Genomic DNA, 42,066 nt, shown 5'->3' on the forward strand with positions numbered 1-42,066 from the left:
CGGTCGATGCCGACGCCGAAGCGCCCAAGAAGTGGGACATGGCCGAAGCCGACGAGCCCGCGCTCGCCGACGCATAAAGATCCGTTGCGGCCGAAATCCCTTTCGCCCTCGGCCGCGCGGTGTGGCGGCTGGATCGTCGGATCCAGCCGCTATTCTCTTATCGGCGCACGCTGCCATAGATGCGGTCGAGCACGGCGGCCACATCGACCAGCGTGTCGGCATTGCTGCTGAAGCCCGGGTTCGCCGCAAGGCGTGTCGCCCAGTCGGCCGCCGCGCCGCCGCTCCATGGATCGGGCGGAGAGGAGAGGGTCGTCTGCGACGTTCCGTCGAACTTGCTAGCGGAAAAGTCCATGAACGAGCCGTTTTCGTTGCGCAGCGCCGCACCGCCCTGGCTACCGTAAAAGGCGGCCTCGATCACCGCATCCTGCCCGGCATGGATCCGCCACGAACAGGCGAGGCGGACCGTGACCCCATTGGCCAGCGTCAGCGTGGCGACCGCCAGGTCTTCGACGCTCCGGTCATCGGCCAGTGGCCGCCCGCCTGAATACAGGCTTGCGGATACGTCCACCACTTCCGGCCAGTCCAATGTCCACAGCGCAAGGTCGACCAAGTGGACGCCCAGGTCCACCACGCACCCGCCGCCCGACTGTGCCTTGTCGTAGAACCACGGCTTGTCGGGGCCGTAGGCATTGTGGAAGGTCAGGTCGACCAGCTGGACCGTGCCCAGATCGCCATTGCGCACCAATGGCGCGATCCGCTGCATGGCGTCGGTGAAGCGGTAGGACAGGTCGACCGACAAGAGCCGATCGGCGGTCCGCGCCGCATCCACCACCGCGCGCGTCTCCGTCGCATCGCGGCCAAGCGGCTTCTGGCAGAACACCGCCGCACCCGCCTGCAGCGCCTGGATCGACTGTGCGGCATGCAGCGCGCTGGGCGTAGCGATGACGATGCCATCCAGGCCGAGCGCCAGCATATCTTCATAGCTGTCACAAACCCGCGCCTCGGGCGCGAGGGCCAGCGCACCCTCGCGCATCTCTGGCGACGGCTCGACGATCGCCGCCGCCTCGACCAGGCCGGTGGCGAGCATCGCCTCCATCCGGCTGCGGCCGATCCAGCCGACGCCGAGGAATCCGATGCGGGGCTTACGCATAGGTCACCAGCGCCTTGACGAAGCCGTCCGGCTTGTCGCGCGTGGCATCCAGCGCCTCGCCCAGCCGATCGAGCGGATAATGATGGCTGTAGAGTGGCGTGGGATCCAGCGCACCCGATGCCACCGCATCCACCGCCGCCTGCACGCCGGCGCGTTGCACCTCCGGATCGCGCTCGTGCGCATTTATCACGTCGATGCCCTTCCAGTTCCACATCTGCATATTGACCTGGCGCGGGCCGTCCTGGTGATAGCCGGCGACGATCAGCTTGCCGCCGAAGCCCACCAGTTCGGCAGCCAGGTCGAGCGGCCACTGCTTGCCGACGGCCTCGATCACGCGATCGCACATCTTCTCGGCGGTCAGCCGCTTCACATCCTCGATGATGCGCCAGTGGTCGTCCATCACGATCGTCTCGGCCGCGCCGTAGGAGGTGGCGAGGTCGAGCGAGAATTGCCGGCGCGAAATCGCGATCACGCGCGCGCCCGCATCGGTGGCGAGCTTGGTCAGCACCGCGCCGAGGAAGCCGATCCCGACGATCGCCACCGTCTGTCCGGCGCGGATGTCGCTGCGCCGGAATATGTTGAACGCGCAACCGAGCGGCTCGCCGGGGAAAGGCTGGCCGGCCAGCGCTTCAGGCAGCTTCACCACCGCGTCGGTCCTGGCCACGTCATAGCCGGCGAAGGCGTGGCCGCCCAGGCTGGCGACCCGATCGCCCACGGCAAGGCCATCGACCCCGTCGCCCACCGCATCGATCACGCCCCAGCCTTCATGGCCGAGCCCGCCGGCCTCGCCCGGATACGTCATCCATTCCTGCCCGGCCCAAGGTTCCAGATTGGACGCGCACACGCCCGATCCTTCCAGCCTGATCCGTACCTCGCCCGTGGCGGGCTGGGGCAGCGCGACCGCGTCCACCCGCATCTCGCCCGGGCCTACCAGCACTGCGGCCTGCATCGTCGTCATTCAACCTCCATCATCATTTCGCGGGCACAAGCGATGCCCGATAACGTTGTGCGTCGGGCATGAAACTCACCGACATCCTCCTTGGTCGCCGTCTCGCCAACCGGGAGAACACGCAACAGAAAATCGGCTGGTTCGCGGGCGTGCCGGCCATGGGCCTGGATGGGCTCGGCTCCTCCTCCTACGGGCCGGAGGCGGCGCTGACCATCCTGATCCCGCTCGGCGCGCTGAGCCTGGCCTGGATCGGTTGGGTGATCGGCCCGATCGTGGCGTTGCTGGCGATCCTCTATCTGTCCTATCGCCAGACGATCCTGGCCTATCCCAGCAATGGCGGCGCTTATACCGTCGCCAAGGACAATCTGGGTGCGGGCGCCTCGTTGCTGGCGGCGGCCGCGCTGATGATCGATTATGTGTTGAACGTCGCGGTCGGCATTTCGGCAGGCGTAGGCGCGCTGACCTCCTCCGTTCCGGCGCTCCATCCCTGGACGCTGGAATTGTGCCTCGGCATCCTCGCCGTCGTGGCGCTCGCCAACCTGCGCGGCACGCGCGAGGCGGGGTGGCTGTTCGCGCTGCCGACCTATCTGTTCCTGGCGAGCTTCCTGGGCCTGATCGGCTGGGGGCTGGTGAAGCTGGCGATGGGCCATGCCGACCCGGTGATTGCTCCGCCGCCATTGCACCATGCGGTGGAGGGCGCCGGCCTGTGGCTGCTGCTGCGCGCCTTCGCCGCCGGCTGCACCGCCATGACCGGGGTGGAGGCCGTGTCCAACGGCGTCGGTGCCTTCCGCGAACCGGTGGTGCGCGAGGCGCATCGTACGCTGACCGTGATCTGCCTTGCGCTGGGCCTGCTGCTGGCCGGTATCGCCGCCGTGGCGCATGGGTACGGACTGGGCGCGATGGACCAGACGCAGGCGGGCTATCAGAGCGTGCTGTCGCAACTGGCGGGCGCCATCGTTGGCCATGGCCCGGTCTATTATGTCGCGATGGGAAGCCTGCTGACGGTGCTGTGCCTGTCCGCGAATACCAGCTTTGTCGGTTTTCCGCGCATCTGCCGGCTGGTCGCGCTCGACGATTACCTGCCGCGCGCCTTTGCCGTCGCGGACCGGCGGCTGGTCTTTTCGGCCGGGGTGCTGTTCCTGACGGTGACAGGCGGCGCGCTGCTGGTGATGTTCGGCGGCATCACCGATCGCCTGATCCCCCTGTTCGCGGTCGGGGCCTTCCTGACCTTCACCATGAGCCAGCTGGGCATGGTGGTGCATTGGCGGCGCAAGGGGCGGGCGCATTGGCACAGGCTGGCGCTGAACGCGCTTGGCGCGGTCACGACCATGATCGCGCTGGCGATCATCCTCGCCGCCAAGTTTACCGAAGGCGCGTGGATCGTGGTGATCGCGGTCCCGCTCACCATCCTGTTCCTGGTCGCGGTGAAGCGCCATTATGCTGGCGTGGCGCGACGGCTGGCGGTGCACGAACCCTTCGTGGTCGAGGAAACGGAGCCGCCGACCGTGCTGGTCGCCTACGAACAGCGCAACCGCATGACCGATCGCGCGCTGCGTTTCGCCATGACGCTGTCGCCGGACGTGCTGGCGGTCCACCTGCTCCGGCTGGGCGGACCCGACGAGGAGGCGGACGTCGCGGCGGTGAAGGAGAGGTTCGAGCGCGATATCGCCGCGCCGCTCGCCGCCGCCGGCCTGACCCCGCCGCGCCTGATCACCGTGCCGGCACCCTATCGCGAGATCCAGGGACCGATCCTCGACCTGGTCGAGAAGATCGACGCGGACACGCCGGGCCGGTCGGTCGCGATCCTGATCCCCGAACTGGTGCTGCGCCATTGGTGGCAACGCCTGCTGCATGGCCGGCATGGGCGCAAGCTGCGCGCCGCGCTGCTCGCCCATGCCGGTCCGCGATTGATGGTAATCACCTCGCCCTGGCGCGCCTGACGCCAGGGCGGGGGATCACCGCTCCGGCTGTTCGATGAAGTCCTGCAGCAAGGCATGAGCCTCGTCGTCGGTCATCTGCTTGGGCGGATGCTTGCAGAAATAGGCCGATGCCGGATCGACCGGCCCGCCGAGACCACGGTCGCGCGCCAGCTTGGCACAGCGCACCATGTCGATCGCGACACCCGCCGAATTGGGGCTGTCCTCCACCGACAGGCGCAGTTCCAGGTTCATCGGCACGCCGCCGAACAACTGGCCCTCCATCCGGATGAAGGCGACCTTGTTGTCATTCTGCCACGGCACGTAGTCGGACGGGCCGATATGCACATTCTCGTCGCTCAGCCGCTCGGCCGCGACCGCCTGCACCGCTTCGGTCTTGCTGATCTTCTTGGACTTCAGCCGCGCCCGGTTCGACATGTTGAGGAAGTCGGTGTTGCCGCCCGTATTCAGCTGGTAAGTACGATCCAGCTTCACGCCGCGCTTATTGAACAGGTCGGTCAGGACGCGGTGGACGATGGTGGCGCCGACCTGCGCCTTGATGTCGTCGCCGACGATCGGCACGCCTGCATCGGTGAACCTCTTCGCCCACGTCTCGTCCGACGCGATAAAGACCGGGATGTTGTTGACGAAGGCGACGCCGGCTTCCAGCGCGCATTCGGCGTAGAATTCGGTCGCTTCCTGGCTGCCGACCGGCAGATAGTTCATCATCACGTCGACCTGCGCCTCGCGCAGGAGTGCGACGACCTCCTCGCGTGTCGGCTGCGCCGCCTCGGCCAGCAAGAAGGTGCGGTCATTGTCGGGATAGTCGAGCATATGCTCGGCCACGCCGTCCTTCACCACGCCCATGCGGACGACGGCGCCGCTGGCCTTCACCTCGGGGCAGAAGATGGCGGTCGAGTTGGGCTTGGCGAAGATCGCCTCGCTGATGTCCTTGCCGACCTTGCGCTTGTCCACGTCCCACGCCGCGACGAAGCGGATGTCGGACGGGCGATAGCCGCCTACCTCTTCGTGCATCAGGCCGGCGAGGTCGTTCGCGCCTTCGCGATAATGGCTGACGCCCTGGACGAGCGAGCTGGCGCAATTGCCGACGCCGATGACGGCGACGTTGATGGGAGACGATGTGCGGGCGAGCATCAGGCGGCGCTCCGTTCGGCGGCGAGACGCTCGTCGCGATTGAAATTGAGGGTCGACATGGCCGACGTGCTCGGTTCGGTATCCAGCGGGGAGAAGGGAGCCTCGCCGGCGTCACGCTGGCTCTGTCCCGGCGCATAGCGGTCGATCATCCAGGCGCAGAAGTCCGCAAACGCTTGCGGATCGCGGGCGGGGGAAGTGTGGTGCGGCTCCACCCCCAGATGCTCCGGCGTGAAGCAGAAGGTGACGGTGACGTCGAAGTCGGCCAGCGCCTCCATCTGCCGGTCGAACCAGTCGACCGCATTGGGGCGGAAACTGTCGGCCCAGGACAGGCCGGTGCGCAACCGCCGGGTGCCGAGGCGCTTCATCCACTGCACGGCATCGTCCAGGCGCGGATCCTGGAAGTGGAACCACTGCATCAGGCCCAGTTCGGCGGCATGGGCCGCATAGGTTTCCAGCGCCGGCTTGGGTGTCCCGTCCTCACGGATCAGGCCCAGGTAGAAGTGGCGGTAATAGGATGATCCCTCCGCCTCGCGGTGACGCGTTTCCGCGCCCCAGCTCATCGGCAGGTCGAACAGCGAATACCAGAAGACGCGCGGGGCAATGTCCTTCAGCAGGGTAGCGGTGCGCTCCAGCCCGAAGACCTGCACCTCCTCCGCGCCGAACGAGCTGACGCCCACCTCCGTCACCCAGACGGGCTTGTCGGTGACGGCCTTGATCTCCGCGATCTTGTCGGGCCACGCCGACAACGGCCACAGATTCCAGTCGAGCGGGAAGCCATGGACGGCGACCGCATCGACCGCGTTCAGCGCGCCATGCCCCTCCATCCGCCGCAGCCAGTGCGGGTCGATCGGCGACATGCCGCCCAGCACGCGGGTGACGGCGGGATTGATCGCGTGGATCGCGTCGCCTGCGCGGATCACATGGTCGGCGAACGACGCCCAGTCGGGATCGATACTCGGATCCCAATGCGATTTGTTGTTGGGCTCGTTCCAGATCATCGCGGCTTCGATCACCGACGCATTCCCCCTTCGTTCGACGTGGCCGGATAGACGGCGTGGCGGCCCCATTTGGAATAGGGCACCTCCGCCACGCGGCACAGAAATACTTCTTGTTCCGGATGCGCCTCGACCGTGAAGCCGGCGGCGCGCAGCATCGCTTCGGAACAGGCGCGGTTCGGAGCCCACCAGTTGGTCCAGTCGTGCGCATATTCGCGCTCGATGAAATGCATCTTGGGATAAGCGGGCTCGTCGAAGATCGGCGGCGCGTCGAAGCTGCCCGGCACGAAGAACGGGTGGTCCTCCGGCACGTCGATCGTCTCGCTCGATCCCCGCTGCATCGTCTGAAACAGCATCAGGTCGCCGGTCACATGCTCGCGGATCAGGTCGAGCGCGAGCAGGGGGTGACGCAGGTGGTACAGCACCCCCATGAAGATCACGAGGTCGAACCGCTCGCCGAGCGCGCCGACGTCATAGACGGACAGGTTGCGGAACTCGACGCCCGAAAAGCCCAACGCCTCCGTCGCAAGCCGCGCCTGCGCCAGATAGCGGTCGTCGCTGTCGATGCCGACCACGCGCTCCGCTCCGCGCCGCTTCATCTCGACGGAGTAGAAGCCGGCGTTGCAGCCGATGTCGAGCACGCTCTTGCCGGTCAGGTCGGTCGGGATCGCGTCGGCGAAGCTTGCGAACTTGGTGGCCGGGTAATCGCCGAGGAAATGATCGGGTGCGGTCTGCACGCCGCCCAGGTTCATATTGTGGAACCATGGCGCCAATGCCTCGATCCGGGCGCGCAGCTTTGCGGCGTTACCCTCATCAAGGCTACGTTCGGCAACGTCCATTCACTCTCCCCCGTTATCGCGCTATCGCCTTGGAACGCCGCTGCGACCCATGGCATTCCGGTGCAATGGGCAGCTAACCTTCGTTTCGCAAACGAACTTTTCTTCGCGCTGTTCCTCAGGATTGTAGAAGCCTGGAGCGGCAAAGCTCAAACACTTTCGTGCAGCACGGAACCGGAGGGCGCCGCACATCATTCCGGCTGCATGTCCAATGGGATGCAGCAATGGGTGGCCGCGATGCGCGCGGACCGGTTCGAGGATGCGTGGCTGCTGTCGGAGCAGGATCTGCGCGCGCGTGATCCGGCGATGCGCGACGATCCGGCCAAGCCCTACCATCTCCGCTGGGTGTGGGACGGGCGGCCGTTCGACGGGCGGCATGTGCTGATCCGCTGCTACCACGGACTGGGCGACACCATCCAGTTCGCGCGCTTCCTGCCTTTGCTGGGTGCGCGCGCCGCGTCGCTGACGGTGGAGGTGCAGCCGCAGTTGCAATGCCTGATCGCCGACATGCCGGGCATCGACCGCATCATCCCCTTCGATCCGGCGCATCCGCTGCCGCCCGCCGAATGCGACATCGAGATCACGGAGCTGGCCTTCGCCCTTCGCGCCGCGCCATCAGCGGCCGCGGTGCCGTACCTTTTTGCCCAGCCGGCAGCGGAGGCGGCGGGGAGTGTTGCCCTCTGCTACAGCGGCAGCGACTGGGATATGGATCGCCGCGTGCCGGCGGAGCTGTTCGACGCGGTCTGCCGGAACCATCGCTGCGTTACCCTGGTGCCGGAACCGACCGCGCTTCCCGTGCGCAATCCGCAAGGGTGCAGCCTGGAGGTCGCGACCAGCGCATCCTTGCTGGCGGGCGCGAACCTGGTCATCACCGTCGATACGATGGTCGCCCATCTCGCCGGCGCATTGGGGAAACCCACCTGGCTGCTGCTGAAGGCCGAGCCCGATTGGCGCTGGGCACCCGACCGGACCGACAGCAGCTGGTATCCGACCATGCGCCTGTATGTGCAGCCGCGTGCCGGCGATTGGACTGCGGTGGTCGAGGCGGTTCGCCGCGACCTCACGCTAGAAGCTGTGTGCCGTGGCGAAGGGCTGCTCGTTCAGGGTGATCAGGTGGAGCCCGCCCTGGTCGCGTTGTAAGGTCGTCAACGATCCCGGATCGCACTCCAGCGCGAACATGCGGTCATAGGGGAGGCCGAGCAATCGGGTGACCAGACCGCGAATGATGTCGCAATGCGTGACGCACAATGCGGGGCAGTCGCCTTCGGGCAAGGCCATCAGATAGGCGAGGGCGCGCTCCACCGCCTCCGCCATCGTTTCTCCATCGGGACAGCGCGCGGTGTGCCGCTCCGCATTCCACCTCCGCCAGTCGGGCAAAGCGTCCAGGTCCGCAAAGCTGCGACCGGTGAAGTCGCCAAAGTCGATCTCGTCCAACGCCGGTGCGATCTGCAGCGGCAGCGCGTGCCGGCTTGCCACTGCCTCTGCCGTCTGCCGGGTGCGCGGACGCGGGCTGCTGTGGAGGGAGGCGAGGGGGACGGTGCCAAGCCGCCGCGCCAGCGCGTCCGCTTCGGCCCGGCCCCGTTCGCTTAGGGCGATGTCGGACCGGCCGCTCAGCACATGTCCGACCTCGGCATGGGTGCCGTGCCGGGCGAGATAGATCGTGCCGCTTATGGCGAACCTCCTTCGTTGACAGCGATTATTGGCCGGGCAAAAAAGTTCGCCGCCGCAACGATCCGCGGGAACGAAGAAGAAGAAGAAGCATTGTAGCTTCGTAATAATGGGTTGGGGCGAAACGAACATCCCGAATCTGCCTCGGGCGCGGCGCACCGCCGCCGGAAGGGATTCAGGCCGGTTCGCCCGCTGTCTTTGATGCTCGGGGAGGGCAAGTGGAACGCATTCTGATCACCGGCGGTGCCGGATTCATCGGTCGCTTCGTGGCGGACGAGTTGTTGCGGCGTGGCAACGAAGTGCGCGTGCTGGATAGCCTGATCGAGCAGGTGCACGGCCAGACCGACGGCTCGCAGATGTTGAACCGCGAGGCGGAACTGATCCGCGGCGACGTGCGCGACAAGGATGCGGTGAAGCGCGCGCTGGATGGTATCGACAGCGTGATCCACCTGGCGGCCGAAGTTGGCGTCGGGCAATCGATGTACGAGGTCGAGCGGTATACCTCGACCAACGACGTAGGCACCGCCGTGCTGTTCGAATCGCTAATCGACAAGCCGGTGCGCCGCGTCGTGACGGCATCCTCCATGTCCATCTATGGCGAGGGCCTTTACCGTGACGCCGATGGCGAACTGGTGCAGGATGCCGAGCGCAAGACCCTGAAGGACGGGCAGGCCAATTGGGAGCCGACGGACGATCTCGGCCGCCCGCTGACCCCGGTGGCGACGCCGGAATGGAAGCGGCCCAACCTCGCCTCCATCTACGCGCTCAACAAATATGTGCAGGAGCGCACGACCCACATCATGGCCGCGCCTTACGGCATAGAGGGCGTGTGCCTGCGGTTGTTCAACGTCTACGGGCCGGGGCAGGCCCTCTCCAACCCCTATACCGGGGTGCTGGCGATCTTTGCCTCCCGGCTGCTCAACGGGCAGCAGCCGATGATCTTCGAGGATGGCGAGCAGCGGCGCGATTTCGTCCATGTGTCGGACGTGGCGCGCGCCTTTGCCGACGCGCTGGAGCTGCCGCAGGCGGTGGGTGGCACGTTCAACATTGGTTCGGGCAAGGACCGGTCGGTGACCGAGGTCGCCACCGAACTGGCCAAGGCGATGGGCAAGAATAACATCGCGCCCGAAATCGTGGGCAAGGCCCGGATCGGCGACATCCGCCACTGCTTCTGCGACACCAGCCTCGCCGCCGACAAGTTGGACTTCAAGGCGCGTCAGGACTTTCAGCAGGGCCTGGCGGAACTGGCCGAGTGGGTGGCGCAGCAGACCGCGCATGATGGCGTGGAAAAGATGCGCGCCGAACTGGAAGCCCGGGGCCTGGTGGCGTGAGCGGCGACGACCGCCCGATCCTGGTCACCGGCGGCGCAGGCTTCATCGGGTCCAACCTTGCCGACCGGCTGGCGGGCGAGGGGCGCAAGGTCGTCGTCTATGACGCTCTGTCCCGCGCGGGGGTCGAGACCAACCTGGAATGGCTGCAAAGCCGCCATGGCGACCTGATCCAGCCGATCATCGCGGACATTCGCGACGAGGATTGGCTGGCCGACGCCGCCGCGCGTGCCTCCGCCGTATTCCACATGGCGGCGCAGGTGGCGGTCACCACCAGCCTGGTGGATCCGCGCGACGATTTCTCGATCAACATCGTCGGCACGCTCAACCTGCTGGATGCATTGCGGACGCGGAACCCGCAGGCGCCGGTCGTGTTCGCATCGACCAACAAGGTCTATGGCGACCTGGCGGATATCGATTTCGACTTGGAGGGGGACGCCTATGTCCCCGCCGATCCCCGCACAAAATCCTATGGGATAGGCGAGGATCGGCCCCTGGATTTCCACACGCCCTACGGCTGCTCCAAGGGCGCGGCCGACCAATATGTGCTGGATTATGCCCGCAGCTACGGCCTGCGCAGCGCCGTGGTGCGGATGAGCTGCATTTACGGCCAGCGTCAGATGGGGACCGAGGATCAGGGATGGGTAGCCCATTTCCTGATCCGCGCGCTCGAAGGCAAGCCGATCACGCTCTATGGCGATGGGTGCCAGGTGCGCGACATCCTCGACGTGTCGGACGCGGTCGGCGCCTATCTCGCGGCGTGGCAACAGATCGACGCGGTGCAGGGCCGCGCCTTCAACCTCGGCGGCGGCACCGGCAATGCGGTGAGCCTGCGCCAGTTGCTGGCCTATGTCGGGCAGCTGCTGGGGCGTGAGCTGGAGATCGGCTATTCCGACTGGCGCGCCGGCGACCAGCGTTATTTCGTGGCCGACACGCGCGCGATCGAAGGCGCGCTCGGGCTCGGCGCGAAGGTGCCGTGGCGCGAGGGCGTGGCCCGGCTGGCGCAGTGGCTGGCCGACGCGCGCGGGATCGAACTGCCGGTGGGGCAGGACGTCGCGGCATGACGGAGCGCACGGCGCGCCTGCGTCTGTTGATGACCGTCGATACGGTCGGTGGCGTGTGGCAATATGCGACCGATCTGGCGCGCGCGCTGGCGCCTTTGGGAGTCGAAACGGTGCTAGCGGTACTCGGGCCGGCTCCGAACATGGCGCAGCGCAACGCCGCCAAGGCGATCGCCGGCGTCCGTCTGGTCGAAACCGGCCTGCCGCTCGACTGGCTGGCGGACGATCGGGAGCAGGTGCTGCTGGCGGGACGGCGCATCGCCGAACTCGCCTGTCACCTGAACGTCGATCTGGTGCAGCTGAACCAGCCCGCAATCGCGGCGGAGGCACGCTTTCCCGTGCCAGTGGTGGCGGTGTCGCATAGCTGCCTGGCGACGTGGTGGGCCGCGGTCGAAAGCGGGCCGTTGCCGCAGGATTTCGACTGGCGCGTGGCTCTCCATGCCGAAGGGTTGCGCAAGGCCGGCAAGGTGGTGACGCCGTCCGCCGCCTTTGCCGCCGCAACCCAGGCGGCCTACGCCCTCGTCGTCGCGCCGACCGCCGTCCATAACGGCCGCGCACCGTTGACCTGTCCGCCAACGGCCATGCACGATTTCGCCTTCACGGCCGGACGGCTGTGGGACCGTGGCAAGAATATCGCGACGCTGGATCGGGCGGCGGCGCGGCTCGGCCTGCCGGTCAAGGCAGCAGGGTCGCTTGCCGGCCCCAATGGCGATCGCGTCACGACGGAGCATCTGATCCCGGTCGGCCATGTCGATGAGGAAGACCTTGCCGGTTGCCTTGCCGCGCGCCCGGTCTTCGTCTCGGCGGCATTGTACGAACCGTTCGGGCTGGCGGTGCTGGAAGCTGCCGGCGCGGGCTGCCCGCTGGTGCTGTCCGACATTCCTACCTTTCGCGAATTGTGGGACGGGGTGGCGACCTTCGTTGCCCCTTGCGACCATGCCGGTTTCGCCCGCGCGATCGAGGAGATCGTCGGCGATACGGCGCGCAGGTTGACGCAGGGAGAGGCCGCCCGCGCCGCCGCCCGCCGCTTCACGCCCGACCACATGGCCGGCGACATGCTGGCCATCTACCGTACCCTCCTGCCGAGCAGCACGCCTGATCGGGTGGCGGCATGAAGATCGCCTATTTCACCCACAGCCTCGCCTCCTGCTGGAACCACGGCAACGCGCATTTCCTGCGCGGTGTGCTGCGCGAGCTGATCGCGCGCGGCCACGACGTGCGCGCGCTGGAGCCGGAGGGGGCATGGAGCCTCGCCAATTTGCTGGGCGATCATGGCGATGCCGGGCTGGAGCCCTATCGCACCGCCTATCCGGACCTGTCCTCCACCCGCTTCGCCGCCGATGCTGATGTGGCCGAACTGGTGGGTGATGCCGAACTGGTCATCGTGCATGAATGGAACGATCCCGCGCTTGTCGCGGCGATCGGCGCGCTTAGCCAAACCGGGGGCAGCTTCACCTTGCTGTTCCACGACACCCATCATCGCGCCGTCAGCGATCCCGATGCGATCCGCGCCTTCGACCTGTCCGGCTATGACGGCGTGCTGGCTTTCGGCGAGACGCTGAGCGAGGTCTATCGCCGCTGGGGCTGGGGCGAGCGCGTATGGACCTGGCACGAGGCCGCCGACACGCGCCTGTTCCACCCGCCGGCGGAGCAGGATGCCGAACGCGAGGGCCTGGTCTGGATCGGCAATTGGGGCGATGGCGAGCGGACGCAGGAGCTGGAAGATTATCTCTTCCGTCCGGCGCAGTCGGCTGGCCTGCCGCTCGACATTTACGGCGTCCGCTATCCGGATGAGGCCAAGGCGACGCTGGCGCGCTACGGCATACATTATCATGGATGGGCGCCCAATGCGGCGGCGCCGGGCATCTTCGCCCGCCATCTCGCCACCGTGCACGTGCCACGGCGTTACTATACCACCATCCTGCCGGGCATCCCGACCATCCGCGTGTTCGAGGCGCTGGCGTGCGGCATCCCGCTGCTGTCCGCGCCCTGGTCCGACAGCGAAGGCCTGTTCCGGGTCGGGCAGGACTTCCTGATGGTGCAGTCGCCGTCAGCGATGGAGGCTGCGCTGCGGGATATCCGCAAGGACGCGGCGCTGCGGCAAAGCCTCGTCACTTCGGGGCTGGAAACGATCCTTGCCCGCCATACCTGTGCCCACCGCGTGGACGAATTGCTCGCCATCGTGGGGCGCCTGACCCAACCCGATCTGGAGACTGTTGCGTGAAGATCGCCTTCTACGGTTCCAGCCTGCTGTCTTCCTACTGGAACGGTGCGGCAACCTATTATCGCGGGATCCTGCGCGATCTTGCCGGGCGTGGTTACCAGATTACCTTCTACGAGCCAGACGCCTTCGACCGACAGCAGCATCGCGACATCGATCCGCCGGAATGGGCGCGCTCGGTCGTCTACCCCGCCACGGAAGAGGCGATGCGCGGCGTGCTGGCCGAGGCGGGCGAGGCGGACATCGTGGTCAAGGCGAACGGCGTCGGGGTGTTCGACCGCGAACTGCTTGAAGGCGTGATCGATCAGGCGCGCCCCGACGCGCTCCGCATCTTCTGGGACGTGGACGCGGCGGCGACGCTGGACGAGATGCGGGCCGACGCCTCCCATCCGGTGCTGAAGGCGTTGCCGAACCTGGACATGGTGCTGACCTATGGCGGCGGGCCGCCGGTGATCGACGCCTATCGCGGCTTCGGCGCCGCCGATTGCGTGCCGGTCTACAATGCGCTCGACCCCAGCACGCACCACCCGGTCGATCCCGACCCGCGTTTCGCCTGCGACCTGGCCTTCCTCGGCAATCGCCTGCCCGACCGCGAGGCGCGGGTGGAGGAATTCTTCCTGAAGCCGGCGGCTCTGCTGGCGGAGCGGCAATTCCTGATCGGCGGCAATGGCTGGGAGACCAAGGGGATGCCGGGCAATGTCCGCCATCGCGGCCATGTCTATACGACCGAGCATAATGCGTTCAACTGCACGCCGTTGGCGGTGCTGAACGTGGCGCGCGACAGCATGGCCAACATCGGCTTCTCGCCCGCGACCCGCGTGTTCGAGGCGGCGGGTGCTGCCGCCTGCCTGATCACCGACGCTTGGGAGGGGATCGACCTGTTCCTGAAGCCGGATGAGGAGGTGCTCGTCGCCCGCGACGGCCAGGACGTGGCCGATCACCTTGCGTCGCTGACGCCGGAACGGGCCAAGGCCATCGGCGAAGCGGCGCTGGCCCGCGTCATGGCCGAGCATACCTATCGCTTGCGCGGCGCACAGGTCGACCAGGTGTTCAAGGCACATTTCGCGCGGGCGCGGGAGGCGGCATGAAGCTTGTCGTCCTCGGCCTCAGCCTGTCCTCCTCCTGGGGCAATGGCCACGCGACCACGTTCCGCGCGCTGCTGAAGGCCTATGCGGCGCGGGGGCACGACATCCTGTTCCTCGAACGCGACGTGCCCTGGTACGCAAGCCAGCGCGACCTGACCGATCCCGATTACTGCCGGCTCGCTTATTATGGCGATCTCGACCAGTTGCGCGACTGGGCGGAGGAGATTGCCGGCGCCGATGCGGTGATCGTCGGCTCCTACGTGCCGGCGGGGGTGGCGGTCGGCCGCTATGTTCAGGCGACGGCACAGGGTGTCACGGCATTTTACGACATCGACACGCCAGTGACGCTGGCCAAGCTGGCACGGGGCGATTTCGAATATCTCTCGCCGGAGGTGATCCCGGGATACGACGTGTATCTGTCGTTCACGGGCGGGCCGACTTTGGACCTGATCGAGCGCCAATATGGCTCGCCGGCTGCGCGGCCGCTTTACTGCTCGGTCGACCCGGCCTTGTACCAGCCGGTCAACGCGCCCGCCCGCTGGGATCTGTCTTATCTCGGCACCTACAGCCCGGATCGGCAGCCGACGCTGGAGCGGCTGCTGCTGGAGCCGGCGCGCCGCCGGCCCGACCTGCGTTTCGCGGTGGCGGGGCCGCAATATCCCGCCGACATCGACTGGCCGGCCAATGTCGAGCGGATCGAGCATTGCCCGCCGGCCGATCACGCCGCTTTCTATTCGGCCTCGCGCTTTACCCTCAACGTGACGCGGGCGGACATGATCGCGGCGGGCTGGTCGCCGTCGGTGCGGCTGTTCGAGGCAGCGGCTTGCGGCACCCCGATCATCTCGGATCGATGGGACGGGATCGACAAGCTGTTCGCGCCGGGGCAGGAGATCATCCTGGCTGACACGACGGACGACGTTATTGCGGCTTTGGACGGGGACGCGGAGGCGATCGGAGCGGCGGCACGGCGGATCGTGCTGTCGGGCCACACCGCCGCGGATCGCGCCGCCCAGTTGGAAGCGCACTTGAATGAGGCCGCAGAAAAACGCGGCAAAGCCGGCACGTCCGGAAAAACAGAAACGGTACAGGGAGGAACAGATATGTGGACCGACCGCGGAATTGCACTGGTGGCTGGCGGAGCGGGCTTCATCGGGTCGCATCTGTGCCGCGCGCTGGTGGAAAGCGGGCATGAGGTGATTTGCCTGGACAACCTCCAGACCGCACGCCCGTCCAACCTCCGCTTCCTGGAAAAGCTGTCCGGATTCAGCTTTGTCGAGGCGGACGTGGTCAACCCGCTGCCGGCCGAGGTGACGGCCAAGGCGGGGCGGATCACGCGCATCTTCAATCTCGCCTGCGCCGCCTCTCCGCCGCAATATCAAGCCGATCCCGAGCATACGATGCTGACCAACGTGGTCGGCACGCATCATCTGCTGCGGCTGGCGGAGAAATCGGGCGCGCGCTTCCTGCTCACCTCCACCAGCGAGGTCTATGGCGATCCGGAGGTGCATCCCCAGCCGGAAAGCTATCGCGGCTGGACCAGCTGCACCGGCCCGCGCGCCTGCTATGACGAGGGCAAGCGCGCGGCGGAGGCCCTGACCTTCGACTATGCGCGGATGGGCCGGGCGGACGTGCGCGTGGCGCGGATCTTCAACACCTATGGTCCGCACATGCATCCTGACGACGGGCGGGTCGTGTCCAACCTGATCTGCCAGGCATTGTCCGACCGCGAGATCACGATCCACGGCGACGGCAGCCAGACGCGCAGCTTCTGCTATGTCGACGACATGGTCGCGGCGCTGATGGCGCTGATGGAAAGCGACCAGTCGATCCCGGAGCCGGTGAACCTCGGCAACCCCGTGGAATTATCGGTCGGCGAATTGTGCGACATGGTGCTGGCAATGACCGGGGCCGATCGCGACCGGGTGGTGTTCCGCCCGCGCCCGCAGGACGATCCGTACCGCCGCCGCCCCGACATTTCACGCGCGCAGCAACTGCTCGGCTGGGTTCCGCGCACCCAGTTGAAGGAAGGGCTGGGCCGCACGTGCGACTGGTTCGCCACCGAGCTGGGGGTGGCGCAGCCCAAGGCGGAAGTCGCGTCCTGACGGCCCCATGAGCGGCGGCGACGAGCGTTGCCGCTGCTGTTTCCACCGACCATCGCCGGTGATAGGCTCACCGCAAAAGAGGTGGTGGAGAGTTGCCGTGGTGATCCGACGCGTCCGTGACGACGGCGCAGCCTGCGCATCGTGAAGACCGCACCCACGCTGGCCAGCATGGTTGCGTCGCAGGATGAGGGCTTTCGCGCGAACGACACGCACAATCGCGCCTTGGCCGAACGGTTGCGGTCCGATGTGGCCACCGCGGCAGCGGGCGGGAGCGAAGGGGCGCGCGAGCGGCATGTGGCCCGGGGCAAGCTGCTGCCGCGCGATCGGGTGGCACGATTGCTCGATCCCGGATCGCCGTTCCTGGAGATCGGGCAGCTTGCCGCTCATGGTCTTTATAACGACGAGGTGCCTGGCGCGGGGGTGATTGCGGGCATCGGCCGCGTGTCGGGCCGACAGGTGATGATCGTCTGCAACGACGCCACGGTGAAGGGCGGCACCTATTATCCGTTGACCGTCAAAAAGCACCTCCGCGCGCAGGAGATTGCGCGCGAGAACCATCTGCCCTGTATCTACCTGGTCGACAGCGGCGGCGCCAACCTGCCGCATCAGGCGGAGGTGTTCCCCGACCGCGACCATTTCGGGCGCATCTTCTTCAACCAGGCCCAGATGTCTGCGGCTGGCATCCCGCAGATCGCCTGCGTTATGGGCAGTTGCACGGCGGGCGGCGCCTATGTGCCGGCGATGTCGGATGAAACGGTGATCGTGCGCGGCCAGGGCACGATCTTCCTCGCCGGGCCGCCTTTGGTAAAGGCCGCGACCGGCGAGATCATCTCCGCCGAGGAACTGGGCGGGGCGGAAACGCACGGCCACCGCTCGGGCGTGGTGGACCATGTGGCGGAGGATGATGGTCATGCGCTGACCATAGTCCGCGACATCGTCGCCACCTTGCCGCCTCCGGCTTCTCCCAACGTCAACCGCATCGCGCCGCGTGCGCCGCGCCTTGCCGCCGAGGACCTCTACGGCATCGTGCCGCAGGACGTACGCGCGCCGTATGACGTGCGGGAGGTGATCGGGCGGATCGTGGACGCATCGGAGTTCCACGAATTCAAGACGTTGTACGGCACCACCTTGGTGTGCGGCTTCGCGCATATCTGGGGCATGCCGATCGCGATCCTCGCAAATAACGGCGTGTTGTTCAGCGAAAGCGCGCAAAAGGGGGCGCACTTCATCGAACTGGCGTGCCAGCGCCGTATCCCGCTGTTGTTCCTCCAGAACATTTCCGGCTTCATGGTCGGCGGCAGATATGAGGCGGAGGGGATCGCCAAGCACGGCGCCAAGCTGGTCACCGCCGTCGCCACGGCGCAGGTGCCCAAGATCACGGTGGTGATCGGCGGCAGTTTCGGCGCAGGCAATTACGGCATGTGCGGCCGCGCCTACAGCCCGCGTTTCCTGTTCACCTGGCCCAATACGCGGATCAGCGTAATGGGCGGCGAGCAGGCCGCCAGCGTTCTCGCCACCGTCCATCGCGACGCCGACAGCTGGTCGGCGGAGGAGGAAGAGGCGTTCAAGGCGCCGATCCGCCGCAAATATGAGGATGAGGGCAATCCTTGGTACGCCACCGCGCGGCTGTGGGATGACGGGATCATCGATCCGGTGCAGACGCGCGACGTGCTCGGCCTCGCGCTGGCCGCCACGCTCAACGCGCCGATCCCCGACCATTCCCGGTTCGGCATCTTCAGGATGTAAGCATGACTCCCGACCCTTGGACCCGCGACGCCATTGCCGGCCTGTTCGACCTGCCGTTCCTTGATCTGGTGGCGCGTGCGCACGCCGTCCATGGGGCGAACCATCGCGCCGGCGAAGTGCAGCTTTCGACCCTGCTGTCGATCAAGACGGGCGGCTGCGCGGAGGATTGCGGCTATTGCAGCCAGTCGGCGCACGCCAAGAGCGGACTGAAGGCGGACAAATTGATGGAGCGGGAAGCGGTGCTGGCCGCCGCCCGCGCGGCCAAGCAGGGCGGATCGCACCGCTTCTGCATGGGTGCCGCCTGGCGCGAGCCCAAGGAGCGTGACATGCCCGCGCTGCTGGGCATGGTGGCGGAGGTGAAGGCGCTGGGCCTGGAAACCTGCATGACGCTGGGCATGCTGACCGACGATCAGGCGGATCGGCTGGGTGCGGCGGGCCTGGATTACTACAACCACAATATTGATACCTCGCCGGAAAATTACGGCAATGTCATCACCACCCGCAGCTTCCAGGAGCGGCTGGATACGCTGGACCGGGTGCGCGCCGCCGGGATCAATGTCTGCTGCGGCGGGATCCTGGGCATGGGGGAGACGCGGGCCGACCGGGTCAGCTTCCTCCACGCACTGGCGACCATGGCGGAGCCGCCGGAAAGCGTGCCGCTCAACGCGCTGGTGCCGATCCGCGGCACCGTGCTGGGCGACCTGCTGCACGACGTGCCGAGCGCGCGCATTGACGACATCGAATTCGTGCGGACCGTCGCGGTAGCCCGCATCATCATGCCGCGCAGCATCGTGCGGCTGTCGGCCGGGCGGGAGAGCATGTCCGACACGATGCAGGCGCTCTGCTTCACGGCCGGGGCAAATTCGATCTTCACCGGCGACAGGCTGCTGACCACCGGCAATGCCGGTGGCGATCGCGATGCGGCCCTGTTCGCGAAGCTGGGGCTGAGGCCGATGGACACCGCGTCCGCACACACGCTCACCGAAATGGCCTGATGCCATGTTCGACACGCTCCTGATCGCCAACCGAGGGGAGATCGCCTGCCGGATCATCCGCACGGCGCGCGCGATGGGGCGGCGGACAGTGGCGGTCTATTCGGACGCGGATGCCGGGGCACCGCACGTCCGGCAGGCGGATGTGTCGGTCAGGATCGGCTCAGCACCCGCGCACGACAGCTACCTGCGGGGCGATCGCATCATCGCCGCCGCCAAGGAGACGGGCGCGCAGGCGATCCATCCCGGCTACGGCTTCCTGTCGGAAAATGCCGGGTTTGCCGAAGCGGTGGCGGCGGCCGGCCTGGTGTGGGTCGGCGCGCCGCCGGCGGCGATCCGCGCCATGGGGCTGAAGGACGCGGCCAAGGCGCTGATGGCGCGGGCCGGCGTACCCGTGACACCGGGCTATCTGGGCGAGGACCAGTCCCCCGATCGCCTGCGGGTGGAGGCGGATGCGATCGGTTATCCCGTCCTGATCAAGGCGCTGGCGGGCGGCGGCGGCAAGGGGATGCGCCGGGTCGATCGCCCGGCGGACTTCCCCGACACGCTGATAGCCTGCCGGCGCGAGGCGGCAGCGGCGTTCGGCGATGATCGCGTGCTGCTGGAAAAATATATTTCCAACCCGCGCCACATCGAAGTGCAGGTGTTCGGCGACACGCACGGCGATGTGGTCCACCTGTTCGAGCGGGATTGCTCGCTCCAGCGGCGGCACCAGAAGGTGATCGAGGAAGCGCCCGCGCCCGGCATGAACGCCGACACGCGCGCGGCGATCTGCGACGCGGCGGTGAAGGCGGCGCGGGCGGTGGACTATGTCGGCGCGGGTACGATCGAATTCATCGCGGACGCGACCCGGGGGCTGCGCGCCGACCGTATCTGGTTCATGGAAATGAACACCCGCCTGCAGGTCGAACATTCCGTGACGGAGGCGATCACCGGCGTCGATCTGGTCGAATGGCAGTTGCGCGTCGCTGCTGGCGAGGCTTTGCCCAAGGCGCAGGCGGAGCTGGCGATCGACGGCCACGCAATGGAGGCGCGGCTTTATGCGGAAGATCCGTCGCGCGGCTTCCTGCCCTCCACCGGACCGCTGCGCCGGCTGCGCCTGCCGCGCGGGCTGCGTATCGACAGCGGGGTGGAGGAGGGGGGGCAGGTCACGCCGCATTATGATCCCATGATCGCCAAGCTGACCGCCCATGCCCGCACACGGCAGGGCGCGGCGCGCTGGTTGGCGGCCGGTGCAGCGCAGGTCGAGGTCTGGCCGGTGCGCACCAACGCGGCCTTCCTTGCCCGCGCATTGGCTCATCCGGACTTCGTCGGCGGCGCCATCGACACCGGCTTTATCGAGCGGCACGGCGAGCGGCTGATCCCCTCGACTGAGCCGCCGGAGGACGTAGTGGCCGCCGCCGCCGCCGCGATCCTGCCGCGGGAGGCAAGTGATCCGTGGCAGGCCTTGACCGGCTTTCGCGCCAACGCCGCGCCCGAAGCAGAGGTGTCGGTCGCGGTAGACGGCAGGACGGTGCGGGGGCAGCCTTCGGATCGGCCCGGCAAGGTCCGCACCGTGACGCTGGACGGCGAGACGATCCTGTTCGCGCGCGGTGGAGCCTGGTCGGCCGAGGTGCCGCGCGGCGGAGGGGCACAGCAGGGCCGTGCGGCGGGGAATGGCGCGATCCTCGCCCCCATGCCCGGCCGGATCGTGTCGGTGACGGCGGCGGAGGGCGACACTGTGGCGGCTGGCCAGAAACTGGTCGTGCTGGAGGCGATGAAGATGGAGCAGGCACTGGTCGCGCCCTTTGCGGGCCGCATCGTCGAACTGCGCGCGACGGAGGGCGGGCAGGTGAGCGAAGGCGCGTTGCTGGTCCGGGTCGAGCCCACGCCGGATGCGGGCGTGGCGGGATGAGCGGCCGATACTTTGACGTGTGGGCGATCGGTGACCGGATCGACCATCCGATCCGCCGAACGGTAACGGAGACGGACAACCTCCTCTTCTCCACCATGACCCACAATCCCCAGCCGCTGCATATCGATGCCGAGGCGGCGGCCAGGTCCGAATTCGGCCGCATCCTCGTCAACGGCACCTTCACCTTCGCACTGATGGTAGGCTTGTCGGTGGGGGAGACCACGCTTGGCACGTTGGTCGCCAATCTGGGCTATGACAAAATGGTGATGCCGAAGCCGGTCTTCATCGGCGACACGCTGCGCGCCACGACCGAGGTGACCGACCTGCGCGAAAGCAGGTCGCGGCCCGATTCCGGGCTGGTGACCTTCCGGCACGAATTGTTGAACCAGCAGGACGTGCTGGTCTGCCAGTGCCTGCGCACGGCCATGCTGCACAAGACCCCGGCCGCATGAGGCTGCGCTCGCTGCTGTTCGTGCCCGGCGACCGGCCGGAACGGTTCAACAAGGCAGCGGCGAGCGGTGCCGACGCGATCATCCTCGACCTTGAGGATTCGGTTGCGCCGGAGGCGAAGCAGGAGGCGCGGGCAGCAGTCGCCACCTGTCTCGGGCAATCGTCGGAAGTGTCGCGCCTGGTCCGGATCAATCCGGTGGATGCCGGCTGCCTCTCCGCCGACGTGGATGCCGCGCGCGGCGCGGATGGCGTAGTTCTGCCGAAAGCGGAAGGCAGCGCCACCATCCATGCACTGGTTGATGCCTGGGGCGCGGCCTGTCTGCCGATCCTGCCGATCGCGACCGAAACGCCGGCGGCGATCTTCCGGCTGGGTGACTATGCGACGGTGGAGCGTCATCTCTGCGGCCTGACCTGGGGCGCGGAGGATCTGCCGGCGGCGATCGGCGCCGCCGCGTCGCGCGAGGCGGACGGCCGCTACACTCAGCCCTATGAACTCGTACGCTCGCTGACCCTGTTCGCGGCCCATGCGGCGGGCGTGGCGGCGATCGAGACGGTGTTCCCGGCGCTGTCGGACGATGCGGGGCTGGCCGCCTATGCCGCACGCGGGGCGCGGGATGGCTTCACCGGCATGATGGCGATCCATCCCCGGCAGGTGCCGATCATCAACGCGGCGTTCGCGCCTTCGGACGAGGCGCTGGACGCGGCCCGGCGCCTGCTCGCGGCGGCGGCCGAGGCGGGGCAGGGCGCGTTCCGGTTCGAGGGGCGGATGGTCGATGCCCCCCATCTGAAGCAGGCACGCGCCTTGCTTGCTCGTGCCGGCCGGCCGCTGCCATGATGAACGGCGCAAGTGCCGGACGCCGGTGACAGAAAGGAAGGACCTGTATGAAATTCGTTCGCCATGGACAGCGCGGCAGCGAGAAGCCGGGCCTGATCGACGCGCAAGGCCGGGTACGTGACCTGTCCGGTCTGATGGACGACATCACCGTTCAGGGCATCGCCGCCCTCGAAGCTGTCGATGTCGAGCGCCTGCCGACCGTGGCGGAGGGTGTCCGCCTGGGCGTGCCCGTGTCGGGCATCGGCAAGATCGTAGCGATCGGCCTCAACTATGCAGACCATGCCCGCGAGTCCAACCTGCCCATCCCGACCGAGCCCGTCATGTTCATGAAGGCCCTGTCCAGCCTCACTGGCCCTTATGACGAGGTCATGCTGCCCCAGGGCTCCACCCACAGCGACTGGGAGGTGGAACTGGGCGTGGTGATCGGCAAGACGGCGCGCTATGTGGAGCAAGCCGACGCGCTGGCCCATGTCGCGGGCTATACCGTCGCCAACGACGTGTCGGAACGCTTCAACCAGAAGCAGCGCGGATCGCAATGGAGCAAGGGCAAGGGGCACGACACCTTCTGCCCAGTCGGCCCCTGGCTGGTGACGCCGGACGAGGTACCCGATGCGCAGGCGCTGGACATGTTCCTGGACCTGAATGGCGCGCGGATGCAGACCGGCAACACCACGACCATGATCTTCCCCGTGGCGGAGATCGTCGCTTATGTCAGCCGGTTCGTGACGCTCTACCCCGGCGACCTCCTCATCACCGGCACGCCGCCAGGCGTCGGGGAGGGCAAGAAGCCGCAGCCCATCTTCCTGAAGGAAGGCGACGTGATGCGGCTCGGCATTACGGGGCTAGGCGAGCAGCGGCAGAATGTCGTCGGCTGGCGGCATTTGGGTGACGGGGTGCCTGGATAAGGCACGCATCCCGCGCGAGGCCCGACGCTCATCCCCTTACCGGGGGGATGAGCGTCAGCTTATGACCTGACAGCCGGGATCAGCCGTTCCAGTCGAACGCGCCGAGCGTCTGGCGACGGCCCAGCAGGAATGCGTCGGCCACCAGATGGAAGGGCGACAAGTCGGTGTCGCTCCGGCGTGCGGCAAGCAGGCCGGCAAAGTGACGGTAGAGCCGGGCATATTCGGGCTCCTCCTTCACCTCGACCGGCTCCCCGTCAATCGCCAGCCTGGTGCCGCCAATCGAAAGCGTTGCGGTGCCCGCGTCGGTCTGGACCACGATGTCCCACGTCTGCGGCCCGCGCTGGTCGAAGTCGAACTCGGCCCGGATCACCGCGCCCTGTGGCTCGCTCATGGTCAGCGAAGCCGCGATCGGCGCATCCTTGTTGGACGGGAAACGAAGTTCGGCATCCTCCAGTCGCACCGGGCGCGGCATGATGGCCGTGAGGACGGACAGGGCGTTGATGCCGGGATCGAACACGCCGATGCCCGGCTCCCAGATCCATTCCTGGCCGGGGTGCCAGACGCGCACATCTTCCTTCCAAGCGATGTCGACGCGGCGGATGCCCTTGTCCTTCAGCCATGCCCGGGCGGGCTCCACCGCCGCGCCCTCGCGCGAATGCCAGGTGACGTAGAGCAGCTTGTTCGCCTTGGCCGCCATGTCCGCAAAGCCGGTTGCCTCGCTCACGGTTGCGGCCGGCGGCTTTTCGATCATCACGTCCAGTCCGTGCGCGAAGGCCTCCTCCAGCAAGGCCTGGCGGCCGCGCGGGGGGGTGCAGACCGACAGCGCCTGTATGTCGGGCAGGGCCTGCATCATCTCGGTCACGGTACGAAAGGCCGGCACGCCATCCACCTGGGCATGGCTGGTGACGATCGCCGCCAGCTCGAACCCATCGCTGTTGGCGAGGGTCGGGATATGCTGGTCGCGGGCGATCTTGCCGATGCCGGCCAAAGCGATACGGGTTTTTGCCACGGACGTTGCTCTCCTTGCGCATGGACGGCGCCTCCGCTGCTAGGATCAGGCCGCACGTCCCTTGTCCAGCTTCTTCCGCGAGCGCGTGCGAAGCCTTCGGCGAAATCCGGAGCGGCCCTTGGGGCAATCCGCCACGGCGATGCATCGCAATGCTGCCGGCGCGCGTTGCCCATGCGTATCGTCGCAAGGAGTGAAGACCATGGCAAAGCCCCACGAAACCCCGCCGCATTCGGATATTGAAGGCGTCAACCGCGACGCGCGCATCGGCACGCCGTCCACGTCGGAGCATCCCGATCCGGGCGATGCGCTGGATAATGCGAACGAACAGTCGGCCGCCCGCCCGAAGGAAACGCCGCCCCAACGCTGATCAGGCGCGTCGATCAGGCGGGCGCGCCCGCGCGGATCATCATGCGAGTGGTGGTCCGCGCGGGCATGGCCCCCGTCTCCTCGGTGCGCGGATCGGCGGAAAAGATGCGGCGCGCGGCGGCGGCGGTGCCGATATCCGCGCGCGAGGTCAGAGTCGCAAGGAACGGCGCGCCCAGCAATCCCAGTGCGATCGGCATCTGCCAGATCGCACCGCCATGCCCCGACAAAGCTGCGATCCAGAAGACCAGGCCCAGCAGCATGTGCCAGCGAAAATAATCCATCGCCTCCGCCAGGGTCACGCCATCCGTGTCGCGGCGCTGCGGCTGCCAACCGCTCGGCCGGCCGGACAGAATCTCCGCGATCGACAGGCATTGCGATGCCATGATCATCGGCGCGGCGATGATCGACAGGGGCACGTCCACCGCCACGCTGGTCAACACTCCGCGCCATCCGCCGAGGCGACGGACAAGCGCCCCGTCACGCATCGCCCAGATCAGCGACAACAGTTTCGGCCCGAACAGCAAGGTCAGCGTCAGGCTGATCAGCCAGATCGGGGGATCGAGGTCCGCAATCGGCGATCCCGTCCGTACCGCCTGGAACATGGCGGTGGCGAGCAGCAGCAGCCACAACGGCGAGGTGAGATAGGCCGACGCGCCCATCAGCAGCTGCAACCGGCTGATCCAGTGCAGCCCCGCCGTGTCGAGCAGGCGGAGATGCTGCAAATTGCCCTGGCACCAGCGCCGATCGCGCACGGCATGGTCGATCATGGTCGGCGGGCATTCTTCATAGGAGCCCTGGTGCAGCACCATGAAGCGGGTGGCCCAGCCGCGCCGGCGGAGCAACGCGGCTTCCACCATGTCGTGGCTCATGATCTGTCCGCCGAGGGGCTCCGCGCCGCTCAGCTTCGGCAATCCGCAGCTTTCGGCAAAGGCGCGGACGCGGACAATGGCATTGTGACCCCAGAAGGTTGCTTCGTTGCCCGACCACCAGGCGAGGCCGGCGGCGAAGATCGGGCCATAGAAGGCAACGGCGAACTGCTGCCAGCGGGCAAATACGCTTCGTCCGCCGGTCAGCAGCGGATTGGTCTGGATCAGGGCGACGCGCGGATCCGCCTCCATGGACGCGGCCAGTCGGAGCATGGCATCCGCACTCATGATGCTGTCGGCATCCAGTACGATCATGGACTCGTATCCGGCGCCGAAACGCTGGATCCATTCCGCCAGATTGCCGGGCTTGCGGCCGACATTCGCCGCGCGCCGACGGTAAAAGACCGATGGCCCGCCGGACGAACGCAGCAGGTGACAGGCCGCGCGCTCGGACGACTCCGCCGAAGCGCGGGAGTCGCTGAGGATGAAGAAGTCGAACAGATCAGCGGCCTCGGCCTGGACGATGCTGCGCATCATCACGGCGAGCCGGCTGCTCAGCGCCGCTACATCCTCGTTATAGACCGGCACCAGCACCGCCACGGTCCGCTGGGGCAGAGCGGCGGGCGGAATGGCCGTGCCGGCTCTCCGCCCGAACAGCATCACAAATCCGATCAGGGCGTTCAGGAAGCCGAAGCCAATCCACGCGAACAACGACATGCTCAGCAGGGTCAGCACCTGATCCACCGGATCGAAGCCGTCGAGCGCCAGCGGAGCAGCCGTCCCGAAGCTTGCGCCCAACCCGATCGCGCCGCTGGCCAGAACAAGGAACAGGCGGCGGGCGAGCAGCGATCCGCCCGCCGGCAGGGCGGTGGCCGGCGGTGTCTGGTGCATGTCCTGCTGCGGCATCGACAGCGGACGTTCGGGCGGAAGGTCATCCCCCCGCCAAAGTTCGCCATTGGCCCCCTGCACCACGGACACGCCTCATTCTCCCAAACTCGCTTTTTCCGCCAGTTCAGCATCCTGCCTGCACCGCGGCCTTTTGACCGTCGGCAATATAAGCCATGAGCCGGCGTTACGGTTCCTTACCGCACCGCCGTATCGATCATAGCTGATACAGGAATGTCTCAGTCAAGGCGGCGCCGCTGCGGTGCAGAAAGGCGCGGAGATCGACCGCACGGTCACTATCGGGCGCAACGTCGGCAATCAAGCGCCATCTATTGGAGGTTCCGACGACCGGATAAGCATTGGCGGTCAACACTTTACCATGATCCGCACTGACGTTGGGCGCGACCCCGCTGGCGCGATCGAACCCCTTCAGCGCATCGCCCGCGAAATCCACCACCACCCGCGACGCGCCTTTCACCGGTTCGAAACCGGGGGCGGCGGCGACCCCGCGCCAGGTGTCCACGACCCGTGCGACACCCTGCGCGTTCGGCTCGCCGGCGATCCAGCGCAGGCGATAGGACAGGGAATAGCGGCGACCGGCGCGCGCCGGACCTTCGGGGGACCAGCAGGCGACGATATTGTCTTCGGTTTCCCTGGTCGTCGGCAGTTCGACCAGCATCACCGATCCGGCACCCCAGTCGCCCTGCGGCTCGACCCACAGGCTCGGACGCTTTTCGTAGAAGACACCGTCGTCCTGATAATGGTCGAAATTGCGATCGCGCTGGAGCAGGCCGAAGCCCTTGGGTGCCCGATCGGCAAAGCTGTTGACCTGCGTCGCCTTGGGGTTCCGCAACGGCCGCCAGATCCGCTCCCCGCCGCCGGTCAGCATGGCGAGCCCGTCGCTGTCGTGGATCTCCGGCCGCCAGTCGACCGCCTTGTCCCGGTCGCCTTCGCCATACCAGAACATGCTGGTAAGCGGGGCGATGCCCAGCCGGGCCACGTCGGCACGGAGTTGCAGCACGCAGCTGACATCCTGGGTGACGCCTTGCGGGCCGCGTCTGTTGACGAACCGCCATGCGCCGGCGGCGCGCGGCGAATCGAGCAGGGCATAGATGGTAACGGCGTCACCCGGCCCCTGCTCGAGCCAGAAATGGGTGAAGCTTGGAAATTCCTCCGGCGTGGACAGGCCGGTGTCGATCGCCAGCGCACGCGCCGACAAGCCATATTGGTCGAGCGCGCCGGAGGCACGGAAGTAGGAGGCGCCTTGGAATGCCAGCCAGTCGCTGTTCCCCCCCGGCATCATCACCCGGAACCCGGAAAAGCCGTTCGCCGTCGGCGGCAGACGCTCGCCGCCGGCGAACAGTTCACGCGTGAATGGCAGCGCGCGCGCGCCGCCACGCTCCACGACGGAGACGGGCACGCCGGCCTGCGCATTCCGGCTTTGCGGAAAGAAGCGCACCTCCTGCGGGGTGCCGCGCCACAAAGCGGCGTCGGCACGGTAGGAGATGTGGTTGAGCGCGTCATACGTCACCGCGTCGAGCCCGGCGGGCGGGGCAGGAGGCGCGACATAGGGCTGGCGCGCGCGCTTCAAGGCCTCGGCCTGCAGCATGTCCCACGAGAAAGCCGGGCTTGTGGGGGCGGCCGCGATGGCGGGTGCGAACAAGGATGCGCCGGCGGCGCCGATCATGGTGCGTCGGGTCAGACGGATGCTCATGGCGGTGTGAGTGCCTCCTCGATTGTGAACGGCGAATGAGCCCGGGGGAACGGACAGGGGGTGTGCAATGCTCCGTTCACGCCTAAGCGGCGCCCATGCTGCTTTCCATCCACCACGTCGCGATCATTGCGTCGGACTATGCCGCGTCCAAGCGTTTCTACACGGAGGTGCTCGGCTTTGAACTGGCGGCCGAACATTTCCGAGCGGAACGGAATAGCTGGAAGGGCGACCTGACACTCGGCTCCATCCAGATCGAGCTGTTCAGCTTCCCGGACGCCCCGTTGCGACCGTCACGACCGGAGGCGCAGGGGCTGCGCCACCTCGCTTTCTCCGTCGATGATCTCAACGCCGTGGTGGCGGGCATCGCCGCACGGGGGATCGACGTGGAGCCCGTCCGCGTCGATCCCTATACCGGCAAGAGGTTCACCTTCTTCGCGGACCCGGACGGGCTGCCGCTGGAGCTGTACGAAGGGTAAGGTCAGTCGCGCTCGACGCAGAGCGCGATGCCCATGCCGCCGCCGATGCACAAAGTCGCCAGACCCTTCTTGGCGTCGCGGCGTTGCATTTCGTGCAGCAGGGTGGTGAGCACGCGCGCGCCCGATGCGCCGATCGGATGGCCGATGGCGATCGCGCCGCCATTCACGTTCACCTTGGCCGGATCCCAGCCGAGTTCCTGCCCGACCGCCAGCGCCTGGGCGGCAAAGGCCTCGTTCGCCTCGATCAGGTCCAGGTCGGCAAGCGTCCAGCCGGCCTTTTCCAGCGCCTTCTGGCTGGCGGGGACGGGGCCGATACCCATGATGGACGGATCGACGCCGCACGACGCCCAGCTCTTGATCCGGGCCAGAACGGGCGATCCGCGACGTTCCGCCTCGTCGGACGACATCACCACCAGGGCCGCCGCGCCGTCATTCAGGCCGGAAGCGTTGGCGGCGGTGACGCTGCCCTCCTTCTTGAAGGCGGGGCGCAGCCCGGCGAGGCTGGCGACCACCACCCCTTCGCGGATGAATTCATCCTTGTCGACGATCGTGTCGCCCTTGCGACCCTTGATCGTGACCGGCGCGATCTCCGCATCGAAGCGGCCGTCGCGGCGCGCTGCCTCGGCCTTGTTCTGGCTGGCGCAGGCGAACTCGTCCTGCTGCTCGCGCGTGATCTGATATTTGTCGGCCAGGTTTTCGGCGGTGATGCCCATGTGATAGCCGTTGAACACGTCGGTCAGGCCATCCTTGATCATGGTGTCGACCAGATCGAGATTGCCCATCTTCTGCCCCGCGCGCAGCGTTTGTGCGTGGGGCGACAGGGTCATGTTCTCCTGGCCGCCGGCGACGATGATCCTGGCGTCGCCCGCGAGGATCGACTGGGCGGCAACGGCGACCGCGCGCAGGCCGGAGCCGCAGACCTGCTGCACGCTCCAGGCCGGAACCTCCTGCGGAATGCCCGCGCCCATCGATGCCTGGCGCGCCGGATTCTGGCCCTGGCCCGCCGTCAACACCTGACCCAGGATGACCTCGTCCACGTCGGCCGGATCGACCTTGGCGTCGGCCAGCGCCGCTTGAATCGCGATCCGGCCCAGTTCGTGGGCGGGAGTGGTCGCAAAGTGGCCGAGGAAACTGCCGACCGGCGTGCGCTTGGCGGCGGTGATGACGACGTCGGTCATGAATGCTCCTGCTATCGCGAAAAGTGGTAAATGGCCTATCAGCTGGATGCGGTGCGCGAAAGCCACTCGGCAAGCGGTTCCCACACCGCGCGGCGGGCATGGCGGCCTACGATCATGCCGACGTGGCCGAGTTCTAGGTCGATCCGCGCGCCGACCCCTGCGGCACTGCATGCGGGAGCGATGTGGTCGGTGGTGGACGTCACCTCCAGGACCGGCGCGCGGATCGAGGCCGGATCGATGCGCTGCCCCACGATGCGCCATTGCCTGCGCCCGGTCACGTCCCGGCGGAACAGGTCCACGAACAGCTCGCGCGCCACGCCATAGGTGAGGGGCGGGCCGTCATTCGCCCAATCCTCCAAGCGGACAAAGGCCCGTGCCGCCCGATCGTCGGGCGCGAGTGCGCCGAATGCCTCATATTTGCGGATCGGGCGGCCGGGATCGAGCTGCCAGAATGCGGTTTGCAGCACCTCCATCGGCATCACGCCCAATACGGCGCAAGCGGCCTCCGCATGCTCCCACAACTGGTCCAGCGCACGCAGCGTCTCGGCCGGATAGGATCCGAACCGCCATGGCGTAGCGATCAAAGCAAGGCCGCGCACCGGTCTGAGGGCGGCGGCGGCGAGCGCCATGGTGCCGCCCAGGCAGTAACCCGCCAGCGTCACGGACGGACCCACCTGATCCACCAACGGCAGCAGAAAGCGTTGGACATGATCCGCGACCGACAAGTCTCGCTCGTCGGCGGCAGGAAAGCCCCAGTCCAGCAGCAGCGGCCGAAATCCCTGTCCAGCCAACCAGCGGAGCAGCGACCTTTGCCCGTCCAGGTCCAATATGTCGGGCGGGTTGATCAGCGACGGTACGAAGATGACGGGCGGTCCCGCGCCTCCATAGTCGCGCAGCCGGGCGCGTCCGGCTTGGGCAATGGCCCGCATCGGCGGCAGACCGGCATCACGCGGCGCGCTCTGGTACGCGCGCAACCCCTTCAAGGCTGCCGCGGTGCGGTCCGGCGCATCGGCGGTTTCGCTGCGCAGCATGTTGAGAAACAATGGCAGGGGGCGCGGCCTGTGTTGCGCCGCACCAAGCGATGATGCTACGGTTCCGCTTTGCGAGGAGAGGGGCTGGGGCATGGCGAAATCGTCCGATCAATCGGGAACGGTGATCATCAAGAAGTACGCCAACCGTCGCCTCTACAATACCGAGTCGTCGAGCTATATCACGCTCGAACATCTGGCGCAGATGACGCGCGATGGCCGCGACTTCAAGGTGATCGACGCCAAGACCGAGGACGACATCACCCACAACGTCCTAACCCAGATCATCATGGAGGAGGAGAGCCGCGGGCAGACGATGCTGCCGGTCAGCTTTCTGCGCCAGCTGATCTCGCTCTACGGCGATTCGATGCAGTCGATGGTGCCGCAATATTTGGAAGCGTCGATGGAAGCGTTCCGTCGCAACCAGAGCCAGTTCCGCCAAGCGATGGAAGGCGCCTTCGCCGGTGGACCCTTCGCCGAAATCGCCAAGCGCAACATGGACATGTTCGAAGCGGCGGCGAACGCGTTCAAGGCCGGTGGTGGAACCGGCATGCCGCCCTTTGCCGCACCGCAGCCGCAGCAGCCGGCGGCGCCCACTGCCGCCTCGACGGGTGGTGACGACCTGTCATCGCTCAAGGACCAACTGGCACAGATCCAGGAAAAGCTGAACAAGCTGGGGAGCTAAGCAACACCCGCTGGCCGCGCACTGGGGGGTGAACGGCCAGCGCCGGCGGCGCTGCCGCGGCAGCGTGAAACCCGCGAGCAGGCACGCGAACAGCAGGCTGATCGCCGCCCCGAGCCGCTCCGCCGGCACATGCTCCACCGACACGGCACAGCCAAGGGGTGGGGAGAAGACCAGCGGGCTTTCGGGATTGCGCGCTAGATTGGTCACCCGCCCGTCGGCGCAGCGTGCCTTGAGCGAGGGGAAGGGGAATGTGGACGCCGGGTGACGACCTGCCGATACTACTGCCTGGCGGATCGCATCCACCCGCGCCGTCCGCTCCGGTCCGACAGCGCCGATGGGAAGATATTCGATCACGTCCTGCCGGCCCGGTACCGGCAGCGGCTGCATCGGATCGCCACCCATGGGGTTTGCGGGATTGATCATCAAAAAGGTGAAACCCAGCAGCGGGCTGAGCATGGCCGTGGCGATCACGGGAGAGCCGCGGTAGCAGGCGGCTACAGTCACCACTCCGAATTCGGCGAGCGCCAGTGCGCGCCACGGAAATTGCACGGCTTTCAGCACCGGCAGCGACCAGACGCCGGGGATCAGGCCTGCGACGATCGCACAGACAACGATCGTCCACAGCGGCCAGAAGGGCAGGGATCGCCGCGACAGGACCAGTGCCGCCAGTGCCGTACAGAGTGCCAGTCCGGCGAACATCAGCACATAGCTGGTGCTGGGCCATGCCTGGGGATGCAGGATGCTCCAACTGCCCGGCTGCAGGAACCGCACTGACCAGAGCGCCGCAACGGAGCTATGATGCTGCAAGGTCAAGGCCGGCAGCAGGTAGATGGCAGCCAGGCCGATGCCGCATGTTACGCCCTGGATCGCCGGAACCAGCTTGCGCCAGTCCGCTCGGGCGTACCAGACGGCGGCAGGGACAATCAGCAGCGCGCTGACGATCACTGCCGTGGGCAGGTGCGTCATGGCCAGCGCGGCATAGGGCAGCGCCAGGCGCGCGCTGCCGCCTCCCTCCGTCGACCGCCGTAGCCCAAGCGCAACCAGCGGGATCAGGGCAAAGGCGCAGAACTCCGCCAGCGCCCCGCGCCCGTAAAAGTCCATCACGTGGTAGGGCATGACCATGTAGAGCCCAGCGCCGACCAAGGGGGCCGGCGCATCCCGCTTCAGCCAGGCATACATGGCGAACCCGGACCCGAGCCAGGCGGCGCCAAACGCCGCCATCAAAGCGGCGTAGGTGGGCAGACCCGCCAGCCCGAACAGTCCCGCCAGATGGAAGGACAAGGGCGCGTAAAAGTAGAAAACCGGCGCGCCGAGCCCGCCGAATGACAACGGCAGCCAGCGCGGATACGGATTGCCGGCGCGCAACCCGGCCGTGAACTGTTCCAGCCAGACCCGGTCGATCCAGAAGCTGTCATGGCTCATCGGCGCCGCGATCAATGCTGGCGTCATCAGGCCCAGCATCAGCAGCACGAGCAGCAGAAACCGGCCGCGCCCTCCAAATATCCGGGTCAGGTCGGCCGGCACTTACAGGCACGCTTCCAGGAACGGCTGGTCGAAGCCGAACTGCTTGGCCTTGTCGAGCGTGTAGGGGCGCAGGCCCATGGAACGATATTCGCCGATGATCTTGCCGTCGGAGCCCTCATCGAGAAACTCGAACTTGAACAATTCCTGCGTGACGATGACGTTGCCTTCCATCCCGATCACCTCGGTGATGTTGGTGACACGGCGGCTGCCGTCACGCAGGCGCTTCACCTGGACGATCAGGTCGACCGAGTCCGCGATCTGGCGGCTGATCGCTTCCTTGGGCACCTTGATGTCGCTCATCATCACCATATTTTCCATGCGCGCCAAGCATTCGCGCGGGCTGTTGGAGTGGAGCGTGGCCATCGAGCCGTCATGGCCGGTGTTCATCGCCGCGAGCAGGTCGAAACATTCGGAGCCACGAATTTCGCCCAGGATGATGCGGTCGGGGCGCATACGCAGCGCGTTCTTGACCAGGTCGCGGATCGCGATCTCACCCTGACCCTCCAGATTGGCGGGGCGGGTTTCCAGCGGCAGCCAGTGCGGCTGTTGCAGGCGGAGTTCGGCCGCATCCTCGATCGTCAGCACGCGCTCGCCCGGATCGATCATTTTGGAAATCGCGTTCAGCATCGTCGTCTTGCCCGAGCCGGTACCGCCCGAGATGACGATGTTGAAGCGGCTCGCTCCAGCGATCTTCAGGGTGGTCGCCATCTTGTCCGACATGCTGCCGCCCTTGGCCATCATGTCGAGCGTGATCGGCTTGGCGGAGAATTTACGGATGGAGATGGCGGTGCCGCGCAGCGACAGCGGCGGCACGATCACGTTGACGCGGCTGCCGTCCTGGAGGCGCGCGTCAGCGAGCGGGGTGGTCTGATCCACGCGACGGCCGACCTTGCTGACGATGCGCTGGGCGATCTGGAACAGATGCTCCTCGTCGCGGAACTGGATCTGCGCCAGTTCCAGCTTGCCCTTGCGTTCGACATAGGTCTGGTCGGGACCGTTGACCATGATGTCGCTGACCAGCGGATCGGCCAGCAATTCCTCCAGCGGCCCCAGGCCGAGCAGTTCGTCGACCAACACCTTTTCCAGCGCGAACTGCTCGCGTCGGTTCAGGGTGATCTTCAGTTCGGCCAGAACCTCGCCCACGATCGGGCGGAATTCCTCGGCCAGTTCTTCCTTGTTGAGGGTGGCCGCCGCCTCGGGGTCGATGCGCTCCAGCAGGCGCGGCAGCACCTGTTCCTTGATCTTGTGGACCGAGGCCTCGAAGCCTTGCGGGGCGGAATTGCCTGCCTCTCCCGAAGCCGCGACCCGATCGGCCAGCCGCGCCATTGCGTCGAGCGGCGCCGACGGGCCGGATGTCAGGACCGTCTCGAACGGCGGGAACTGGCCGCCGCCCTCAAGCCCGCTACCGCTTTGCATCGGCTTGGCCACGCCGAATGCCGGCCGCGCGCCACTGGTCCCGATCCCACCTCTACGCCCGAACGCGCTCATGCTTACCCCTCATGATCCGACCCGCAGTCGGGAGAGGTGGTCAATAACGTGGAAACCTTGACGCGGATTTAAGGCCGATCGTCCGTGGTTCAGGCGATGTCGCTGGATGCCTCTGCCAGAACGGTCAGGCCGGTGGCGCTGACCTCAGCGAAGCCGCCTTCCACATGGATGCGGGCGGCGACGTTGTTCGGGCCGGAAAAAACGGTGATCTCGCCGTTGCGGACCACCGACATGAGCGGCGCATGGGCCTCCAGCACGCCGAAATCGCCTTCGGTGCCGGGGACGACCACCATGTGGACATCTTCCGAGCGGACCAGCTTTTCCGGTGTGACGAGTTCGAAGTGGAGAGCCATTACCGTTCCTTGATCGCGCTGTCGAAAGCGCGGGTGGCTGCCTCGAACTTGTCGCGACAGCCGGGATTGCAGAAGCCGACCACTGCGCCTTGGTACACGGTCAGCGCATCCGCCGCGATCGGATCACCCGACCACGGACAGACTTGGTTGACCGCATCTTCCAGGCGCAGCGGCGCGAGCATCAGGCCTGATCGGCCAGCTTCTTGGCCTTCTCGACTGCTTCGTCGATGCCGCCCACCATGTAGAAAGCGGCTTCCGGCAGATGGTCGTACTCGCCGTCGACCACCGCCTTGAACGAGCGGACGGTGTCCTCAACCTGCACGAACTTGCCGGGAATGCCGGTAAAGACTTCCGCGACGTGGAACGGCTGGCTGAGGAAACGCTGGATCTTGCGCGCGCGCTGCACGGTCAGCTTATCCTCTTCGGACAGCTCGTCCATGCCGAGGATGGCGATGATGTCCTGCAGCGACTTGTACTTCTGCAGCACTTCCTGGACCGCGCGGGCAACCTCGTAATGCTCCTGGCCGACGACGGCCGGGCTCAGCACGCGGCTGGTCGAATCGAGCGGGTCCACCGCCGGGTAGATGCCCAGCTCGGAGATGGCGCGGCTAAGCGTGGTCGTCGCGTCCAGGTGGGCGAAGGAGGTGGCGGGCGCCGGATCGGTCAAGTCGTCGGCGGGCACGTAGATCGCCTGCACCGAGGTGATCGAACCCTTGTTGGTCGACGTGATCCGCTCCTGCAACGCGCCCATATCGGTCGAGAGGGTCGGCTGATAGCCTACCGCCGACGGGATGCGGCCGAGCAACGCCGACACTTCCGAACCCGCCTGGGTGAAGCGGAAAATGTTGTCGACGAAGAACAGCACGTCCTGGCCCTCGACGTCGCGGAAATATTCCGCATTGGCGAGGCCGGAGAGGGCGACGCGGGCGCGCGCCCCCGGCGGCTCGTTCATCTGGCCGAACACCAAGGCGACCTTGGACCCTTCCTCGGTCGGATTGCCGTCGGCGTCTTTGGCGATAACGCCCGCATCGAGGAATTCGTGATAAAGGTCGTTGCCCTCGCGGGTGCGCTCGCCGACGCCGGCGAACACGGATACGCCGCCATGGCCCTTGGCGATGTTGTTGATCAGCTCCTGGATCAGCACGGTCTTGCCGACGCCGGCGCCGCCGAACAGGCCGATCTTGCCACCCTTCGCATAAGGCGCGAGCAGGTCGATCACCTTGATGCCGGTGACTAGGATGGCGGCTTCGGTCGACTGGTCGATGAAGTCCGGCGCCTTGTTGTGGATCGGCCCGGTGATGTCGGACTTGATCGGGCCACGCTCGTCGATCGGCGCGCCGACCACGTTCAGGATGCGGCCGAGCGTCTTGGGGCCGACGGGCACGCGGATCTGCGAACCGGTGTCCGTCACTTCCTGGCCGCGGGTCAGGCCGTCCGTGGAATCCATCGCGATGGTGCGGACGGTGTTTTCACCCAGGTGCTGGGCTACTTCCAGCACCAGGCGGATGTCGCCGTTGCGGGTTTCCAGCGCGGACAGGATCGCCGGCAGTTCGCCGTCGAACTGCACGTCGACGACGGCGCCGATCACCTGGGCGATGCGGCCGACATTGTTGGTGCCGAAGCTGATTGCGGGGGCGGTGGCCATGAGGTCGTTCCTTGCCTTCGTGTTCTGCTTAGAGCGCTTCGGCGCCCGAGATGATCTCCACCAGCTCGGTCGTGATGGCGGCCTGGCGGGTGCGGTTATACTGGATGCTCAAGCGATTGATCATGTCGCCGGCATTGCGCGTCGCATTGTCCATCGCGTTCATGCGGCTGCCCTGTTCGGACGCGGCATTTTCCAGCATCGCGCGGAACAGCTGGATCGCGATGTTGCGCGGCAGCAACTCGGCCAGGATCGATTCCTCGTCCGGCTCATATTCCACCGCCGCCGTGGCGCCGGTCGTGGCGGTGTCGTTCGCGGGGATCGACACCGGGACCAGCTGGACCTCGGTCGGCAGCTGCACCAGCGCCGACTGGAACTTGGCGAAGAACAGGTGCGCGACGTCATATTCACCCGCCTCGAACCGGGCGGTCAGGTCGCGCGCAACCTCCAGCGCGTCGGTGAAGGCGACGTTCTTGATGTGGCTCTGATCGACCTGGTGGACGATCTTGCCCGGATAGAGACGCTGGATGACCGCACGGCCCTTCTTGCCGATCAGGTAGAAGCGCACGTCCTTGCCGGCCGCGATCAGTTCGTCGGCCCGCTTGCGGGCGGCGCGGACGATGTTGGTGTTGAATGCACCCGCCAGACCACGCTCGGACGTCGCGACCACCAGCAGCTGCTTCTGGTCGGAGCCGGTCCCGGCGAGCAGGCGCGGGCTGTTCGGCCCCACCGTAACCTTGGGCGCCAGGCTCGCCATTACGGCGTTGAGGCGCTCGGCATAGGGGCGTCCGGCTTCGGCCGCCTGCTGCGCGCGACGCAACTTGGCGGCGGCGACCATTTTCATCGCCTTGGTGATCTTCTGGGTCGATTTGACCGAGCTGATCCGGTTCTTAAGCGCCTTGAGGCTGGCCACTTTGCTTCCTTCTCGTGTTCCCGCGCAGGCGGGAACCCAGGCCTAGGCTCCCGCCTGCGCGGGAGCACGGAACGGTTTAAGCGAACGTCTTGGCGAAGCTGTCGAGCGCGCCCTTCAGCTTGCTCTTGGTGTCGTCCGTGAAGTCCTTGCTGTCGCGGATCGTGGCAAGGATCCCCGCATGGTCCGAGCGCAGATAGGCGAGCATCGCCGCTTCGTAGCGGACCACGTCCGTCACCGGCAGCGCATCGATATAGCCGTTGGTGCCGGCAAAGATCGACGCGACCTGCTCCTCGAACGGCAGCGGCTGGAACTGCGGCTGCTTCAACAGCTCGGTCAGGCGCGCGCCACGGTTCAGCAGGCGCTGGGTCGAGGCATCGAGGTCCGAACCGAACTGGGCGAAGGCGGCCATCTCGCGATACTGCGCCAGCTCCAGTTTGATCGAGCCCGCAACCTTCTTCATCGCCTTGGTCTGCGCGGCGGAACCGACGCGGCTGACCGACAGGCCGACATTGATGGCGGGACGGATGCCCTGATAGAACAGGTCCGTTTCCAGGAAGATCTGGCCATCGGTGATCGAGATCACGTTGGTCGGGATATAGGCCGACACGTCGCCCGCCTGCGTCTCGATGATCGGCAGCGCGGTGAGCGAACCGTTTCCATTGTCGTCGTTCAGCTTGGCCGCACGCTCCAGCAGGCGCGAGTGGAGATAGAAGACGTCTCCCGGATAGGCTTCGCGGCCCGGCGGACGGCGCAGCAGCAGCGACATCTGGCGATAGGCCACTGCCTGCTTCGACAGATCGTCATACACGATCAGCGCGTGCATGGCGTTGTCGCGGAAATATTCGCCCATCGCCGCACCGGTATAGGGCGCGAGGAACTGCATCGGCGCCGGCTCGGACGCGGTAGCGGCGACCACGATGGAATATTCCATCGCGCCATTTTCTTCCAGCGTCTTGACCAGTTGCGCCACGGTGGACCGCTTCTGACCGACCGCGACGTAGATGCAGTAGAGCTTCTTGCTCTCGTCCGTGCCGGCGTTCGCGCCCTTCTGGTTGATGAAGGCGTCGATCGCCACGGCCGACTTGCCGGTCTGACGGTCGCCGATGATCAGCTCGCGCTGACCGCGGCCGACCGGAACCAGCGCGTCCAGCGCCTTGAGGCCGGTCTGCACCGGCTCGTGCACCGACTTCCTGGGGATGATGCCGGGCGCCTTCACCTCGACGCGGCTGCGCTGTTCGGCGACGATCGGGCCCTTGCCGTCGATCGGGTTGCCGAGGCCATCGACCACGCGGCCGAGCAGGCCCTTGCCGACGGGCACGTCGACGATCGCGCCGGTGCGCTTCACCGTGTCGCCTTCGCGGATCTCCGCGTCGGAGCCGAAGATCACGACGCCGACATTGTCGGCTTCGAGGTTCAGCGCCATGCCCTGCACGCCGTTGGCGAACTCGACCATCTCGCCCGCCTGGACCTTGTCCAGACCATGGATGCGGGCGATGCCGTCGCCGACCGAAAGAACCGAACCCACTTCCGACACTTCGGCATCCGTGCCGAAGTTCGCGATCTGGTCACGGATGACCTTGGAGATTTCTGCCGCGCGGATTTCCATGTTCAGCCTTTCATCGCAGTCGCGAGTGCGTTCAATTTGGTGCGGATCGAGCCGTCGATCTGACGGCTGCCGAGGCGGACGATCAGCCCGCCGAGAATGGAGGGATCGACGGTGGCATCGACCGTGACCTCGCTGCCGACCATCGACTTCAGCCGCGCGGTGAGCGCCGCCATCTGCCCCTGGTCGAGCGGGTGGGCGCTGATCACCTGTGCGGTGGTCTCACCCCGGTGGCATGCCGCAAGCGTCGCGAAGTCGCGCAGCACGGCGCCCAGCGTGGCCAGGCGGCGATTGCCGGCAAGGACGCCCAGAAACCGGGTGGTGATCGGATCGAGCTGGAGATCGGCCGCGACGGCCGCAATCGCCTTTGCCGCGTCACCGCGCCCGACCAGCGGGCTGGCGATCAGGCGCCGGAGGTCGTCCGATTCGGACAGTGCCTGGCGCAAGGTCGCTACACTGCGGCCGACCGAATCCAGCTGGTTCTCGTCGCGCGCAAGCTCGAACAAGGCGGTTGCATATCGTCCGCTAAGGCTTGCCTGAATGCCGCCGGAATGCTCCACGCGTTCGTCGTCCCCTGATTTGATGATGCCCCGCGCCCGCCGGGTGAGGCAAAAGCGGGCCAGCCGATCGGCTGCCCGCTCCTGTTGGGTCGCGCCTAGCAATGGGGGGGCAGGAATGCAAGGTGAGCATGTTCCGTACCGCACGACCGATGCGGCAAGCCTGCCGGAGCAGGTGGGGCAGAGGCCGCCGGGACGCCGAATGGTCGACGCCCCGGCCGCCTGCCGCAGATCAGATGAAGTCGGACAGGGCGATCGAATGGGAGTCGACCGCGTCCAGCCGCACCACGCTGTCGGCAACCGATCCGCCGACCGCGCTGTAGAACAGGTACGTGTCCTGGCCGAAGCCGATCGCCGCCACGCCGTGGTCGGGCTGACCGACCAGGGCCTGGAGCGCCGTGGACACCAGGGTCGCGGCGGTTGCCGCCACTCCATGCACCACCTCCGTGGGGTCGAAGTTGAGGTCGATCCGATCCTCGCCATGGTGGAAGTCGGTGATGCGGTCCGCACCGTTCAGCAGCATGTCGCTGCCGATCAGCGGGCTGTCATTGCCCTTGAAGACGAAGACGTCCGCGCCCGATCCGCCGGTCAGCGTGTCCGTGCCGTTGTCGCCCATCAACGTGTCGTTGCCGGTGCCGCCGTCGAGCAGGTCGCTATCCTTGCCGCCACGCAGCACATCGTTGCCCGCGCCGCCGGAAAGGGAGTCGTTGCCGTAATTGCCGTTGATGCTGTCATTGCCATCGCCGCCGAACAACCTGTCCTGGCCCTGGCCGCCGAACAGCCGATCATTGTCCAGGCCGCCATCGATCCAGTCGTTTCCTGCATTGCCGTGGATATAGTCGATACCCGCGCCTCCATAGACGACGTCGTCGCCATCCGCACCGGTGGCGCCGGTATTGCCGTACAGATGGTCGTTGCCGGCATCGCCCATCAGCGTGTCCGCGCCCGAGCCGCCGAAGATGTAGTCGTTCCCGTCATCGCCCTGCAACTGATCGTTGCCTTCGCCGCCATACATGGCATCGTTGCCCGGGGCGCCGCGCATCTGGTCGGCCGTGGTCGTGCCGGTGAACAGGTGGGAGCCGTCGTTGAAGGTCAGCGCGCCCCTGGAACTGGCGAGGGACAAGGACGAGGTAGGAAAGGACAAGGACAAGGAGCCGGTGCCGACGGTAGTTATCAGTCCATTGCTGGACACGGACACATCGGATGCGGTGAGACCATTCCCGAACAGGATATTGTCGTTGCTGCCGAACAATGCGGATTGAAGGCCGCTCAGTGCGTTGAACACGTAATTCGCCACGTTGCTCTCCCTTTAAGGTGCCGTCGTCTGCACGGCCTTTTCTATAGGGAGGACAGGTGGCCCGCCGTTCTATGTCTCTGGTTAAATGAAGGTTTTTCCTCCGTAACGGAGCGCACCCCCGCGAGAGGATCCAATCGCTTTGGAGTGAATTGCGTCGCCCCGACCTTAACGGATCGCCAGGAGCAGGAGTGGCGGGAGCGCATCGGTTGCCGGCCGCCGCGACGATCATCAGCCGGTATTGGGTGGTGCGCCCGCGAACGATCATGGGGCGGCTCGCACAGCGTCTTCGGGCAAGCAAAAGGGGCCACGGCTCGCGCCATGACCCCTCTGCATCATCCTCGCGCCGGCGATCAGGCGTTGGCGAGCGTCCGCGAGGAGCGGCGCGCGCGGATGGCGCCACCGATCGCGCCGAAGCCGACCAGCATCGTCATCCAGGTTGCCGCTTCGGGCACCGCCGCAACCGTAGTATTGCCGCCATATTGCGCTGAGCCGAACGAAAAGCCGCCGATGTTCAGCGTATAGCTGCCGGCGTCCAGCAGCAGTGCGTTTTCGAGGTAAGCCGACGACAGGATCTTGCCGTTCTCAATCTTGAACCCGCCGATCACCTTGCCGAGACTGTCGGCCAGGCTCACGCTGGTGAAGTTAATGTCGCCGGCCTTGTTCTGGCTCGTCGCCGTGCTGGTCAGGCTGGCGCTGAACAGCAGCCTCGACTGATTGAGCGTGAACTTCAAGGTGTCGGCAAAGTCGCCGCGTCCGATCATGGCGCGCCCGAAGGTGCCCGAATAGACATCGCTGCCGCCCTGGAACTGCAGATCGACGCCGCTGACCTGCTTTGCCGCGCTGACCGGAGCAGCCGCAGCCATCACCATCGCGGCCGCAACCAGGCCGCCCATCTTCATGCCATATCCCACGTCGAAAATCCCCTTTGCCCCAACTTGGCGACCATTCGCCCCCAATTCTTAACGCCTTATTATCTATCAAGTTATAGCCGCTCTGCGAAGAGTTAATGGCCACTCTACTCCAAAAGAGAAAAGTGCAGCAGGTTCAACATTTAGCTGGTTAAAGATGGGCTGATCGCCGTTAACGACGTGCATAAACCTTCAATTGCTGTCGTGGAAACTAGGTCGTGAACCCATAAACGGCGGTGAGGACCAGCGCCGTCGGCACCGCGATCATCAATGCGATAGATGACCA

At 66.6% G+C, this 42,066-nt stretch carries 39 protein-coding genes; 18 read left to right on the forward strand and 21 right to left on the reverse strand.

Annotation, left to right across the window (positions count from 1 at the left end):
- Positions 1 to 157 precede the first annotated feature (157 nt).
- Complete coding sequence (locus Q0D93_RS12610) at positions 158 to 1,150, reverse strand: Gfo/Idh/MocA family oxidoreductase (protein ID WP_294394940.1); 993 nt, start codon at positions 1,148 to 1,150, stop codon at positions 158 to 160.
- On the reverse strand, positions 1,143 to 2,108 hold the full coding sequence (locus Q0D93_RS12615) for a zinc-binding dehydrogenase (protein WP_294394942.1): 966 nt from the start codon (positions 2,106 to 2,108) through the stop codon (positions 1,143 to 1,145). The genes Q0D93_RS12610 and Q0D93_RS12615 overlap by 8 nt, the downstream gene beginning before the upstream one ends.
- 59 nt (positions 2,109 to 2,167) lie before the next feature.
- Between Q0D93_RS12615 and Q0D93_RS12620 the strand changes: the two genes are divergently transcribed.
- Positions 2,168 to 4,039 (forward strand): APC family permease, encoded by a 1,872-nt coding sequence (locus tag Q0D93_RS12620; RefSeq protein WP_294394944.1) that lies wholly within the window; start codon positions 2,168 to 2,170, stop codon positions 4,037 to 4,039.
- Positions 4,040 to 4,054: 15 nt separating this feature from the next.
- Here Q0D93_RS12620 and Q0D93_RS12625 read toward each other — a convergent pair whose 3' ends face one another.
- From Q0D93_RS12625 to Q0D93_RS12635, 3 genes are read right to left on the reverse strand one after another with little or no spacing between them, the layout of a single operon-like run.
- Positions 4,055 to 5,170, reverse strand: coding sequence for an inositol-3-phosphate synthase (locus tag Q0D93_RS12625; RefSeq protein WP_294394946.1), 1,116 nt, complete (start codon positions 5,168 to 5,170; stop codon positions 4,055 to 4,057).
- A complete protein-coding gene (locus Q0D93_RS12630; RefSeq protein ID WP_294394948.1) occupies positions 5,170 to 6,183 on the reverse strand; it encodes a glycosyl hydrolase in 1,014 nt (337 codons plus the stop codon). Before Q0D93_RS12630 ends, Q0D93_RS12625 begins: the two co-directional genes overlap by 1 nt.
- Positions 6,180 to 7,004: a TIGR04290 family methyltransferase gene (locus tag Q0D93_RS12635; RefSeq protein WP_294394950.1), complete on the reverse strand. Its 825-nt coding sequence runs from the start codon at positions 7,002 to 7,004 to the stop codon at positions 6,180 to 6,182. Before Q0D93_RS12635 ends, Q0D93_RS12630 begins: the two co-directional genes overlap by 4 nt.
- A gap of 201 nt (positions 7,005 to 7,205) precedes the next feature.
- On the opposite strand from Q0D93_RS12635, the gene Q0D93_RS12640 reads away from it, so the two are divergent.
- Positions 7,206 to 8,141 carry a hypothetical protein gene (locus Q0D93_RS12640; RefSeq protein WP_294394953.1) on the forward strand — a complete coding sequence of 312 codons (936 nt, stop codon included), beginning with the start codon at positions 7,206 to 7,208 and terminating at the stop codon, positions 8,139 to 8,141.
- Here the strand turns inward: Q0D93_RS12640 and Q0D93_RS12645 are convergent.
- Positions 8,067 to 8,618 (reverse strand): histidine phosphatase family protein, encoded by a 552-nt coding sequence (locus Q0D93_RS12645; protein WP_294394955.1) that lies wholly within the window; start codon positions 8,616 to 8,618, stop codon positions 8,067 to 8,069. The two genes, Q0D93_RS12640 and Q0D93_RS12645, sit on opposite strands and share 75 nt — an antisense overlap.
- Here Q0D93_RS12645 and Q0D93_RS12650 point away from each other — a divergent pair, their 5' ends adjacent.
- The 13 genes from Q0D93_RS12650 to Q0D93_RS12715 all read left to right on the forward strand — a co-directional run bounded on the left by Q0D93_RS12650 (position 8,619) and on the right by Q0D93_RS12715 (position 23,288).
- On the forward strand, positions 8,619 to 8,768 hold the full coding sequence (locus tag Q0D93_RS12650) for a hypothetical protein (protein WP_294394957.1): 150 nt from the start codon (positions 8,619 to 8,621) through the stop codon (positions 8,766 to 8,768). It abuts the gene before it with no gap.
- A 119-nt stretch (positions 8,769 to 8,887) separates the two neighbouring features.
- Positions 8,888 to 10,000 (forward strand): SDR family NAD(P)-dependent oxidoreductase, encoded by a 1,113-nt coding sequence (locus tag Q0D93_RS12655; RefSeq protein ID WP_294394958.1) that lies wholly within the window; start codon positions 8,888 to 8,890, stop codon positions 9,998 to 10,000.
- Positions 9,997 to 11,061 (forward strand): NAD-dependent epimerase/dehydratase family protein, encoded by a 1,065-nt coding sequence (locus Q0D93_RS12660; protein WP_294394960.1) that lies wholly within the window; start codon positions 9,997 to 9,999, stop codon positions 11,059 to 11,061. Before Q0D93_RS12655 ends, Q0D93_RS12660 begins: the two co-directional genes overlap by 4 nt.
- On the forward strand, positions 11,058 to 12,173 hold the full coding sequence (locus Q0D93_RS12665) for a glycosyltransferase family 4 protein (protein WP_294394963.1): 1,116 nt from the start codon (positions 11,058 to 11,060) through the stop codon (positions 12,171 to 12,173). The genes Q0D93_RS12660 and Q0D93_RS12665 overlap by 4 nt, the downstream gene beginning before the upstream one ends.
- Positions 12,170 to 13,282, forward strand: a complete 1,113-nt coding sequence (locus Q0D93_RS12670) for a glycosyltransferase (RefSeq protein ID WP_294394965.1) — start codon at positions 12,170 to 12,172, stop codon at positions 13,280 to 13,282. Before Q0D93_RS12665 ends, Q0D93_RS12670 begins: the two co-directional genes overlap by 4 nt.
- Complete coding sequence (locus Q0D93_RS12675) at positions 13,279 to 14,367, forward strand: glycosyltransferase (protein WP_294394967.1); 1,089 nt, start codon at positions 13,279 to 13,281, stop codon at positions 14,365 to 14,367. Before Q0D93_RS12670 ends, Q0D93_RS12675 begins: the two co-directional genes overlap by 4 nt.
- Complete coding sequence (locus Q0D93_RS14895; RefSeq protein WP_366510281.1) at positions 14,364 to 16,466, forward strand: NAD-dependent epimerase/dehydratase family protein; 2,103 nt, start codon at positions 14,364 to 14,366, stop codon at positions 16,464 to 16,466. Before Q0D93_RS12675 ends, Q0D93_RS14895 begins: the two co-directional genes overlap by 4 nt.
- A 168-nt stretch (positions 16,467 to 16,634) precedes the next feature.
- A complete protein-coding gene (locus tag Q0D93_RS12690) occupies positions 16,635 to 18,212 on the forward strand; it encodes a carboxyl transferase domain-containing protein (protein WP_294395011.1) in 1,578 nt (525 codons plus the stop codon).
- Positions 18,213 to 18,214: 2 nt separating this feature from the next.
- Positions 18,215 to 19,207, forward strand: a complete 993-nt coding sequence (gene bioB, locus Q0D93_RS12695) for a biotin synthase BioB (RefSeq protein WP_294394969.1) — start codon at positions 18,215 to 18,217, stop codon at positions 19,205 to 19,207.
- A gap of 4 nt (positions 19,208 to 19,211) precedes the next feature.
- Positions 19,212 to 21,098: a biotin carboxylase N-terminal domain-containing protein gene (locus tag Q0D93_RS12700; protein ID WP_294394971.1), complete on the forward strand. Its 1,887-nt coding sequence runs from the start codon at positions 19,212 to 19,214 to the stop codon at positions 21,096 to 21,098.
- Positions 21,095 to 21,550, forward strand: coding sequence for a MaoC family dehydratase (locus tag Q0D93_RS12705; protein WP_294394972.1), 456 nt, complete (start codon positions 21,095 to 21,097; stop codon positions 21,548 to 21,550). The genes Q0D93_RS12700 and Q0D93_RS12705 overlap by 4 nt, the downstream gene beginning before the upstream one ends.
- A complete protein-coding gene (locus tag Q0D93_RS12710) occupies positions 21,547 to 22,383 on the forward strand; it encodes a CoA ester lyase (protein ID WP_294394973.1) in 837 nt (278 codons plus the stop codon). Before Q0D93_RS12705 ends, Q0D93_RS12710 begins: the two co-directional genes overlap by 4 nt.
- Before the next feature lie 47 nt (positions 22,384 to 22,430).
- The gene (locus Q0D93_RS12715; protein WP_294394975.1) at positions 22,431 to 23,288 is read left to right on the forward strand and encodes a fumarylacetoacetate hydrolase family protein; all 858 of its coding nucleotides are present in this window, start codon (positions 22,431 to 22,433) and stop codon (positions 23,286 to 23,288) included.
- Positions 23,289 to 23,367: 79 nt separating this feature from the next.
- Here the strand turns inward: Q0D93_RS12715 and Q0D93_RS12720 are convergent, their stop codons facing one another.
- Positions 23,368 to 24,297 (reverse strand): Gfo/Idh/MocA family oxidoreductase, encoded by a 930-nt coding sequence (locus tag Q0D93_RS12720; RefSeq protein WP_294394977.1) that lies wholly within the window; start codon positions 24,295 to 24,297, stop codon positions 23,368 to 23,370.
- Positions 24,298 to 24,496: 199 nt separating this feature from the next.
- Between Q0D93_RS12720 and Q0D93_RS12725 the strand changes: the two genes are divergently transcribed.
- Positions 24,497 to 24,664, forward strand: coding sequence for a hypothetical protein (locus Q0D93_RS12725; RefSeq protein WP_294394979.1), 168 nt, complete (start codon positions 24,497 to 24,499; stop codon positions 24,662 to 24,664).
- Between the two features lie 13 nt (positions 24,665 to 24,677).
- On the opposite strand, the gene mdoH is transcribed toward Q0D93_RS12725, so the two are convergent.
- Both mdoH and Q0D93_RS12735 read right to left on the reverse strand, forming a co-directional pair.
- Entirely contained in the window at positions 24,678 to 26,507 is a 1,830-nt protein-coding gene (gene mdoH, locus Q0D93_RS12730) for a glucans biosynthesis glucosyltransferase MdoH (protein WP_366510282.1), read from the reverse strand.
- A 124-nt stretch (positions 26,508 to 26,631) separates the two neighbouring features.
- Positions 26,632 to 28,128, reverse strand: coding sequence for a glucan biosynthesis protein (locus Q0D93_RS12735; protein ID WP_294394981.1), 1,497 nt, complete (start codon positions 28,126 to 28,128; stop codon positions 26,632 to 26,634).
- A gap of 95 nt (positions 28,129 to 28,223) precedes the next feature.
- On the opposite strand from Q0D93_RS12735, the gene Q0D93_RS12740 reads away from it, so the two are divergent.
- Positions 28,224 to 28,604, forward strand: a complete 381-nt coding sequence (locus tag Q0D93_RS12740; RefSeq protein WP_366510283.1) for a VOC family protein — start codon at positions 28,224 to 28,226, stop codon at positions 28,602 to 28,604.
- A gap of 2 nt (positions 28,605 to 28,606) precedes the next feature.
- On the opposite strand, the gene Q0D93_RS12745 is transcribed toward Q0D93_RS12740, so the two are convergent.
- A complete protein-coding gene (locus Q0D93_RS12745) occupies positions 28,607 to 29,782 on the reverse strand; it encodes an acetyl-CoA C-acetyltransferase (protein WP_294394983.1) in 1,176 nt (391 codons plus the stop codon).
- 38 nt (positions 29,783 to 29,820) lie between these two features.
- Complete coding sequence (locus Q0D93_RS12750) at positions 29,821 to 30,711, reverse strand: alpha/beta fold hydrolase (protein ID WP_366510284.1); 891 nt, start codon at positions 30,709 to 30,711, stop codon at positions 29,821 to 29,823.
- Positions 30,712 to 30,904: 193 nt separating this feature from the next.
- Between Q0D93_RS12750 and phaR the strand changes: the two genes are divergently transcribed.
- Positions 30,905 to 31,495: a polyhydroxyalkanoate synthesis repressor PhaR gene (gene phaR / locus Q0D93_RS12755; protein ID WP_294395018.1), complete on the forward strand. Its 591-nt coding sequence runs from the start codon at positions 30,905 to 30,907 to the stop codon at positions 31,493 to 31,495.
- Here the strand turns inward: phaR and Q0D93_RS12760 are convergent.
- From Q0D93_RS12760 to Q0D93_RS12805, 10 genes are all read right to left on the reverse strand, one after another.
- Positions 31,436 to 33,019: a hypothetical protein gene (locus tag Q0D93_RS12760; RefSeq protein ID WP_294394986.1), complete on the reverse strand. Its 1,584-nt coding sequence runs from the start codon at positions 33,017 to 33,019 to the stop codon at positions 31,436 to 31,438. The genes phaR and Q0D93_RS12760 overlap by 60 nt on opposite strands.
- Positions 33,020 to 34,507 carry a CpaF family protein gene (locus tag Q0D93_RS12765; RefSeq protein WP_294394988.1) on the reverse strand — a complete coding sequence of 496 codons (1,488 nt, stop codon included), beginning with the start codon at positions 34,505 to 34,507 and terminating at the stop codon, positions 33,020 to 33,022.
- Positions 34,508 to 34,596: 89 nt separating this feature from the next.
- Positions 34,597 to 34,860, reverse strand: coding sequence for an ATP synthase F1 subunit epsilon (locus Q0D93_RS12770; RefSeq protein ID WP_294394990.1), 264 nt, complete (start codon positions 34,858 to 34,860; stop codon positions 34,597 to 34,599).
- Positions 34,860 to 35,042 (reverse strand): glutathione S-transferase, encoded by a 183-nt coding sequence (locus tag Q0D93_RS12775; protein ID WP_294394993.1) that lies wholly within the window; start codon positions 35,040 to 35,042, stop codon positions 34,860 to 34,862. The genes Q0D93_RS12770 and Q0D93_RS12775 overlap by 1 nt, the downstream gene beginning before the upstream one ends.
- Positions 35,042 to 36,505, reverse strand: coding sequence for a F0F1 ATP synthase subunit beta (atpD, locus tag Q0D93_RS12780; protein WP_294394995.1), 1,464 nt, complete (start codon positions 36,503 to 36,505; stop codon positions 35,042 to 35,044). The genes Q0D93_RS12775 and atpD overlap by 1 nt, the downstream gene beginning before the upstream one ends.
- Positions 36,506 to 36,533: 28 nt before the next feature.
- Positions 36,534 to 37,415 (reverse strand): F0F1 ATP synthase subunit gamma, encoded by an 882-nt coding sequence (locus tag Q0D93_RS12785; protein WP_294394997.1) that lies wholly within the window; start codon positions 37,413 to 37,415, stop codon positions 36,534 to 36,536.
- 76 nt (positions 37,416 to 37,491) lie between these two features.
- A complete protein-coding gene (gene atpA / locus Q0D93_RS12790; RefSeq protein WP_294394998.1) occupies positions 37,492 to 39,021 on the reverse strand; it encodes a F0F1 ATP synthase subunit alpha in 1,530 nt (509 codons plus the stop codon).
- A 2-nt stretch (positions 39,022 to 39,023) separates the two neighbouring features.
- Positions 39,024 to 39,578: a F0F1 ATP synthase subunit delta gene (locus Q0D93_RS12795; protein WP_294395002.1), complete on the reverse strand. Its 555-nt coding sequence runs from the start codon at positions 39,576 to 39,578 to the stop codon at positions 39,024 to 39,026.
- Between the two features lie 229 nt (positions 39,579 to 39,807).
- Entirely contained in the window at positions 39,808 to 40,872 is a 1,065-nt protein-coding gene (locus Q0D93_RS12800) for a calcium-binding protein (RefSeq protein WP_294395004.1), read from the reverse strand.
- 350 nt (positions 40,873 to 41,222) lie between these two features.
- Positions 41,223 to 41,771, reverse strand: coding sequence for an FxDxF family PEP-CTERM protein (locus Q0D93_RS12805; protein ID WP_294395006.1), 549 nt, complete (start codon positions 41,769 to 41,771; stop codon positions 41,223 to 41,225).
- Positions 41,772 to 42,066 lie beyond the last annotated feature (295 nt).

This window comes from uncultured Sphingomonas sp., assembly GCF_934560975.1.
Classification (GTDB): domain Bacteria; phylum Pseudomonadota; class Alphaproteobacteria; order Sphingomonadales; family Sphingomonadaceae; genus Sphingomonas_I.

Excerpts from the sequence above, each read along its gene's own strand:
- Q0D93_RS12610 (WP_294394940.1), bottom strand. The coding sequence starts at position 1,150 with ATGCGTAAGCCCCGCATCGGATTCCTCGGCGTCGGCTGGATCGGCCGC.
- Q0D93_RS12615 (WP_294394942.1), bottom strand. The coding sequence starts at position 2,108 with ATGACGACGATGCAGGCCGCAGTGCTGGTAGGCCCGGGCGAGATGCGG.
- Q0D93_RS12620 (WP_294394944.1), top strand. The coding sequence starts at position 2,168 with ATGAAACTCACCGACATCCTCCTTGGTCGCCGTCTCGCCAACCGGGAG.
- Q0D93_RS12625 (WP_294394946.1), bottom strand. The coding sequence starts at position 5,170 with ATGCTCGCCCGCACATCGTCTCCCATCAACGTCGCCGTCATCGGCGTC.
- Q0D93_RS12635 (WP_294394950.1), bottom strand. The coding sequence starts at position 7,004 with ATGGACGTTGCCGAACGTAGCCTTGATGAGGGTAACGCCGCAAAGCTG.
- Q0D93_RS12640 (WP_294394953.1), top strand. The coding sequence starts at position 7,206 with ATGTCCAATGGGATGCAGCAATGGGTGGCCGCGATGCGCGCGGACCGG.
- Q0D93_RS12650 (WP_294394957.1), top strand. The coding sequence starts at position 8,619 with ATGTCCGACCTCGGCATGGGTGCCGTGCCGGGCGAGATAGATCGTGCC.
- Q0D93_RS12665 (WP_294394963.1), top strand. The coding sequence starts at position 11,058 with ATGACGGAGCGCACGGCGCGCCTGCGTCTGTTGATGACCGTCGATACG.
- Q0D93_RS12670 (WP_294394965.1), top strand. The coding sequence starts at position 12,170 with ATGAAGATCGCCTATTTCACCCACAGCCTCGCCTCCTGCTGGAACCAC.
- Q0D93_RS14895 (WP_366510281.1), top strand. The coding sequence starts at position 14,364 with ATGAAGCTTGTCGTCCTCGGCCTCAGCCTGTCCTCCTCCTGGGGCAAT.
- Q0D93_RS12690 (WP_294395011.1), top strand. The coding sequence starts at position 16,635 with ATGGTTGCGTCGCAGGATGAGGGCTTTCGCGCGAACGACACGCACAAT.
- bioB (WP_294394969.1), top strand. The coding sequence starts at position 18,215 with ATGACTCCCGACCCTTGGACCCGCGACGCCATTGCCGGCCTGTTCGAC.
- Q0D93_RS12700 (WP_294394971.1), top strand. The coding sequence starts at position 19,212 with ATGTTCGACACGCTCCTGATCGCCAACCGAGGGGAGATCGCCTGCCGG.
- Q0D93_RS12705 (WP_294394972.1), top strand. The coding sequence starts at position 21,095 with ATGAGCGGCCGATACTTTGACGTGTGGGCGATCGGTGACCGGATCGAC.
- Q0D93_RS12710 (WP_294394973.1), top strand. The coding sequence starts at position 21,547 with ATGAGGCTGCGCTCGCTGCTGTTCGTGCCCGGCGACCGGCCGGAACGG.
- Q0D93_RS12715 (WP_294394975.1), top strand. The coding sequence starts at position 22,431 with ATGAAATTCGTTCGCCATGGACAGCGCGGCAGCGAGAAGCCGGGCCTG.
- Q0D93_RS12725 (WP_294394979.1), top strand. The coding sequence starts at position 24,497 with ATGGCAAAGCCCCACGAAACCCCGCCGCATTCGGATATTGAAGGCGTC.
- Q0D93_RS12735 (WP_294394981.1), bottom strand. The coding sequence starts at position 28,128 with ATGAGCATCCGTCTGACCCGACGCACCATGATCGGCGCCGCCGGCGCA.
- Q0D93_RS12740 (WP_366510283.1), top strand. The coding sequence starts at position 28,224 with ATGCTGCTTTCCATCCACCACGTCGCGATCATTGCGTCGGACTATGCC.
- Q0D93_RS12745 (WP_294394983.1), bottom strand. The coding sequence starts at position 29,782 with ATGACCGACGTCGTCATCACCGCCGCCAAGCGCACGCCGGTCGGCAGT.
- Q0D93_RS12750 (WP_366510284.1), bottom strand. The coding sequence starts at position 30,711 with ATGCGGGCCATTGCCCAAGCCGGACGCGCCCGGCTGCGCGACTATGGA.
- phaR (WP_294395018.1), top strand. The coding sequence starts at position 30,905 with ATGGCGAAATCGTCCGATCAATCGGGAACGGTGATCATCAAGAAGTAC.
- Q0D93_RS12765 (WP_294394988.1), bottom strand. The coding sequence starts at position 34,507 with ATGAGCGCGTTCGGGCGTAGAGGTGGGATCGGGACCAGTGGCGCGCGG.
- Q0D93_RS12770 (WP_294394990.1), bottom strand. The coding sequence starts at position 34,860 with ATGGCTCTCCACTTCGAACTCGTCACACCGGAAAAGCTGGTCCGCTCG.
- Q0D93_RS12775 (WP_294394993.1), bottom strand. The coding sequence starts at position 35,042 with ATGCTCGCGCCGCTGCGCCTGGAAGATGCGGTCAACCAAGTCTGTCCG.
- atpD (WP_294394995.1), bottom strand. The coding sequence starts at position 36,505 with ATGGCCACCGCCCCCGCAATCAGCTTCGGCACCAACAATGTCGGCCGC.
- atpA (WP_294394998.1), bottom strand. The coding sequence starts at position 39,021 with ATGGAAATCCGCGCGGCAGAAATCTCCAAGGTCATCCGTGACCAGATC.
- Q0D93_RS12805 (WP_294395006.1), bottom strand. The coding sequence starts at position 41,771 with ATGAAGATGGGCGGCCTGGTTGCGGCCGCGATGGTGATGGCTGCGGCT.